Origin of the sequence: Aeromonas sp. QDB62, assembly GCF_027705695.1 — a bacterium.
Taxonomy (GTDB): Bacteria; Pseudomonadota; Gammaproteobacteria; order Enterobacterales; family Aeromonadaceae; genus Aeromonas; species Aeromonas allosaccharophila.
In genome coordinates this window covers 57515-115185 of record NZ_JAPDCD010000009.1, presented here as the reverse complement: position 1 = coordinate 115185, position 57671 = coordinate 57515, and the positions used below count along the sequence as shown (strand labels likewise).

Sequence of the window (57671 nt, the reverse complement as noted above, 5' to 3'; positions counted from 1 at the left end):
GCGAAGCCCTGCTGGAGCGTGGCATCCACAAGCCGGTCGCCACGCTGGTGACGCAAGTGGAGGTGGATAAAAATGATCCCGCCTTCCAGGACCCCAGCAAGCCCATCGGCGGCTTCTTCAGCAAGGAGGAGGCCGAGGCGCTGATGGCCAAGGGCGAGCGGCTCAAAGAGGACGCCGGTCGCGGCTATCGCCGGGTAGTGGCCTCTCCCAAACCCGTCGACATCATCGAGAAGGAGACCGTCTCCGCCATGCTGGCCGCCGGTCAGGTGGTGATCACCGTCGGTGGCGGCGGCATTCCGGTGCTGCGCGAGGGCAATCACCTGCGCGGCGCCAGCGCGGTGATCGACAAGGATTGGGCCAGTGCCAAGCTGGCGGAGCTGATTGATGCCGATATGCTGATCATCCTCACCGCGGTGGAGAAGGTCGCCATCAACTTCGGCAAGCCAGATGTGCAGTGGCTCGATACCCTGAGCGTGGCCGATGCCAACAGCTTTATCGCCCAGGGGCAGTTTGCCAAAGGCTCCATGTTGCCCAAGGTGGAGGCGGCGCTCTCGTTCGCCACATCCTTGCCCGGGCGCAAATCCCTGATCACCCTACTGGAGAAGGCAGCCGAGGGGATCGCAGGCAAGACCGGGACCGTGATCAGTTTGTAGCGTGTTGCGTGATGACGGGTTGATAGACAGGGGGCCTTGGCCCCCTGCTGCTTTTGGCTCGGGCGTTGCCGTGGCTGAGGTCGATTTGCTCACAGGCAATTTGCCCATAGGCTATTCGCCCGTAGGGAATGGGCAGCCCGCCAGCACAGGGGTAAGATAGCCACCCCGATAAGGGTTGGCCCATCGGAACAAGAGGCGAAAGTCAGAGCAATGCGTGGTGAGAGATGAGTGGAAAGATCAATATGGCGGCGCTGGGGGGGTTAGTCCTGCTCACCGCCATCTGGAGTTACAGCTGGATCGTGATGAAGCAGGTGATGCTCTACGCGGGGGCCTTCGAGTTCACCGCCCTGCGCTGCCTGTGCGGATCCCTGGTGTTGTTGCTGGTGCTGGCCCTGCGTGGGCGCCGTTATCTCAAGCCCACCCCGTTTCGCTATACCCTGGCCATCGCCCTGTTCCAGACCTGCGGCATGGTGGGGTTGGCCCAGTGGGCGCTGATCAGCGGCGGGGCGGGCAAGGTGGCCATTTTGAGTTACACCATGCCGTTCTGGGTGGTGATCTTCGCGGCGCTCTTTCTCGGTGAGCGGATGCGCAAGCTGCACTATCTGGCGGTCGGGGTGGCGGCCTGCGGGTTGCTGCTGGTGATCCAGCCCTGGCAGTTGCACCTTGAATCCCTCAAGAGTGCGCTGTTGGCAATCCTCTCCGGCATCTGCTGGGGGATCAGCGCCATCATCGCCAAGCGGATGTATGCCCGCCACCCCGGGGTGGATCTGATGTCCCTCACCACCTGGCAGATGATCTACGCAACCATAGTGATGGCACTGGTGGCGGCGCTGGTGCCGGAGCGCCCCATCGACTGGCAACCCTATGTGATGGGAGCGCTGGCCTATAGCGCCATCTTCGCCACCGCCATCGCCTGGAGTCTCTGGCTGTTTGTGTTGAAAAAACTGCCAGCGGGGATCGCCAGCCTCAGCACCCTAGCGGTGCCGGTGACCGGTGTGCTGCTCTCCTGGTGGCTGCTTGGGGAAAACCCGGGGTCGGTGGAGGGGAGCGGCATCGCCCTTATCGTGCTGGCGCTGTTGGTGATTAGCCGCAAGGGCAAGCGCTCCGTGGTATCGGTGGCGGGGGATACCCGTATCAAGCACGGCTGAGTGGTGACTGGGCTGCCAGTGGCACGATAAATGGCACTCAAAAGAGCCCGCGACAGGGAACCAGCCCCTCGTTACAATGGCGTTACATAGCTGTGTTGACGCGCAGGCATTTGATTCATTGTGATTATTTCAACAAACGTAACGGCAAGGATGAAACCGTATGATGACGCTGGTGTGGTTGGCCGTGGGGCTGGTGTGTCTGGTGATGGGGGCCGAATCTCTGGTGCGGGGGGCGGCGCGCCTCGCCACCATGATGGGCATCTCCCCGTTGGTGGTGGGATTGACCATAGTGGCTTTTGGCACCAGTGCCCCTGAACTGGCGGTGAGCATCCAGTCTGGCCTCGAGGGGCAGGCGGGGATCGCCGTGGGTAACGTGGTCGGCAGCAATATCTTTAACGTGCTGTTTATTCTCGGTGTCTCGGCCTTGATCGTGCCGCTGGTGGTCTCCCAGCAACTGGTGCGCTTCGATGTGCCCCTGATGATCGCCATCTCGCTGCTGGTGCTGCTGTTTGGTTGGGATGGCCGTATTTCAGCCTTCGAAGGAGCGCTGCTGTTTGCCGGGGTCGTTGCTTACACCGCGTTTTTGTTTGTGCAGAGCCGCCGTGAAACCAAGGCGGTACAGGCGGAATATGAGCAGGAGTTTGGCCAAAAAGAGCCCGAGACGCCTCACAGCTTGCCCCGCAATCTGCTCTTTATCGTGGCGGGATTGGGGATGTTGATCCTGGGCTCCCGGCTGCTGGTCAGCAGCGCGGTGGAGATTGCCCACTACTTCGGGGTGAGCGATCTGGTGATCGGCCTCACCATCGTAGCCGTCGGCACCTCACTGCCGGAGGTGGTGACCTCCATCGTCGCCGCCCTGCGCGGGGAGCGGGATATCGCGGTGGGCAACGTGGTCGGCAGCAATATCTTCAATATCCTCTGCGTGCTGGGGCTCACCTCCATGGTGACGCCGGGAGGGCTCGAAGTGTCGGCCACCGCCCTGCAATTCGATATTCCGGTGATGATTGCGGTGGCGCTCGCCTGCCTGCCCATCTTCTTTACCGGTTACACCATCGCCCGTTGGGAAGGGGCGCTGTTTCTGGCCTACTACATCGGTTACACCAGCTGGCTGATCCTGCACGCCACATCCAGTCCGCTGCAAGGTCAGTTCAGTGCGGCGCTGACCGGTTTCGTGCTGCCGCTGACCGCTATCACTCTGGTTGTGCTGGCATTTCGTGCCTGGCGTTTGCAACGAACCCGGCCGTGACGCAGGTTTCCCTGAGGTAAAGGGAGCGGCATCAACCGACCGGCCGAAAAAAGCCCCACCATCACGGTGGGGCTTTTGCTTGGCGCTGAGGGGGCGCGCAGAGCCTTTATTGGCGCTTGGCCAGATGCATTCTGGCTTCCAGAACGGCGCCGCTAATTGATAACGCGGGCCTTGCCGATAGGCTTTATGTTCACGCTTATCTGCGCTGGGCCAGATGCATCATGGCTTCCAATACGGCGCCGCCGATAGCGCGGGCCTTGTCAGAGACGGTGGTGGCATCGGCGCGCTCTCCTCTGGGGTCGATATCGCCAATCTTGAAGCCGATCGGGACTTCGATGCCATCGCTGAGCAGCCCCCGCACCATGCCCGAGAGCGGCGCGATAATGGGAGCGTCCCCCACATGGGCAATCACATCTCCCTCCTGCACCAGGTCGCCGAGCTTGATCAGGCTCTTCATCACGCCGGGGGCGGGGGCGCGCACCACCCGGCGGGCGGAGTGCCCCTCGATCACCCCGGGAATGCCGGTATTGGGCTGGGCGGGGCCCTGATAGATGACCCGCCCCAGATGGTGGCCGCGGTTGGTTTCGATCACCGCATCGCAGTCGCGTCCCGCCTCAAAACCCGGGCCCAGGGCCACCGTAATGGGGGCCATCTCCTTGTGGGTACCGAGGTTCTGCTTGGCCAAAATGGCATCCACCAGATAGCGCGGTTTGAGCTCGGCGAGGGTGGCGCAGTCGGGGTCAACCAGCAGCGGAATGATGCCCCGATCCAGCTGCTCGAACGCCTGCTCGACGCTCTCGACCCGCTTGGCGCGCACGCCCTCGACACTGGTTTCTCCGTCAAACATCCCTTGGGCGAAGGCGACGGTGTGGCGGATCACCGTGGGTTTGTCGAGATCCAGCATCACCACCTTGAAGCCCGCATTGTGCAGCCGCAGCGCGACGCCGGTGGCGATATCGCCGGAGCCGCGCATCACCACCAGTTGATCCCGCTTGAGGCGCACATCATCCTGCATCAGGCCGCCTGCCTTGCCGTTTTTCACTTGCAGCAACTCGGCGAGGATGCTGATGGCGATCTCCTCGGGCGTCTCGGCACCGATGTTGTAGCCGATGGGGGCGTGCAAACGCTGCAGTTGCTCCTGACTCACCCCTTGCTGGCGCAGGGTCTGGGTGAAGGTCTGTACCTTGCGCTTGCTGGCGAGCAGCCCCAGATAGGCAAGGGGACGGTTTATCAGCCGTTCCAGCGCCTCCTTGTCCTGATGGTTGGTGGCGATGATGACGAAGTTGGCGGGCTCGATGGCCAGCGCCTCGATCACCGCGCTGATGGTATCGGCTTGTTTGAGATGGGTGCTGGCGGGGAAGTGATCGGGGTTGAGGCTCCCTTCAAAGCAGTCGCCCACATGGATATCAAAACCCAGCGGCGCGGCGGCATGGGCCAGCGCCCGGTTGACGTGACCGGCGCCGATCAGTACCAGACGGGGGCGCAGGCCGTAGACATCGATATAGACTGACATGGCGCCGCCACAATCCGACCCCACCGCATGTTCGCCGTTGCGGGCCATCCGGCCATGGAAGATGCGGGGTTTGCGCTCACCAATGGCCGCCACCGCCTCTTCGATCACCAGCCGTTCAATCATGCCGCCGCCGATGGTGCCGAGGATCTGGCCATCGGCCATCACCAGCATCTGGGCCTGATGGCGGGGCGTGGAGCCACGGCTCTCGATGATCTGGGCAATGGCAAACGGAGTGTTCTCCTGTTCCAGTCGGGCTGCGTGTGAAAAAAGATTCATAAGGTACCTCTTCTTATCCTTAAATCATCATGGGCGAGGCGGCTGTGCCTCATCCTGAGCGAAGTAGCCGAGTGCGTGGCGAATGGGCTGTGGCTCCCGTACCGCTCCCTGCCAGATGGCGTGGAGCTCGGGGTGCCGGGCCAGCAGGTTTATCAATGGCGGTAGCCATGACGGCTCATTTTGATAATCGCCATTGATAAACCAGATCCGGCGCGCCCTGGCCGGGGTGCCCTTGAACACCCCCTGAGGGTGGGAGAGCAGCTTGTGAAACAGTGCCCAGTCGAGCGGGTCACCGGCCTCTATCCCGCACAGGGCCTGGAATTCGGCCCAGCGGTGGATCTGCTGCGGGTCGGCCTTGGCTCCCACCATGGCGCCGCCCGTCAGGGCGATCACCCAATCACTGCTTTGGGGAATGCAAGGTTCGTGCAAAGCGGGCACTTTCAATAACTTGTGATTGGCGCCATCCGATTCGACCAGGATGAGATCGAAGCGCTGCTGCCCCTTGATGAGATCAATCTGCTGGGGTGTGGGGCCCGCCACCTTGCCGCTGGCCTGATCGATATGGCTGAACAGGGCGACCAGAGTCGGCTCATCGGGCAGTTGCTGACAGCGGGTCAGTTGGCGGACGGGATCGGCTTCCAGGATCAATTCCCGATAGTGTGACGGGGCAGGCAGAAACATCCGGGTGGTGGTGGTAATTAGCACCCTTTTACCCTGTTTATAAAAATATTCCGCCAGCCAGAACAGGGTGCTGGTTTTTCCACCGGCCCCGCAGAGGCTAATTAAGGTAGTATGGCTATCAATATTTTGGGTGAGCGGGTTTAATAGCGGATCTATATCTGGAAATGCGACAGCAACAGCGTGTGGGTGCGACATAATGACGACCAAAATAAATATCGAAGAGAGTGGAAAACAACGTTGCCAGGAACAAGTGCAGTGTGACTGTATAATAACGGCGGCGGGTTTATCTTCCCGAATGGGTACCTGGAAAATGATGCTACCTTATTGCCAGGGGACAATGCTTGATGCAAGTCTCAAAAATGCCCTGGCCTTTTGTCAGCGGGTTATTCTGGTGGTGGGCCATCGTGGCGAGGAGCTTCAAGAACGCTACCTTGAGCGGCCGGATATTGTTGTCGTCCACAATCCCGACTATCGGCAGGGGCTGGGCAGTTCGATCCGCTCTGCCCTGGCGGCCAGTGATGCTGACTACCTCTTTATCAGCCACGGGGATCTCCCCTGTATCCCGCGCGAGGTCTATCAACAGCTCTGGCTGGCACGGGGCTGTGAGGCACTCTTTCCCACCTGGCAGGGGGAGGCGGGCCATCCGGTGTTGCTGCCCAAATCCCTTGCCCGCGAGCTGGCAGCGGCCCCGGTGCAGCCGTCGGTACGGCGCTGGTTGCAAGGGCATCCCCACCGTATGGTGCCAGTCGACAGCCCCGCCATCCTGTTTGATGTGGATACCCCGGAGCGCTATCAGGCGCTGCTGGGCGGTGCGCTGGAAAATGAGACCGAGCGCGCGAAATAACCCTGTTTTAAAAAGATAACGGGGAGATAAATGGCGTATCAAAGTGATATTTCTCGCACTTAATCTGATAGTGCGAGTTCTTTTTAATCAGCTCATTCAGTAAGTTTCAGAGTGATTGATAACTACTCGCAATACCCATAATGGTGGCATCGCAAAATATCCTCATTAATTGGAGCTGTCTCACGCTTTCACCCTAAAAAATAGTTTTGTAGCTGGTGTGGCCTGATAGTTGCTCCTCTCCTTGCCAAGGGGTAATGCCCGTGCGGGATACCCCATTTATTCATGCTGCCAATGGGCAGAACAGCTGCAAGGAGATTGCCATGGGCGATATTATGCGACCCGTTCCGTTCAAGAACCTTCTGACCCGTATTTTCGCGGAATATAAAGAGAGTCAGAGCATTTTCGGTATTCCCGCCGCGCAATTCTATCGCAAGCAGGACGAGCGCAAGATCAAGGTGTTCGGTGAAACCTGCGAAACCCCCATCGGTCCGGCGGCTGGCCCCCATACCCAGCTGGCCCAGAATATCGTCACCTCCTGGCTGACCGGCGGGCGCTTTATCGAGCTCAAGACGGTGCAGATCCTGGACCGTCTCGAACTGGCAAAGCCCTGTATCGACGCCGAGGATGAGTGCTTCAACACCGAGTGGTCTACCGAGTTCACCCTGCCCAAGGCGTTCGACGAGTATCTGAAAGCCTGGTTTGCCCTCTACCTGCTGGAAGAGGTGTTCGACCCGCGCCTCGACGGAGAGGCCAAGTCCTTCATCTTCAACATGAGCGTGGGTTACAACCTCGACGGCATCAAACAGCCGCCGATGCAGCAGTTCATCCACAGTTTGAAGGATGCCAGCACCAGTCCGAAGTTTGCCGAGTACCAGCAAGTGCTGCGCGAGCTGGTGGCCGATGAGCAGTTTATCGCCGAGCTGGGACTGGGTGCCCGCCGCGATCGCCTGCAACAGCTGGTGGAGCGCATCCCGGCCAATCTGGTTCACGGCGTCACCCTCTCTACCATGCACGGCTGCCCGCCCAACGAGATTGAGGCCATCTGCCGCTACATGCTGGAAGAGAAGGGGCTCAACACCTTCGTCAAACTGAATCCGACCCTGCTGGGCTACCCGCGGGTGCGCGAGATCCTCGACACCTGTGGCTTTGATTACATTGGTCTGAGCGAAGAGTCGTTCGATCACGACCTCAAGCTGGATCAGGCCAAGGCGATGCTGACCCGATTGATGGCGCTGGGGGCCGAGAAGGGGCTCACCTTCGGGGTCAAGCTGACCAACACCCTCGGGACTATCAACCGCAAGGGGGCTCTGCCCGGCGATGAAATGTATATGTCCGGTCGCGCACTGTTCCCGCTCTCCATCAACGTGGCGGCCGTGCTGTCACGCGCCTTCGATGGCAAGCTGCCCATCTCCTACTCCGGTGGTGCCAGCAAGTTCAACATCGCGGAGATCTTCGAGACCGGTATTCGTCCCATCACCATGGCCACCGACCTGCTGAAACCGGGTGGCTACCTGCGCCAGATCGAGTGCCTCAAAGAGATAGATGCGTCGGGCAGCTGGGGCATGAGTCAGGTGGATGTGGCCAAGCTGGAAGCGCTTGCCGCCAAGGCCCTCACCATGGATTACACCCAGAAGGAGTGGAAGTCCGACGATCGTATCGAAGTGGGCGGCGGTCTGCCGATGACCGACTGCTACGTGGCGCCCTGCGTCACCGCCTGCGCTGTGCATCAGGATATCCCCGAGTACATTCGCCTGATGGGCGAGGGGGAATATGTGGCAGCCCTTGAGCTGATTTATCAGCGCAACGCCTTGCCCGCCATCACCGGCCATATCTGTGATCACCAGTGCCAGTACAACTGCACTCGTCTCGATTACGACAGCCCGCTCAATATCCGTGAACTGAAAAAAGTAGCGCTGGAGCGCGGCTGGGAAGGATACAAGGCGCGCTGGCACAAGCCGGCAGGCAGCGGTGACAAGCACCCGGTTGCGGTAATAGGTGCAGGCCCGGCCGGTCTCTCAGCCGGTTACTTCCTGGCCCGTGCCGGTCACCCGGTCACCGTGTTCGAGCGCGAAGCCGATGCCGGTGGCGTGGTCAAACACATCATCCCCGAGTTCCGCATCCCGGCTGAACTGATCCAGCACGACATCGACTTTGTCGCAGCTCACGGGGTCAAGTTCGAGTTTGGTTGCGATCCGGCGCTCACCGTCGACAAGCTGCACGCCCATGGCTTTACCTATGTTTTCGTTGGCATCGGTGCCGACAAGAATGGCGGCATGCGCCTCGATGGGGGTCACGAGCGGATTTACAAATCCTTCAACTTCCTGCGCAGTTTCAATCAGGGCAAGCCGCTGCCGCTGGGTCGCCATGTGGCGGTGATCGGTGCCGGCAACACCGCCATGGATTGCGCCCGTGCCGCCCTCAAGGTGCCGGGTGTCCGCGATGTGACCGTGATCTACCGTCGCAGCGAAAAAGAGATGCCCGCCTATCGCGAGGAGTACCTGGAAGCGGTGGAGGATGGGGTACGTTTCTGCTTCCTCACCAATCCGGAGCGCTTTGACAAAGATGGCAAGCTCACCGTGCGGATGATGGCGCTGGGGGATCCTGACGAGCAGGGCCGCCGCCGTCCGGTGCCCACCGAACAGACCGAAGTGATGCAGATGGATGCCTTGATCACCGCCATCGGCGAACAGCCTGACTGCGAAGTATTGAAAGCGATGGGCATTCCCCTTGGCAGCGATGGCTGGCCCGAGGTGGATAGCCAGACTGGCGAAACCAGCCGTCGCAACGTCTTCCTGATCGGTGACGTGCAGAGTGGCCCATCCTCCATCGTCGGTGCCATCGGTGGTGCCCGCCGCGCCGCAGATCTGGTACTGGCCCGCGAGCATATCGCTGGCAGTCAGGCCGAGGTATCAATCCAGCCGTCGGGCAAGGACGAGATCTACCGTCGCAAGGGAAGCATCGCCGTCACCATGGTCGACAAGAGCGAGCGGGAGGCCTTCGTGGCGCAAGAGGCGCACCGCTGCCTCGAGTGCAACTACCTCTGCAGCAAGTGCGTGGATGTCTGCCCCAACCGGGCCAACGTCGCCATCGCGGTGCCTGGCTTCAAGGACCAGTTCCAGACATTGCACCTGGATGCCTACTGCAACGAGTGCGGCAACTGCGCCCAGTTCTGCCCGTGGCAGGGCAAGCCCTATCAGGACAAGGTCACCATCTTCAGCCTGCCCGAGGACTTCGACAACAGCCGCAACCCCGGTTTCTATCTGGCGGATGGTGGTGAGCTGCGGGTGCGTCAGGGTGGCGAGACCTACCGTCTCACTATCGATGCCCAGAGCCGGATCAAGGATGCCCCCGAGGTGCTCGCAGACATGTGCCGGATCATCAGCCATGTCCACGCCCATCACCACTACCTGCTGGGGGCCGTCGAGGCCTGAGCGAATAACGAATAAGCGAAGGAGCAAACCATGTTTATTCTGAAAAACGTCACCGCCGTCCAGCTGGAGCCGACCCGGGTACTGGAAGGGGTGGATATCGCCATCGAGGGCACCCTTATCAAAGCGGTGGGGCCCAATCTGCGGGCCCTCTACCCGGAGGCCAACTATCGGGAGATGGGCGGCAAGCTGGTGATGCCGGGCATCGTCTGTGCCCACAACCACTTCTACTCCGGCCTGTCGCGGGGGATCATGGCCAACATCGCCCCCTGCCCGGACTTCATTTCTACCCTGAAAAACCTCTGGTGGCGGCTCGATCGGGCGCTCGATGAGGAGTCTCTCTACTACAGCGGTCTCATCTGCTCGCTGGAGGCGATCAAGAGTGGCTGCAGCGCGGTGATCGACCACCACGCCTCGCCCAACTTCATCAAGGGCTCCCTCAACGTGCTGCGCAAAGGGTTTATGGAGGCGGGTCTGCGCGGCATGACCTGCTTCGAGACCACGGATCGCAACGGCGGCCTCGCCGAGCTGCAGGCCGGGGTGGAGGAGAACATCCTGTTCGCCCAACAGATCGATGCGGCCAAGGCCAAGGGGAACGAACCCTATCTGGTGGAGGCCCACATCGGCGCTCACGCTCCCTTCACCGTGCCCGACGAAGGGCTGGCCATGCTGCGCGAAGCGCTGCAGGTCACCGGTCGTGGTCTGCATATCCATGTGGCGGAAGACCGCTACGACATGGCTCACGGCCACCACCACTATGGCAAGGAGCCGATTGCCCGGCTGGACGAGTTTGGCCTGATCGACAGCAAATCCTTGGTGGCCCACGGCATCTACCTGAGCCCGTCCGACATCGAGCTGCTTAACAGCCGCGATGCCTTTCTGGTGCACAACGCCCGCTCCAACATGAACAACCACGTGGGCTACAACATGCACCTGCCGGAGTATCGCAATCTGGCGCTCGGCACCGATGGCATCGGCTCCGACATGCTCGAAGAGCTCAAGTTTGCCTACTTCAAGCACAAAGATGCCGGCGGCGCGCTGTGGCCCGACAGCTTTGCGCGGTTCCTGTGGAACGGCAACACCCTGCTGGATCGCAACTTTGGCGCCAAATTTGGCCGCCTGGAGCCCGGCTACAAGGCCGACCTCACCATCTGCGACTACGACGCGCCGACCCCGCTGGCGCCACGCAACCTCGGTGGCCATCTCGCCTTTGGCATGGGCTCTGCCAGCGTCAACAGCGTGATGGTGGAGGGGCGCATGGTCTATCAGGATCGCGAGTTCCCGTTCGATGTCTCGCCCCTTTATGAGCAGGCCAGCAAGGTGGCTAGCCGCCTGTGGCAACGGATGGATCAGCTGGCCTAAGGCCACCTTCCACAGTTTTGGACCGGATTGCCCGCCCTGTGGATCACCCTCGGCGGCGGGCAGCAAGAGTAAGGACGACACATGATTGAGCAATTCTTCCGACCCGAACAACTGGGTCAGGCTTTGGAACTCAAGGCCAGCTTCGGCAACGACGCCGTCTACATGGGGGGCGGCAGCAAGCTTAACGCCGCTCCGACCCGCACCGACAAGAAGGTCGCCATCTCGCTGGAGAAGCTGGGGCTTGACCAGATTGAGCAGCAGCACGGCCAGCTCCATATCGGCGCAACCGTTACCCTGCAGACCCTGAAAGAGGATCCCCGTACCCCGGCCGCCCTGTGCGAGGCGCTGGGGTTTGTCTACTCCCGCCATCTGCGCAATCAGGCCACCATCGGCGGCGAACTTGCCTGCCAACAGCAGGACTCCCCCTTGCTGCCGGTGCTGCTGGTGCTCGAAGCGGTGGTCGTGCTGGAGAACAACCTGCTGCAACCCATCGACGCCTATCTGGCGGATCAGCGCAATGCCCTGGTGCTGGGGATTGTGCTGCCGGAGCCTGAACTGCGCTGCGCCATTCGCCGCATCAGCCGCAACGCTGACGGGCTGGCGGTGATGACCGCCGCCGTGGCCCTCGACAGCATTGGCGAGATGCGGGTGGCCGTCGCTGGCGTCACCCCGCAGCCGATGCGTCTGCGGGATCTGGAGCGCCGCGATCTGCACGATGCCGCGCTGGAGGCCGCCGTGAGCGAGCTGATTTCGCCCCGCGAGGATCTGGCGGGCAGCGTGAGTTACAAGCGGTATATCACCGGCGTGGTAGTGGCGGATCTGCTGGTGGACTGCCAGCAGCAGGAGGTGCAAGCATGATGGAACTCAACTTTACCCTGAACGGTGCCCTGCGTACCGTCATCTGCAAGGCCGGTGACAATGCCCAGCGGGTGCTGTTCAATCAGTGCCGGATGCACTCGGTGCGCAACAGTGACGACGGCTTCGGTTTTGCTGGCTCCGACGCCATTCTCTTCAACGGCAAGGTGATCAACGCCTCCCTGCTGATCGCCGCCCAGCTGGAGGGCGCGCAGGTGCGCACCGCCGAGTCGCTGGGCAGCTGGAACCAGCTCAGTCTGGTGCAGCAGGCGATGGTGGACGTGGGGGTGGTGCAGTCCGGCTACAACGATCCGGCCGCGGCGCTGATTGTCACCGACCTGCTTGATCGTCATCCCGAGCCCAGCCGTGATCAAATCGACGACGCCCTCTCTGGCCTGTTTCACCGCGATGGCGGTTACCAGCAGTTCTATCAGGCCATCGAGCTTGCCTGCTCACGGATGAAGGACCCGGATTATCTGTGCCAGATCGCCCCGGAGTTTCGCGACGACCTGCGCCATATCGGAAAGAGCTGCCCGAAAGTGGACGCCGCCAAGATGGTGCAGGCCAAGCCCTGCTACGTGGAGGATCGGGTTACCGACGATGCGCTGATCATCAAGATGCTGCGCAGCCCCCATCCCCATGCGGTGATCACCAAACTCGATGTGAGCCGCGCCGAGGCGCTGCCGGGTGTGGTGCATGTCATTACTTATCTCAACTGCCCGGATGTGTTTTACACCCCGGGTGGCCAGAGTGCCCCCGAGCCGTCACCGCTCGATCGCCGCATGTTCAGCCGCAAGGTGCGCCACGTCGGTGATCGTGTCGCCGCCGTGGTGGCCGAGAGCGAAGCGGTCGCGCTGGCGGCCCTGAAACTCATCGATGTCGAGTATCAGGTGCTGCCTGCGGTTATGAACATCGATGAAGCGATGGCCCCCAATGCACCGCTGGTCCACGACGAACCCATCATCTACATGGCTGGTGCCCCTGCGGATCTCGAGCAGCAGAACGCCTGCTCGGTACGCCGTGGCGACGAGCACATGATCATCAACTTCCCCATCGGCTCTCGCCCGCACGAGAACCTGGCCGCCAGCGTCCATGGCCAGATCGGTGATGTGGCAAAAGGCTTTGCCGAGGCGGACGAAATTGTCGAGCGCACCTACGAATCGACCCAGGCCCAGCAGTGCCCGACCGAGCCGCACATCTGCTTCACCTACATGGATGGGGATCGTCTGGTTATTCACGCCTCCACCCAGGTGCCGTGGCACGTGCGCCGTCAGGTGGCACGTATCGTCGGCCTCAAGCAACATCAGGTGCACGTGATCAAGGAGCGGGTAGGGGGCGGCTTTGGCTCCAAGCAGGATATCCTGCTGGAAGAGGTGTGCGCCTGGGCGACCAAGGTCACCGGCCGCCCCGTCACCTTCCGCTATACCCGTGAAGAGGAGTTCATCAGCAACACCTCCCGCCACGTGGCCAAGGTGAAGGTGAAAGTGGGGGCCAAGAAAGATGGCACCATCACCGCCATCGAGATGGATTTCCGCGCCAATACCGGCCCTTACGGTAACCACTCCCTGACGGTGCCGAGTAACGGCCCGGCGCTCTCTTTGCCGCTCTATCCGTGCGACAACGTGCGCTTTACCGTCAACACCTACTACAGCAACATCTGCCCGACCGGCGCCTATCAGGGTTACGGCGCGCCCAAGGGCAACTTCGCGCTGACCATGGCGATTGCCGAACTGGCCGAGCGACTCGGCATCGATCAGCTCGACATGGTGGAGCACAACAGGGTGCACGAAGGGGATATCCTCAAGGTGTTGGGTGCCATCGGTGAGGGCAAGATGCCGACTTCTGTGCCCCACGCCGCCAGCTGTGCCCTCGAACCCATCCTCAAGCAGGGTCGCGAGTTGATTGCCTGGGATAGCCCCAAACCCGCTGACGGGGATTGGCGCATCGGCCGTGGTGTCGCCATCATCATGCAAAAATCGGGGATCCCGGACATCGATCAGGCTAACTGCATGGTCAAGCTGGAATCGGACGGCACCTTTATCGTCCACTCCGGTGGCGCCGATATCGGCACCGGCCTCGATACCGTGGTGGCCAAACTGACCGCCGAGGTGCTCGGTTGCCCGCTCAGCGATGTGCATGTGATCTCTGGCGACACCGACCACGCCCTGTTCGACAAGGGGGCCTACGCCTCGTCCGGTACCTGCTTCTCCGGCAACGCAGCCAAGATGGCGGCCGAGAACCTCAAGGCGAAGATCCTGTTCCACGGCGCCGCCATGCTGGGCGAGCCGGTTGAGGATGTGGAACTGGTTCACCCGGGTATCGTGCGCGGCAAGCAGGGGGAAGTGACCCTCGCCAAGCTGGCCCACAAGGCGGAGACCGGCACCGGCTTCGGTATTCTGGTGGGCACCGCCAGCTACATCACCTCGGAGCTTGCCTTCCCGTATGGGGCCAACTTCGCCGAGGTGGCGGTCAACGTCAGAACTGGCGAGATCCGTCTCGACAAGTTCTACGCCCTGCTCGACTGCGGTACTCCCATCAACCCGGAACTGGCCCTCGGCCAGATCTACGGGGCGACCATGCGGGCCATCGGCCACACCATGAGCGAGGAGATCTGCTACGACAGCAAGGGCATCCCGCTGACCCGGGATCTCAAGAGCTATGGCGCGCCCAAGATTGGCGACATTCCGCGCGATTTCCGGGCCTTCCTGGTACCGAGTGATGACAAGGTCGGCCCCTACGGCGCCAAGTCCATCTCGGAGATCGGGGTGAACGGTGCGGCGCCCGCCATCGCCACCGCCATCCACGACGCCTGCGGTGTCTGGCTGCGCAAGTGGCACTTCACGCCGGAGCAGATCCTGCGCGAACTGGGCAAGCTGGAGCCAAAAGTGTCGGCATAACAAAAGAAAAGGTGAGGGGCGGGTGAACGCTCGCCCCCAGCGCCTGACGGCGGAATGAGTACTCCGCCTCCATTCTGTGTGATGGGACAAACACGATGTCTAAAACAACACGCAAGCACTCTGATCTTATTTACGAGCTGGAAGACAAACCCCCGTTTTATCAAACCCTGATGGGCGCAGTGACCCATCTGCTGGCGATTTTTGTTCCCATGGTGACCCCGGCGTTGATTGTCGGCGGCGCGCTGGGCCTCTCCACCGAGACCACCGCCTATCTGGTCTCCATGGCGATGATCGCCTCCGGTATCGGCACCTGGCTGCAGGTGAATCGTTATGGCCCCATCGGTTCGGGGCTGCTCTCCATCCAGTCGGTCAACTTCTCCTTCGTGACCGTGATGATCGCGCTCGGCGGCGCCATGAAGAAAGATGGTATCCACGAGGAGCTGATTGTCTCGACCCTGCTCGGGGTCTCCTTTGTCGGCGCCTTTCTGGTGATGGGCTCCTCCTTTGTATTGCCCTATCTCAAGCGGGTGATCACCCCGACCGTGAGCGGGGTAGTAGTGCTGATGATTGGTCTGAGCCTTATCAAGGTGGGGATCATCGACTTTGGCGGCGGCTTCTCCGCCATGAGCAGCGGCACCTTTGGCAAATACGAGAACATCGGGCTGGGGCTGCTGGTGCTCTGCGTCATCGTCGCCTTCAACTGCAGCCGAAGCCCCTTGCTTCGCATGAGCGGGATCGCTATCGGTCTGATGGTGGGCTATGCGGTGGCCCTGATGCTCGGCATGGTGGATTTCTCTGCCCTTGAGAACCTGCCGCTTATCACTGTGCCAATTCCGTTCAAGTACGGTTTCTCCTTCGATTTTCACGCCTTTCTGCTGGCGGGCACCATCTATCTGCTGAGCGTGCTGGAGGCAGTGGGTGACATTACCGCTACCGCCATGGTCTCCCGGCGGGAGATCCAGGGCCCCGAGTTTCAAAAACGCCTCTCCGGCGGCGTGCTGGCCGACGGTCTGGTATCGGTGATCGCCTCGGCACTCGGCTCCCTGCCTCTGACCACCTTTGCCCAGAACAACGGGGTGATCCAGATGACCGGGGTGGCATCCCGTCATGTGGGCAAGTTTATTGCCGTCATGCTGGTGCTGCTGGGGCTCTTCCCTGTAGTAGGGCGCTTCTTCACCACCATACCGTCGCCGGTGATGGGTGGGGCCATGGTCATCATGTTCTCCATGATCGCCATCGCCGGTGGTCGCATCATCATCAGTCACGGCTTCGATCGGCGCGAGACCCTGATTGTTGCCACCTCGCTGGGGTTGGGGCTCGGCGTCTCCTACGACCCGAACGTCTTCAAGGTGTTGCCGGCGGGTATCTACATGCTGGTGGAGAACCCCATCTGCGCTGGCGGCATCACCGCCATCATCATGAATCTGGTGTTGCCGCAAAGCCGCAAGCGCAAGGCGGCTATCAAGGATGCCGAGGCAGTGGAGGTGATCCAGCTGAGCGACAAACCGGATGTGATCTTTACCGCCCGCAGTGCGGGTCAGCCAGGGGGCAGGAAGGGTGAGGATTCACCAGAGCCAGTGCCCGGGCAAGCGGTGGTGCCACAAGTGGAACGGATCTGACGGTTAAACCGACAAAAAACGTCAACAGAACAAGAAAAACAGGGAAACGGTTATGAAAAACGACAACTCTGTCAAAGCGGTGCGTGGCAGCTTCTTCGATATCACCCGGGTGGTGGATCAGCCCGAGGAGATTGAGGCCAATGCCCGTCTTATCGAGGATGGCCTGCTGATCATTCGCAACGGCTGCATCGACTGGTTCGGTCAGTGGGAGGAGGGCAAGGATCGCATTCCGGCCGAGGTGCGGGTGCGCGATTACCGCGGCAAGATGATAGTGCCGGGTTTTGTCGATACCCACATTCACTATCCCCAAAGCGAGATGGTGGGGGCCTATGGCGAGCAACTGCTGGAGTGGCTCAACCGCCACACCTTCCCGGCCGAGCGGCGCTACAACGACCTCGAATATGCCCGCGAGATGTCCACCTTCTTTATCAAGCAGCTGCTGCGCAACGGCACCACCACGGCGCTGGTGTTCGGCACCGTCCACCCCGAGTCGGTGGATGCCCTGTTCGAGGCGGCGAGCCGCATCAATATGCGGATGATCGCCGGCAAGGTGATGATGGATCGCAATGCGCCCGACTATCTGCTCGATACCGCCGAGAGCAGTTATGTGCAGAGCAAGGCGCTTATCGAGCGCTGGCACGGCAACGGTCGCCTGCTCTATGCCATCACACCACGATTTGCACCCACCTCGACACCCGAGCAGCTGGCGATGGCGCGGCGACTGCGCGAAGAGTTTCCCACCACCTATCTGCACACCCATCTGTGTGAAAACAAGGACGAGATCGCCTGGGTGAAATCCCTCTTTCCGGCGCATAAGGGTTATCTCGATGTCTATCACCAGCACGGGCTGACCGGCCACAACTGCGTGTTTGCCCACTGCGTCCATCTGGAAGAGCAGGAGTGGGATTGCCTGAAAGAGACCGGCTCCACCATCGCCTTCTGCCCCACCTCCAATCTTTATCTCGGCAGTGGGCTGTTCAAGCTGCACAAGGCGTGGCGCAAGCAGGTGAAGGTGGGGATGGGCACCGACATCGGCGCGGGCACCACCTTCAACATGCTGCAGACCCTCAACGAGGCCTACAAGGTGATGCAACTGCAGGGCGAGCGGCTCTCGGCCTATCAGGCCTTCTATCTGGCCACGCTGGGCGGGGCCCATTCGCTCGGGCTTGACGAGAAGATCGGCAGCTTTGCGGTGGGCAAGGAGGCGGATTTCGTGGTGCTCGACCCGGTCGCCACCCCGTTGCAGCAGCTGCGTTATGACAACTCCACCACCCTGCGGGACAAGCTCTTTGTGTTGCTGACCCTGGGGGATGACAGGTCCATCTACCGCACCTATGTGGATGGCCAACTGGTACACGAACGGGGGTAGGGAATAGAGGGTGCTGCCTCGGCGCAGCCCCGCAGAATACGGAGGCTGGCGTACTCCAACGGGGGCGCCGGTTCCGCGGCACGACAGGGGATCTCCCCGCAACAGAAGGTGAAATGGCCCGGTTTTTTGACCAGCAAGGCAAACGTTTGAGTCAAAGCTGCCTCTCCTGGTCTCTCTGTCGCTTCAGGCTGTCACTGCACAGGCTGGCATCGACAGATCCGCAGATCCTGCCGCCATTTCGTCATGGAACATTCAGGCGCGTGTGAAGGAGTTGGGTATGACCCAAGCAAACAGCAGGATTAACAGCGTGGAAGGGCAGGCGAATAGTGACGCCAGCCAGAGCGCATCGCAGCAACAGCCGCTCACGGCACTTGATCGCTACTTTATGATCAGCGAGCGGGGCAGCAATATCAGACAGGAGGTACTGGCGGGTCTCACCACCTTCCTCGCCATGGTCTACTCGGTGATCGTGGTGCCGAGCATGCTCGGCAAGGCAGGCTTTCCCCCCGGCGCCGTGTTTGTCGCCACCTGCCTGGTGGCGGGTTTCGGTTCGCTCTTGATGGGGCTCTGGGCCAAGTTGCCGATGGCCATCGGTTGCGCCATCTCGCTGACTGCGTTTACCGCCTTCAGTCTGGTGCTGGGGCAGCAGATCCCGATCCCGGTGGCGCTGGGCGCCGTCTTCCTGATGGGGGTGCTCTTTACCGCCATCTCGGTGACCGGGGTGCGTAGCTGGATCCTCGACAACCTGCCGATGGGGATTGCCCACGGCACCGGTATCGGGATTGGTCTCTTCCTGCTGCTCATCGCCGCCAACGGGGTGGGGCTGGTGATCAAGAACCCGCTGGAGGGGCTGCCGGTGGCGCTGGGGGCCTTTACCTCCATGCCGGTCATCATGTCCCTGATCGGCCTGGCGGTGATCTTCGGGCTGGAGAAGCTGAAAGTACCGGGGGGGATCCTGCTGGTGATCATCGCCATCTCCATCTTTGGTCTCATTTTCGATCCGGCGGTGAAGTATCAGGGGCTATTCGCCCTGCCGAGCCTCTCGGACGCGCAAGGTCAGTCCCTGATCTTCAGTCTGGATATCATGGGGGCCCTCTCGCCGCTGGTGTTGCCGAGCGTGCTGGCGCTGGTGATGACGGCGGTATTTGATGCCACCGGCACCATCCGGGCGGTAGCGGGGCAGGCCAACCTGCTCGATAAAGATGGTCACATCATCAACAGCGGCAAGGCGCTCAGTGCCGACTCGGTCAGCAGCATCTTCTCCAGTCTGGTGGGGGCGGCCCCGGCTGCCGTCTATATCGAATCGGCAGCAGGCACGGCGGCGGGGGGCAAAACCGGCCTGACCGCGACCGTGGTCGGCGGCCTGTTCCTGCTGATGCTGTTCCTCTCGCCGCTCTCCTATCTGGTGCCGGCCTATGCCACCGCGCCAGCCCTGATGTATGTGGGGCTCTTGATGCTGAGCAATGTCACCAAGCTCGATTTCGATGACTTTGTCGGCGCCATGTCCGGGCTGGTGTGTGCGGTCTTTATCGTGCTTACCTGCAACATCGTCACCGGCATCATGCTGGGCTTCAGCTCGCTGGTGATCGGCCGCATCTGCTCGAAGGAGTGGCACAAGCTCAACGTCGGCACCGTGGTCATCGCCCTGGCGCTGGTGCTCTTTTATGCTGGGGGGTGGGCTATTTAGGGATAACCCTCCCGTTTGGGGTCGCACTGGCGGCCCCATTTTTATGCCTGCGTTTTTTATATCTGCTTATGTCTGCGGCGCTCAGCCCGCCCACGCGTGCTATCACGCCTCGGTAGTCTCCGCAGTTGGGTGGTGTCATCGCGGTACCATTTTGATAAATCCCCCTACCAGATTGATAGGCTCTCGCCCTTGTTGTCCTCGCCATGCCGCTTTTTTCACCGCCGATGCGCCCCATGTGTTCAGGAGCAGTGCTTGGTCACTCGCAATGGGCCAACAAAAGCGGGTTAGATGGGATCCCCTTCACACTTCTCCCCATTGTCCTGACGATGGTGGGAAACAGGCGCATATCTTGCTGTTTTTTATGCCGGTTCCAGATTTTTCCCTTCGAAAAAAGGACTTGCATATGTCCATAGGATTACCGCTCAAGCGGGTGGATGCCGAGGCCAAGGTGACCGGCAGCGCCCGCTATACCGATGACAACATCATGCTCGGGATGCGCCACGCCAAGTATGTGCGAAGCAATATCGCCCACGGCAAGGTGCTCGCCATCGATGCGACCGAGGCGCTGGCCCTGCACGGGGTCGAAGCCGTGTTTACTCATGAAGATGTGCCCGCCACCTGTTTTCGCACCGCCGGCCACGCCTGGTCCCTCGATGAGGCCAAGCGGGATGTGAAAGACCGCCGCCTGCTCACCGACCATGTACGTCACTTTGGTGATGGGGTCGCCATAGTTGTGGCGCGCGATCCGCTGGTTGCCGAGAAGGCTGCCGCGTTGGTCAAGGTGACCTACGAGCCGCTGCCGGTGATGACGGATGCCCAAAGCGCGCTGGCCGACGGTGCCTATCCCATCCACCCGAGCGGCAATCTGCTGCGCCAAAGCCAGCTTCGTGCCAATGATCCGGAGCAGGCCATTGCGGCGGCAGATCTGCAGTTTCAGGCACACTATCGGACGCCAGTGGTGCAGCATTGCCATCTGGAGACGGTGACCTGCTACGCCTACATGGATCAGCCGGACCACATCATCGTCGTCAGCAGTACCCAGATCCCCCAGATAGTGCGCAGCCGGGTGGCCAAGTCCCTCGGCCTGCCCTGGTCCAGCGTGCGGGTGATCAAGCCCTATATGGGCGGCGGTTTTGGCAACAAGCAGGATGTGCTGGAAGAGCCGATGGCGGCGTTTTTGAGCTACAAGCTCGGCGGCGTACCGGTCAAGGTGACCCTGAGCCGGGAGGAGTGCTTCTTCGCCTCCCGCACCCGTCACGGCTTTGCCATCGACGGCAAGATGGGCCTCAACCGCGACGGCACCCTCAAGGGCTATCAGCTCGATGTACTCTCCAACACCGGCGGCTATGCCTCTCACGGCCACTCCATCGCCAGTGCTGGTGGCAACAAGATCAGTTACCTCTATCCGCGCAGCGCCTTCGGCTATGACGCCAAGACTTTCTACAGCAACCTGCCCACTGCCGGTGCCATGCGCGGTTACGGCGCGCCGCAGGTGATTTTTGCCCTCGAGTGCATGCTGGATGATGCCTGCGCCGAGTTGGGGTTAGACCCGCTCGATGTGCGGATCGCCAACGTGGCGCGAGAAGGAGATGTCAATCAGGTCAACCAGAAGACCATCTACAGCGCGGGGCTGCCAGACTGCCTGCTGCGTGGTCGCGAGATGTTCGAGTGGGATCGGCTCAAGGCCGAGTGCTTGGGGCAGGATCCGGCGAGCCGGGTGCGGCGTGGCATCGGGGTAGCGTGCTTTAGCTACGGTTCCAATACCTATCCGGTGGGGGTCGAAATTGCCGGTGCCCGTATGCTGCTCAACCAGGATGGCACCGTCAATCTGCAGATCGGCGCCACCGAGATAGGGCAGGGGTCGGATACCGTCTTTGCCCAGATGGCGGCCCAGACTCTGGGGATCCCGTTTGAGCAGATCCGGGTCATCTCGACTCAGGATACCGACATCACCGCCTACGATCCGGGCTCGTTCGCCTCGCGCCAGAGCTATGTGGCGGCCCCCGCTATCCATCAGGCGGCGCTGCAACTGCGGGCCCGCATTTTGTCGCTTGCAGCCCAGCTCTGCCATCAGGATGTGGGATCCCTGACCCTGATCGATGGTTATGTGGTGCTGGCCGGTGCGCCGGACAAGGTGCTGATCAGCGTGGCCGAGGTGTCGGTCAACGCCTATTACCACCTCACCATCGGCGGCCAGATCACCGCCGAGGTCTCCCACAAGACCACCACCAACCCGCCGAGTTTCGGCTGTACCTTTGTCGATCTCAGCGTCGATATCGATCTCTGCAAGGTGACCATCAATCGCATCATTAACCTGCACGATGCCGGCAAGATCCTCAATCCGCAGCTGGCAGAGGGGCAGGTGCACGGTGGCATGGGGATGGGGATCGGCTGGTCGCTGTTTGAGGAGATGATCATCGACGCCAAGACCGGCGTGGTACGTAACCCCAACCTGCTCGACTACAAGTTCCCCACCATGCTGGACTTGCCCGAACTCGAATGCGACTTCGTGCAGACCTATGAGCCCCAGTCGGTCTATGGCCACAAATCACTGGGGGAACCGCCCATTATCTCGCCGGGCCCCGCTATCCGTAACGCCATTCGCATGGCGACCGGGGTGGCCATCAACGAGCTGCCCATCACCCCCAAAACCCTGTTTCGGGAGTTTGTCGCGGCGGGTTTGATTGGCGAGGGCTCAGGGGAGGAGCAACACCATGTTTGATATTGCCCGTTACTACAAGGCGCACAGCGTGGCCGAGGCGGTCGCCCTGCGTCAGGCCGACCCCGAGGCGCGCCTGCTGGCCGGTGGCACCGATGTGATGATCCAGCTTCATCACCTCAACGCCGCCTACCGCCATATCGTCGATATTCACGACTTGCCCGAGCTTAAAGGGGTAAGCGAGTTGCCTGATGGGTCGATCCGTATCGGCTCCGGCACCACCTTTACCGAGATCATCGAAAACGAGCTGGTGCAGCGCCGCCTGCCGATGCTGGCCGAGGCGGCCGCCACCATCGCCGGGCCGCAGATCCGCAACGTCGCCACCTATGGCGGCAATATCTGCAACGGTGCCACCAGTGCCGACTCGGCGGCGCCGACGGTTGCGCTGGAAGCCGAGCTGGAAATTGCCGGGCCAGACGGCACACGCCGCATCCCCATCGCCGGTTTTCACACCGGCCCCGGCAAGGTGGCGCTGCAACCGGCGGAGATCCTGGTGGCGTTTCACTTTGCCCCGGACTCACACCCCCATGTGGGATCCCACTACTTCAAATACGCCATGCGGGGTGCCATGGATATCGCCACCATCGGCTGCGCCGCCTACTGCCAGATTGAGGATGGCCACTTCAAGAGTCTGCGGCTGGCCTATGGCGTGGCGGCTCCGACTCCGGTGCGCACCCCTCACGCGGAAGCCGCGGCCGAGGGGCAACCGCTGACTCGCGCTACACTGGCAGCGATTGCCGAGGCGGTGGTGGCCGATGTGGCGCCGCGTTCCTCCTGGCGGGCAGAGAAGGAGTTTCGCCTGCACCTTATCAAAACCCTGGCGCAGCGGGTGGTCGCCTGCGCAGTCGAACGTGCCGGAGGCAAGATCCTATGATGCAACCGCAAACCTGTCCCGCCGTAGAGATCCAGTGCGAAATCAACGGCAAACCCTACTCCTATGCGGTGTCGCCCACCATGTCGCTGCTTCATTTCCTGCGTCAGCAGGGGCTTATCAGCGTGAAAGAGGGGTGCAGTGTCGGCGAGTGTGGCGCCTGTACCGTGCGGGTGAATGGCACCGCCATCGACAGCTGCCTCTATCTGGCGGTCTGGGCCGATGGCAAATCCATTCGCACCGTGGAGGGGGAGCGCAAAGGCAATGAGCTCTCCGACGTGCAGCAGGCCTTTATCGACGAGGGGGCGGTGCAGTGCGGTTTTTGCACCCCTGGCCTCGTGATGGCGAGCGCGGCCCTGCTCGACAAGACCGAGCGCCGCCCCTTGACCGATGCGGAGATCCGCCGCGGGCTTTCAGGCAACCTCTGCCGCTGCACCGGTTATCAGAACGTGGTGCGGGCGGTGAAAAAGTGCTGCAAGGAGTGATAGTTCGGGGGCCGTGACCGTGAGTGGTGCGCGCCGTTGTTTGAAAAAAGGAAATCAAGCCGCCCCAAAAACCACAGGCCCACCTCGAAAGAGGCGGGCCTGCTGCTGACTGGCGCCAGGAGACATCACACTTTTGGCTGGTCGATCACCAGTTTGCCATCCTTGACCGGAATGGTGGCGCCGGGGGCTTGCTTCATGCGGATCACTCCCTCTTGACCTGCGAGGCGATAGGTCACGTCATAACCGATGGTGTTGACGCTGCTATCCTGCACAGTTTTGCAGCGCTGCTCGGTGGTGGTGTAGGTATCCCCCGCCTGCATATTGCCCTGCACCTGATTACCGGCATAACCCCCCGCAACCGCTCCGGCTGCGGTGGCCACCTTCTTGCCGCTGCCGCCGCCAAACTGGTGGCCGACCACGCCACCCAGCGCCGCGCCGACCACGGTGCCGAGGATCTTGTGCTCATCCTGTACCGGCTTGCGGTGAGTCACGGTGACATTGCGACACTCCTGTCTGGGGGTCTTGATGGTCTCGGTGATCGGCTTGCTGGCGATCACCTCGGCAAAGGTGGGCTGTGGCGTAAAGAGGGAGCCACTGGCTGCCGCCGAGAGCGCCAGGGCCGAGGCGATGCCAATACCGATACCGGCCATCATGGATCTGTTCATTTTATGGTTCTCCTGCATACCCATACGGGCTGTTCCAATCTGGTGCCATCTTGTCATAACCGGTTGGCCGGACAAGGCGAGGGGGGCGGCTCTGCGACAACTGCTGGCAAGGTCAAAAAATAGCCACCCAGAAAAAGTGTCTGGCTTTGGCGACAATGCGCTGAAAGTGACCAGTTTCCGGCGCGTGGCGGGCTCTGTTAGTGCAACAAGGAGCAATTCGAGTCGCATTTTGCAATGACATTCGCGGGCAGAAGGCAAGAGCGGCAAAATGCTGACGACTGTTGGTCAGGCATTTGCCATGAAAGCGGATATCAGTGGTCCGGGATCGGCGCCAACTGGTTGATAAATGGCTATAGCCCCCTTGAGCAGATGCCGATAAGAGATTACGGCAAGCATTTTGCTTTGATTAAGTGGCAGGCAAGGGTGAACGGGTTGGCAGACAGCCGCGTAAGACCTGATATGAAGATGTTCACCCGAGGTCACCGGATCAACGAGGGGGAGATATGTCAATGTTACCCAGCTGGATCACCCCGGCCATCCAGGCCAACATCATCACGGCGCAGCAGGCCGAACGTCTGCTCTCATCCCTCTACCGGCCCCTAGCTGAGCAGGGAGAGGAGCTTCCCGCCGATATCGCTGACATCAGCCTCAAACTCTACTGCTTCCGCCAGCAGGGGCGGGTACGCCACTAAAGCTGAATAAAAACACCCCGCGCCAGGCACGGGGTGTTGTCACTCATGTATTACCGCGTCAGCTGGCCTATCAGGCCATCATCACTTGCGCTACCAGCATCAGGGCGCCAAATCCCAACACAAAGCCCACCATGGGCAGCACGAACTTGACCCACTTGTTGAACTGGATGCCGAGCATCTGCAGAGTGACCAGCACCAGTCCGGTGGGGGCCAGGAACAGCATGGCGTATTGCCCCCAGTTGTAGGCCGACACCACGATATAGCGCGGGATCATCACGGTATCCGCCAGCGGCGCCATGATGGGCATGGAGAGCACCGCCAGCCCCGACGAGGAGGGCACCACCAGCCCCAAGAGGGTGAACACCAACATCTGTGCCACCGCGAACACGGCGCCGTGCATGCCGGAGACCAGATCGGAGGCGTATGCCAGAATGGTGTCCGAGATCATCCCCTGATCCAGCACCAGATTGACCCCCCGTGCCAGCCCGATGATAAGCGAGACCGCCACCAGCTCCGACGCCCCCTGAGTGAAGGCCTCGACCGCCTCTTTCTCTTTGAGACCCGAGATAAAAATGATGATGATGGCGATGGTCAGGAAGGAGGCCGCCATCTGCGGGAACCACCAACCCGCCATGGAGACGCCCCACACCATCAGCGGGAAGGCGAGGATAAACAGGGTCAGAATGATCTTGCGGCGCAGGGTGAAGGGCACCCCTTCGTCCATAGAGCCCTCTTTGAGAAAACGGGCGCGAAAGCTCCCTCTGTCCTCATAGGTGTAGGAGAAGGCCGGGTTGGCCTTGATCTTCTTGCAATACCAGTAGAGATAACCGATCACCACCAGGGTGCCCACCAGACAGCCAACGGCGCGAAAGATCAGTCCCTCGGTAAAGGGAATGCCGGCGGCGTTGGAGGCGATCACCACCGAGAAGGGGTTGATGGTGGAGAAGGTGGTGCCCATGGAGGCGGCGAGGAAGATGGCCCCTACGCAGACGATGGAGTCATAGCCGAGCGCCAGAAAGATGGGCACTAGTATGGGGTAGAAGGCGACCGCCTCTTCCTCCAGTCCGCAGGTGGTGCCTCCCAGCGCCATCACCAAGCAGACCAGCGCCACAAACAGGAACTCGTTGCCCCGGGTCTTGTGTGAGAGGGCGACCAGCCCTGCACTGAAGGCACCGGTCTTGTTGATGACGCCGATCAGCCCCCCCAGCACCAGAATGAAGACGATAATATCCGCCCCCTCGATGGTGCCCTTGACCATGCTGACCGCCACGTCACCGAGCCCCTTGGGTGCCTGCTCCAACCGGGCATAGGTGCCGGGAATGGCGATGGGTTTGCGGATGGTTCCGTTGGTAAATTGTTCCACCGCAATATTGATATTGAGTTTTGCCAACGCGTCCTGAGTGGCGGGTATGCGGCTAATGTCACCCTGTGGGCTATTGACCATCAGGCTTTCACTGGCCGGATTATAAGAGAGTTTGGCATAGGCGCCCGCCGGAATTATCCAGGTCAGCGCGATGGCCAGCAACATAATAAGAAACAGAATAGTAAACGCAGTGGGGAATTGTCTGCGTGGCTTGGTATTCGGCACGGCACACATAAAATGCTCCTTGATAAAGCAGGTTTGGGCTCGGCGGAATATCGGGTCGATAGGGTTTCTGCGTCATATATCTCGAATACGCAAATTCACTGTGGATTGCGTAGTGATTGGCGAGAAATCTGGCCTGATATTGAACATCCGGTAGATTGTTTCACGCTGTAACCGTAACCCGTGCGCGGTGGGATGAACATGGCGCAGTGCTCGCTTTATGGGATGGCTCACAGAATATATTTGTCACAAGTTTGACAGCTGGTATTAAATGAACAGCATTATGCAATAATTATTTCAGTTCACGACCTACGTAACTGGCCTTAAATAAAAATCATGAAAATAGTGTGCTTCGAGATGAATGAAATATCAGATAAGACGTTTTTGATTCAATAATAATCAGGTGTCGTCAGTTTTCGCTATTCGCCAAAAACAGCCTGTGAAAAAAATGGCACGCTTTCCCGTAATGAAATATTTGTTTGCAACGAAGAGCGGGGGGCCCGTTTGACGGGAGGCTACCCCCCCTCTAAGACGTTTTGCTAATACCTGCCGCCACAGGCTCACTGTTAGGCTGTCATCCCCATAAGAGACCAGCGACGGGCAGGATGCCCATGTCGCTTGTTGATCTCTGAATGATCCCGAAACAGCCCGTTGTGTGCCACCCGTGAGGAAGGAACCTGATGACAGTGCAGAATATCTATGAGCGTGACCTTGCCAAAACCGCCGCCAATTTCGAGGCCCTGACCCCCATCAGCTTTTTGGGGCGGGTGGAGCGGGTCTATTCCGACTATCCGGCGCTGATCCACGGTTCGCTGCGCCAGAGCTGGGGCGAGACCGCCCGCCGTTGCCGTCAGCTTGCCTCGGCCCTGCGGCTTAGCGGCATCGGGGAGGGGGATACCGTCTCCATCGTTGCGCCCAATATTCCGGCGATGTTTGAAGCGCACTTCGGGGTGCCGATGAGCGGCGCCATGCTCAACACCATCAATACCCGGCTCGATGCCGAGTCGATGGCCTTTATCTTCCAGCATGCCCAGAGCAAGGTGGTGCTGGTGGACAGGGAGTTTGGCCCTGTGGTGCGCAAGGCGCTGGATCTGCTGGAGAGCCAACCGTTGGTCATCGCCATCGACGATCCCCTCTACCGGGAAGGGGCGCTTGTCAGCGAACTGACCTATGAGGCCTTTATGGCCACTGGTAACGGCGATGAGCCCGGCTGGTTACCAGAGGATGAGTGGCAGGCTATCTCCCTTAACTACACCTCCGGCACCACCGGCAATCCCAAGGGGGTGGTCTATCACCATCGCGGTGCCCACCTCAACGCCATCAACAATGTGCTCTCCTGGGAGCTGCCCAAACACCCCGTCTATCTCTGGACGCTGCCGATGTTTCACTGCAACGGCTGGTGCTTCCCCTGGACGCTGGCGGCCACCGCTGGGGTGAGTGTCTGCCTGCGCCATGTGCAGGCGGCCGCTATTTATGACGCGCTGCACGAGCACAAGGTGAGCCACTTTTGCGCGGCGCCCATCGTGCTCAATATGCTCAACAATGCCGATCCGGCGCTCAAGCAGGGGCTGGATCACCCCATCAAGGTGATGACTGCCGGCGCTGCGCCGCCCGCCACCGTGATTGCCGGCATGGAGGCGATGGGGATCGCCGTGACCCACGTCTATGGCCTGACCGAAACCTATGGCCCCTGCGTGTTGTGCGAACCGCAAAGAAGCTGGCAAGGACAGGATGCAACAACGCTGTCGCGTCTCAAGGCACGGCAGGGCGTCGCATCCCCTCTGCAGGGGGAGATGCGGGTGGTTCATCCGGTCAGCGGCGAATCGGTGGCCAAAGATGGCAAATCCATGGGCGAAATCGTGCTGCGCGGCAATGTGGTGATGAAGGGCTATCTGAAAAATCCCGCGGCCAGCGCCGAGGCGATGGCGGAGGGGTGGTTTCGCAGCGGTGATCTGGCGGTGTGGCACCCGGATGGCTATGTGGAGATCAAGGACAGATCCAAGGACATCATCATCTCCGGTGGCGAGAATATCTCCAGTCTGGAGGTGGAAGATGTGCTCTATCGCCATCCCGATGTTGACGAAGCGGCGGTGATCGCCATGCCCGATGAGACATGGGGAGAGGTGCCCTGCGCCTTCGTGAAACTGAAAGAGGGGCGAGAAACCACCCAGGCGGAGCTGATAGCCTTTTGCCGCGAGCAGATGGCCCACTTCAAGGCCCCCAAGCGCATCATCTTCACCCCCTTGCCGAAAACCTCTACCGGCAAGGTGCAAAAGTTTGTGCTGCGCAAACAGCTGGGATAGCGCTCAACAAGCTCCGTGACAGCGCCAGCGGGGCCCATCGATGTGAGGGAGAACAGCAGGAGAATGGAGGGTCGCAGGCCCTCCCGTCGTTTGGCTAGCCTGCCTTGCAGGCAACGCAATTGCGGCCAGTCTGCTTGGCCTGATAGAGCAGCTGATCGGCGCGGGCGTAGAGGCTCTCCATCAGCTCCCCCTCGCTATTTTCCACCAGACCGGCGCTGATGGTCATGATGAGCACATCGCCATTTGGCAGGGGGAGCGGACTTTGCATCACTTGCTGGCGCAACCGTTCGGCCAGACAGGTTGCCGCCGACAGCGTGGTGTTGGGCAGCAAGATGGCAAATTCGTCGCCGCCGATCCGGGCCAGCACATCCTCGCTGCGCAGCACCGACAGCATCACCTTGCCCAGATGGACCAGCGCCTGATCCCCTAGCGGGTGACCGTAGCGATCATTGATGCACTTGAACTGATCCACATCCAGCACCATCAGCACCGAGCTGAGGTGGTGGCGGATGTTCAGGCTGAGGTTCTTCTCGCACATCTCGAAGAAGAAACGGCGGTTGTAGAGGCCGGTAAGGCCATCGCGCACCGACTGCTGGTGGAGTTGCTCCTTGAGCTGGTGCAGTTCGGTAATGTCAGAGGAGATGCCGATCAGGGTCGGGGTGCCATCGGCCAGCAAAAAGGGCACCTTGACCGACCAGTAGTAGTGCTGATTGCCCTCGCTATCGGTCAGCGTCTCTTCCCCGGCTTGCAGCTCACCGGTTTCGAAGACCCGGTTGTCCAACCGCCACAGTTGGCACGCGCTGGCCGCCGGGATCACCTCGTCATCGCGCCGGTTGATGATCTGCTCGGCAGGCAGACCGAGCAGGCCACACACTTTCTGATTGACGTAGAGAAAGTGGTGCAGGCTGTCCTTCATATAGATATGGGCATCGACGTTGGCGAGGACTATCTCCAGCAACTTGTGCTGTTCTGCCAAACGCGTCTCGATCAGCTTGTGCTCGGTGATATCGGTGGAGATGCCGCACAGGCCGATCAGCGTGCCATCCCTGTCATACATGGGCTTCTTTACGGTCCAGTAGACTCGTTTCTCACCTGTGGGTTTGAGATAGTTGACCTCTTCCCGGGCGATGGCGATCTGCTGATCCAGCACCTGTCGATCGTTTTGCTGAATAGCGTTGGATTCCTCAAAGGAAAAAAAAGACGTGTCATCCTGGCCTTGCAGCTCATCGAGAGTACAGCCAAAGAGATCCAGCACCGCCTGATTGGCATAGGTGTAACGGCCATCCAGATCCTTGGTAAAGAGGTAAGCGCCCATCTCGTTAAAGACGGACCTGAGGTGATCCAGCTCATGCTGCAATCGGGTAGAGAAGGGTTCATCCTTCATGGGGCTGGCCATCCTTGGTCATTGTTCCGGGTCGGTTGTATACGGGGCCAATCTGTATCAACTGCTTTAAATTAAGCACTGATCCTCACATATTTCGCGATTATTTCCGCAGCTTCTGCGCCATGTCACACGGTTGTCATCGCTGGTGAGGTCAAAAGAAATCAGCTGAGTCCGTGGCTATTCTGATCTCCCTTCCCCTTATATCGGCCCGGCATCGTGGGCCATCAGCAGAGAAGTTGACCGGCACTCAAATGCACCAGCCCGAGTGGCACAAAGGGCAACAAACAGGTCTTTAATCAAACTGTTTTCACTGTGTCCCTGATATCATCCCTTGCAACGCAACATGGGGAGGTAGGAGATGGCAGTGGCACCGTTTAAATGGGATGACGCAGTTCAGTGGGACGGGCCGGGGGCCATTGACGGTGTGGTGGAGGAGTTGGCCGGTGATCGGCTGGATCGCGCCCGCTATGCCGAATTTCTGACCAACTACCTTGCCGCCGAAGGCAAGCAGCGCAACTATGTGCTTAACCTCAATGCCGAGTGGGGGGCGGGAAAAACCTGGTTTATCAAGCGCTGGTATATGGAGCTGAAAGCGCACTATCCCACCGTCTATATCGATGCCTGGCAGCAGGACTTTTCTGATGATCCCTTATTGACGGTTATTTCGTCGATTATCGACCAGTTAAAAATGATTGCGGGAAAAGAAAACCCGATTCCAGAAGGAATGCGTCAGCGGCTACTGGGATTATTTAAGGTCGGTGGCAAACTGGTGCTGAAAGCGGCAATCAAAAAAGCAGGTTTGGAGGATGAGGATTTTTCTCTGGAAGGGGAGGATGCCAATCAGCTGGTCGATGCGTTATGTAGCAATCAGAAGGAGCGTTATGAATCTATTCAGTATCTTAAACAAGAGATACTGCAATGGGTGGCAGGCGCTGTTGTTTTAGGTAAAGGAAAGCTGGATTATCCTGCTTTTATTTTGATTGATGAACTGGATCGCTGTCGCCCCTCTTATGCGGTAGAGATGCTGGAGACCATCAAGCATATCTTTGATATTCAGGGTGTAGTATTTGTACTGGCAACAGATACTGAGCAGTTACAGCATGCCATCAAGGTCATTTATGGCGAAGGTTTCGATGCAGAAAGCTATCTTGGGCGATTTTTCCATAGACGATTTACGTTAGGCAGTATCTCTCGGCGAGAGTTCATTCAGCAGGCAATATCAGATAAAAAATTGCAGCTTGAACATGTTAATGTATGGCCAGAGATAACGGATAGCCAAGTATTGGTAAATATATTGACAGCTGTCTGTGATCATTTTTTATTGAGTTTAAGAAAAACAGAACAAGTGCTTGATAGAACGATCGCTTCCATCGTTAATTACGAAGGTTGCACACTAAATCTGATTTTTCTTGTCTATCTGTTCTCTCTATGCGAGAAAAACAATGAAGATTATCGTGCTGTAGCGGATGGCAAAATGCCTACGACAGATAATCATCCTAAGCTGAAAGGGTTTAATGCACTTACAAATGAGTATGGAGAACAATACTTTCAGTGTTTTATAAAGGCTAGGAGTGCTATAGGTTACTACATTGATGTGTCTGATAATGAACGATATATTAATCCATTCAGAGATGCCGAGCATTTAATATCTTTAAGGGAGCTATTAATTATGTCTTACAATAGCATTGTTCATCCGAATTCTGATAGTGGGTATTCTTATCAATTTAATTCGTTAGCGAGAGAGTACTCCAAAAGAAGGCGGGATTTAACTGTGAAAGAGAGTTCTCTTTTGGTAGAAAAAGAATTATCACTATTGGAACGACGTTTAACAACCTATAAGAACTTAGTCGAGCTGGCTGTACATCTTGACTAAATAAAACCGGGAAATCCCGGCTTTATTATCAGTTTATTTATTATGCCGCTCATAAAGTCGCTGCACCACATCCTGTAATCCCAGTCCTTCGTTTTGCAGCAGCACGGTCAGGTGGTAGAGCAGATCGGCGGATTCGTTAATGAGCTCCTCCCGATCCTTGGCCATGGCGGCCAGCGCTACCTCGACACCTTCTTCACCGACCTTCTGGGCGATGCGCTTGGTGCCTTTACCGTAGAGGCTGGCGGTGTAGCTGGTGGCCGGATCGGCCCCTTTGCGGGCGGCCAGCACCTGCTCCAGTTCAGCCAGAAAACCGAGGGGCGGCACCGGGTGACCATGGAAGCAGGAGGTTGTCCCCTTGTGGCAGGTGGGGCCGACGGGGTTGGCGGCGATCAGCAGGGAGTCCTGATCGCAGTCGGTGCTGATGGCCACGAGTTTGAGCACATTGCCCGAGCTTTCACCCTTGGTCCAGAGCCGCTGTTTGCTGCGGCTAAAGAAGGTGACCTGACCGGTAGCCAGGGTCTTTTCCAGCGCCTCGCGGGTCATAAAGCCCTGCATCAGCACCTCGCCGCTGGCGGCGTGCTGGACGATGGCGGGGATCATGCCGTCGCACTTAGCCCAGTCGAGCTGTTTAATTAATGAGCTGGAATTATGCACGGGAATCGGCTCCTCTATTATCAGACCGGCACTCAGGGCGGGGGATCATGGCGCATTTGCACTTAGCCCAGTCGAGCCGCTCCACGAGCGGGATCTGGTTTGCAATCTCTTGATTATTCACGGATGGCGACTCCTTCATTTTTCAGCCAGCGTTTCAATTCGGGAATGGGGATAAGGCCCTTGTGGAACACCGAGGCGGCCAGCGCTCCGTCCACATCGGCGAGGGTAAAGGCATCGCGAAAGTGCTCCATGGCACCGGCGCCGCCGGAGGCAATCAGCGGCACCTTGCAGACGCTGCGCACCAGTTTGAGCTGCTCGAGATCATAACCCTGGCGCATGCCGTCCTGATTCATCACGTTCAGCACGATTTCGCCCGCGCCGCGTTTTTGCACCTCCTGCACCCAGTCGAGGGTGTGCCAGGCGGTGGTGCGGGTGCGGCTCTCGTCACCGGTAAACTGTTTGACCTGATAGTGGCCCGTTTCGGCATCGAAGTAGGAGTCGATCCCCACTACCACACACTGCACGCCAAAGCGCTCGGCCAACCGGCTGATGAGGGTCGGATCGGCCAGCGCCGGGGAGTTGATGGAGACCTTGTCGGCACCAAATTCGAGGATCTGGCGGGCATCCTCCACGCTTTTGATGCCACCGGCGACGCAGAAGGGAATATCGATCACCTCCGCCACCCGGCTTACCCAGCTCTTGTCTACCACCCGCTCGTCGCTGGAGGCGGTGATGTCATAGAACACCAGCTCGTCAGCCCCCTCCTCGGCGTAGCGGCGCGCCAGCTCGACAATGCCGCCCATCACCTCATGATTTCGAAATTGCACTCCCTTGACCACCACGCCATCTTTGACGTCGAGACAGGGGATAATACGCTTTGACAACATGCTCGTTGCTCCATGTAACGCACGGTTAAAACATCATGTTTGCCGACTGACTTCCAGGTCAGGCGGGTAACGCCAATGACATGCTTTCACAGCGGGATCCGTTGTGGAAAAAGACGCGGTTTGAGGTGCGTGCTTGCCGGGGGAACCACCACTATATGCATGACTTTATTCAGTGATTCAACCCTTTATCCCTCTTTGTCGTCCCGGATGGGCGGCCACTGGTCACCTTGGCCGTCACATCGTCGCCGTGGAGGGCGCGCAGGGTCAGCAGGGCCGCATCGAAGTCGAAGCCTCGCAGTTGCCTTGCCAGCAAGGGGCCTTTGGGGCCCAGGCTTACCAGCAGGCTGTCGGCATGCTGTTCGAACAGGGGGATAACGGCCGTGTCGCTTTGCAGCAGCAGTCCTTCCATCTGGCGCAACCACTGTTGCTGCTGATGGTGACTGGCCGGAGAGGCGGCCTTGGCAGGTTCGGTTTCTACATCCCCCAGTTGCCGGGTCAGTTGGGCTAGTAGCGAAGAGATCTGCGCCATCAGCTCACCCCGGGTGTCGGGAGACCGGGCAAGGGCATGTTCGAGCTGCAAAGCAAGGTCGGCCAGCGTCGTCAGCCCCAGGGTACCGGCAACGCCGCGCAATGTGTGCACCAGTCGGCGGGCAGCCTGTTGATCCTGTGCTTGCAGCAACCGGGTCAATTGCGCCATATCCTGGCTGTGTTCCAGCGTGAAATGGCGCAACAAGGCGAGGTATTTCGGCTGATTGCCCTGCAGGCTGGCGAGTCCGGCGGCGAGATCCATCCCCGGCAAGCTCTGCAGCCTGACGAGCGGGGGCAGCAGGGGGTCGCTGGCCGCTTGTCGAGTCTCTTGAAGGGGTGAGGCGGCCGCGGGCAACCAGAGCCGCAGCGCCTCGAACAGTTTGGCCGGGGTCACGGGCTTGGCGATAAAGTCATTCATGCCTGCCGCCTCGCACGCCTTGCGATCTTCTTCATAGGCGCTGGCGGTGAGTGCCAGAATAGGCACCTTGTCCCAGCCTAGCAGGGCCCGGATGGCACGGGTGGCACTGTAGCCATCCATCAGCGGCATCTGGATGTCCATCAGGATGAGATCGAAAGGGTGCTGGCTGACACGTTCCAGTGCTTCCTGACCATTGACTGCGGTTTCAATCACCAGCCCGCTGTTGTTGAGCAGCTCCAGAACCACCTCGCGGTTGATGGCGTTGTCCTCCACCAGCAACACCCTCGCATGGTTGGCAAAATAGATCGTCTGTTGCACCGTCTGCTCAAGGGGGGCGGGTTGTTGTGGCTCACCGCGCCCCGGGGACAGCCGGGCAGTAAACCAGAAGAGGCTGCCCTTGCCCGGTGTGCTGCTGACACCCACCTCGCCCCCCATCAGGGCGGCTAGCCGACTGGTAATGGCGAGCCCGAGTCCGGTACCGCCGTATTTGCGGGTGGTGGAGACATCGGCCTGCTCGAAGGCCTGAAACAGCTTTTTCCGTTGCTCCTTGCTGATACCGATGCCGGTATCCTCCACTTCAAAGCGCAGCAGATAGCCGCTTGGCAGCGGTTGCTGTACCCGCACTCGCAGGGTGATTGACCCCTGCTCGGTAAACTTGATGGCGTTGGCGGCATAGTTGAGCAGTGCCTGGCGCAGTCGGGTGATATCGCCATGAACCCAGGCGGGGGTGTCACCGATGTCGATGATGATGGTGAGCCCCTTGGCTCTGGCCTGCTCGCTCATCAGGGCACTGACGTTGTCCAGCATGGCTGTGAGGGAGAAATCGTCCAGCTCCAGCGCCAGTTTGCCCGCGTCTATCTTGGAGAGATCCAGGATGTCATTGATGATGCTGAGCAGGTGTTGGGCGGCGTTGTCGATTTTTTCCAGCCGTTCATGCTGGGTGCCGTCGGGGGTATCTCGCTTGAGCAGGTAGGTGAGACCCAGGATGGCATTCATGGGGGTGCGAATTTCGTGACTCATGTTGGCAAGGAAGGCACTCTTGGCGCGGTTGGCACTCTCCGCGCGTTGGTGAGCCTGCGCCAGCTGCAAGGTGCGCTCATTGACCATCTCTTCCAGATGGTAGCGGTATTGATCCAGCTCCTCGCCGAGCTGTTTTTTCTCCGTGATGTCGGCCTGCACGGTGACAAAGTGGCTGATCTCGCCGTTCTCCTGACGGATGGGGGAGACGGTGGCCAGCACCTGATAGTGGGAGCCGTCCTTGCGTCGGTTGATAAACTCACCGTGCCAGCGCTGACCATGCTTGATGGCATCCCACAGGGCCACATAGGTCGCCTGCGGGGTGAGCCCCGATCGCAGCAGAGAGGGGGTCTGGCCTATCACTTCGCTCTTCTGATAGCCGCTGGCGGCAAGGAAGGCGGCATTGACATACTCGATGCGAGAGTCGATATCGGTGATAAAAACGCCGTCAGGGCTCTGCTCCAGCGCCAGCGAGAGCTGGCGCAACTGTTGCTCGGCCTGTTTGCGCTCGGTGATGTCTAGGTGTATGCCCAGCAGGCGTAGCGGTTGCTGTTGTGCATCCCGATAGACGCTGCCCTTGCTGCTGATCCAGCGTACGCTGCCATCTGGCAGCAAAATACGAAATTCGAGATCCAGCGGGCGGGGCGGTTGGGGCAGTTGGGCCAACAGCGCGGCGATGCGGGGTTGATCATCGGGATGCAGACAGGCTTGCCAGTCATTGAAATGGCCGAGTTGTTCCACGCTGCGGCCATAGAGACGGGCGCATTCGGCCGAGAAGAAGATCCTGCCGCTCGGGATCTCCCACTCCCAGATACCTGCATGGGCCCCTTCCTGCGCCATCAGCAGCCGCTGTTCGCTTTCCCGCAGGGCGGCGCTGGTACTTTCGGCCTTGATACGGGCGCTGATGGCATCATCCATCAGATTCAGCGCCGCCAGACGGGCACGGCGCTGGGTATCGAGCGCCAGTTGCTGATTATGCAGCAACTGCTGCTCGGCCAGCTTGCGCTCGGTGATGTCCTGCACGGTGCCATACAGCTCGACGATGGTGCCGTCACTGTTGCGCAGCGCCGCTCCCCGGGCAATGATCCAGACAGATCCTTCGTGCTCGTGGAGCACCTCGGCGTCGCACTCGTAGGGCTGACCGTCTTGCAGGCAGCGTTCTACGGCCTGGGAAATAGCGCGCCATCCTTCCTGACTGAAATACTTTTTCACTTCCGGATAGATGGCTGGCGGCAGCGCGGGATCTCGGCCATAGATGCGGTAGATCTCCTGCGACCAGAAATGGGTATCGTCGGCAATGTGCCAGCGCCAGTTGCCTATCTTGGCCAGGTGCTGGGATTCACGCAAGATCACCTCGTTGCGGCGCAGGGCCTCTTCGGTCTCCTTGCTCTGCTGATTATCCTCGATGATGGAGATGAAATAGTCTGGCTCGCCGTTGAGATCCCTGACCAGCGCCACTGTCAGGGTGACCCAGAGTACCTCGCCGCCCTTGCGCAGGTAGCGCTTCTCCAGGGTGTAGTGGGGGCGTTTCCCCGCCAGCATCTGGGCCACATAGGACTGGTCGATGAACAGATCGTCCGGATGAGTGACCTGCTGAAACGTCATGTTCATCAACTCGTCGGCCTGATAGCCCACCATGTCGCACAAACGCTGGTTGACCCGCAGCCACTTGCCATCGGGAGAGACGAGGGCGATGCCCACTGCGGCTTGCTCGAAGGTCGCCTGGAAACGGGTTTCACTCTGCTGCAGGCGGGACTGGGTACTCAGCAACTCCTGCCAGCGCTGGATCTCTCTGGCCCGCGAGTTGTGCATGGCGGCACTGAGCAGACTGATGAGGACACCGTTGGCAATCAGGATCCCCCATTGCACCAGATCCTGTCCCATGCCGATGGCGAGCTGATGCAGCGGCGGCAGCACGTAGTAGGTGGTGATCAGGGCCGTCACCAGGGTGCTGAGCAGACCCGGCAGCAGGCCGCCGAGCAGGGCACAGACAATGATGGGTAGCATGAACAGCACCAGCAGGGGCCGCTCGCCAAAGGCGATGGGCAGCTGGATCCTGAGCTGCAGCATCAACAGTGGCAGCAGCAGAGCCAGTAGGCATGCTCCCCACTGTTGCCGAGACCCTCGTTTTTGCCATGCGCCGAGCCACTGCATCATAGGGACTCCTCGGGGGGCGGTGGTGCCTGTGGATAGGGTGGTTGCTGTCCGATCTGGCGTGACAACTCATTGATCTGATGTTTGAGTGCCAGCATGGCCAGCTCCCTGTCCACCATCACCCGGTTGAAACGCTCCAGTTCGCTGTTCTGCTGACGCAGCTCCATGGCCTGTCGGGTCAGCGCCTGCTCGACTTGCTCCCGCTCGGTCACATCCAGCAACAGGCCGAGTACGGCGGGCTGGCCGCGGTAGTCCACATGCCGTCCGTAGAGCTCTACCTCTATGTTCTGCTGATCGTGATGCAGCGCGGTGAAGCGGGTGTGGATCTCGCACTCCTCCTGCTCGCAGTGCTGCAGTTGTTCCGCCACTCTGGCGCTGTCTTTCGGGCTGATCAGGGCGGGCAGGGTCCCCACCCTGAGCAGGGCGTGGGTGGAGGGGTAGCCAAACAGACGGGCAAAGCCCGGATTGATATAGCTAAGCTCTCCCCGCTGAATGATGTAGATCCCAGCGAGAGATTGCTCCACCAGCGCGCGAAACAGCCCCTCCCGCTCCTGCAATCCGGCTTCGGCGCGCTTGAAGTCGGTGATGTCGCGGGAGATGCCGAAGATGCCGATCACCTCGCCATCGCTGCCTTGCAGTGGTCCCTTGGTGGCGAGAAATACCCGGTCACCGCTTGGCAGGGTCAGGTACTCTTCCCGCGTTTCGACCTTGTTGCTGGCGATCACCTGGCGTCCCAGCTCCATCAGCATCTGTGCCTGTTCGGGGGGAAAGATGGCCAGGTCATCCTGTCCCAGGATCTCTTCGGGTGACTTGCCCACAAACTGGCAAGCAGCCCGATTGAACAGGATGTATTTGCCCTCCTTATCCTTGGCGAAGATGGCATCTTCCGAACTGTCGGCAATGGCGGAGAGCAGTTGCAGTGCCTGCAATCGACCCGCCTGGGAGTGGCGTACCTGCTCGGCGATTTGCAGCTGTGTATGCTGACGCAACAAAATGATGCCGGTGTTGGCGATGAAGAGCACCAGCAGGCCAGTCAACACAATCCAGATGCTCTCCCGGAGGGCGGACTGATTGAGCTCGGATCTGTCTATCTTGGCCAGCAGATACCAGTCGGTGCCAACCACCCCGGTGATGGTGCCAAATACCGCGATATCACGGTAGTCCTTGCCAAAGAAGAGCCGGGGACCGCCCGTTTTGTCATGCTGGCGCAAAAACTGGGCGGCCAGCAGCTCCTTTTGCTGCAGCGGCAGTTGCAGGGTGAGCGCCGAGCCGGGCCGGTAGCGAACATCGTTGAGATATTGCACCTGTTCGCCGTGCTGGCGAAATAGCATGGCTTCACCGCTGCTGTCGGGAATGGGCCAGCTTCTGAGGATCTGGTTGATCCAGTCGCTGCCGTTGGTCTGCAGCACGATGAAGGAGAGAGGGCCCGTACCGGCGGGCAACGGTGCGACAAAGTCGAGCCTGGGCTGTGACCGGGCATCGAGATAGGGGCCTACCCGCAGGATCTTGCCGGCTTCAAGTCCCTTGAGCGCCTCGCGCAAAGGAGGGGTCATGTCACCGGCTAACGGAGTGCTGAGCAACCGCTGTTGATCCGGTCCAAACAGGGTGGCGCCATCAAATCCGCGCAAGGAGACAAACTCAATGAGGCGTTCCTGCAATTGCTGACGTCCGGCCGGGCTGTCAGCGCGGGAAAGCAGTCCGGTGTAAAGCGGGTTTTCAATGAGCTGGCGGGCATCTTGTTCCCGGTTTTCGAGCCATTCGGTAATGCGTGTGCTTTTAAGATCGGCGATAGCCTCGATAAGGGCAACCTCCTTGTCCCGGGTCTGTCCCAGATTCTGGGCGATGGCCATGCCGGTCAGTACCATGATCAAGCTGTTGAGCAGGATAAAGGGGCGCAGTTGGCGTCTGGAGAGGCGGCTGCTCACCGTGGGTTGATCGATACGTCGGCGCAGCATGGCATAGAGCATGAACGCCGTAATCAGAATAAACAGCCAGCCCTTGAGGGTGCTGGCCAGGGCAAACTGGGCCGGTGAGCGAAACAGTAACTCCACCGCCTTGTCAGAGAGCAGGATCCACAGGCTGGCCACCGCAGCATAGGTGAGTACCACATTGAGGACATGGGCGCGGGTAAACGGAGGCTGTTTAGCCATGCGTCGCCTCACTGTCATCCTGATAGCGCTCGGCGATGGCGACAAATTGCTCGAAATGGCTGTCAAACGCCGCCACCACATCCGGATCGAAATGTTGGCCGCTCCCCGAGAGGATCAGGGTCCTGGCCTCCTCATAAGGCATGGCGGGTTTGTAGACGCGGACATTGATGAGGGCATCGAAAACGTCAGCCAGCGCCATCAATCTTGCCGAGAGGGGAATGGCATCCTCCTTCAGTCCATCGGGGTAACCGCTGCCGTCCCACTTCTCGTGGTGCCAGTGGGCAATCTCCTTGGCCAGGGTGAGGAATGCCAGAGGTTGCTCTATGTCTTGTTCTGCCTGCTCGATGGCGTCGCTGCCGAGTTTGGCGTGAGTGCGCATGACGTCCCACTCCTCTGCGGTCAACTTGCCGGGCTTGCGCAGAATGTGATCGGGAATCCCCACCTTGCCGATGTCGTGCAGAGGGGCCGAGCGACTCAGCAGATCGATGTAACGAGGCGTCAGGGTATCGCTAAAGCGGGGGTGACTGGCCAGCGCACAAGCCAGTTGCCGCACGTAGCCCTGGGTGCGCAGTATGTGGTTGCCGGTCTCGGGGTCGCGGATTTCTGCCAGATGAGCCAGCGCCCGAATGGAGACCTGCTGGATAAGATCATTCTCGGTCATCCGGCGGGCCACTTCCGCTTCCAGCGCGGCATTTTGATCCTGCAGCCCGTCACGGGCCCGCTTGGCATCCAGCTGGGTACGTACCCGTGCCTGGACGATGGTCGGTTTGATGGGTTTGGTGATGTAGTCGGCGGCCCCGAGAGAGAGACCGAACTCCTCGCTCCGGGGATCGGCCAGGGCGGTCAGCAACACCACGGGAATGGTGCTGGTCTGCGGGTTGGCGTGCAACTGTTTGAGGACGTCATAGCCATCCATGCCCGGCATCATCACATCCAGCAAGATGAGATCGGGCACGGTTTTGCTGTTGGCAATGCGCAAGCACTTCTCTCCGCTCTGAGCGGCCAGCACCCGATAGGTGGGAGAGAGCAGGTCGGTCAACACCATCAGATTCTCGGGAGAATCATCGACAATCAGGATGGTGGCGGAGTGAGATGTGAACATAAGCGCTCCGTGACAGTGTCGCAATGAGTTCGAGTGTAGAGTCAATTGTTACCAATGGGTAGGGACTTGGCGCGATCTACCCCTTGATGGAGAGGCTTCCGGCCGGATGGTCTGGCAGGGAGCCTCTTCTCAATCAACGTCCTGATGGCGACGGCTTCAGCTGGCTTATTCCTGGCTGCCATTCCCCCAGCAGGCGATGGCGTCACCTACCGAGAACTTGCCCTCCAGCAGGGCGCGGCCAAGGATGATCCCCTTGACGCCGGAGCCTTTGAGCGCCTCGATATCCGCGATGCCGCCAATGCCGCCAGAGGCCTGAAAGGCGACGCTCGGGTAGCGGGCGCAGAGATCCCCATAGAGCTCGACGTTGGTGCCAGCCAGGGTGCCGTCACGGCTGATGTCGGTGCAGAGCACATGCTTGAGCCCGGCGGGGAGGAAGCGCTCGATCAGCGCCTCGATGGTCACGCCGCTGTTCTCCTGCCAGCCTGCCACCGCGATATGGCGATTGCCCTGGGCATCGATATTGACGTCCAGCGCTAGCACGATCTGCTCGGGGCCATATTTTTCCATCCAGCTGGCTACCAGCTCCGGGGATTTGACGGCGGTCGAGCCAATCACCACCCGGCTGGCACCGGCGGCCAGCAGATCGGCCACATCCTGCTCCGTGCGCACGCCGCCACCGACCTGCACCGGTGCTTCGGTGGCCGACAGCAGTTGGGTCAGCAGGGGCAGCTGGCGTGCCCTGGCATCCTTGGCGCCGTCCAGATCTACCAGATGGAGCTGCACCGCCCCCTGGGAGACATATTCATCGAAGCGGGCCTGCGGGCTGCTGCTGTATTCGGTCTTCTGGTCGTAGTCACCCTGATAGAGCCTCACGACTTGGCCGTTAATCAGATCAATGGCTGGGATAATCATCCTTGTTACAGCTCCAAAAAGTTCTTCAGTAGACGGGCACCGGCTGCGCCGGAGCGCTCCGGGTGGAATTGGGCGCCAAAGAAGTTGCTGCGCTCACCAACCCCGCCCACGATGGCGGTAAAAGGCGTGCCGTAGTCACAGGTCGCTAGCGTCGCGTCGGTCACCTCCAGCGCATAGGAGTGAACGAAGTAGAAGTAGCTGCCGCTCGGGATCCCCTTGAGCAGAGGATGGGTCTCGTCATGCTCAATCTGGTTCCAGCCCATATGGGGCAGGCGCAGATTACCGACTTCCATCAGCCGGATCTTGCCCGGTACTATGCCAAGGCAGTCGATAAGCGTATCTGGCGAACCCTCTGTGCCCATGCTCTCTTCGGAGGCCTCTGCCAGCATCTGCATGCCGAGGCAAAAGCCCAGCAGCGGCTGTTTGGCGGCGCGAATAAGGGGCACCAGCCCCCGCTCGTTGAGGTTCTTCATGGCGGCCACCGCGGTGCCGACGCCGGGCAGGATCAGCTTGTCGGCCTGCTCGATATCGGCCGCCTGGCTGGAGACCAGCGGCGTCACGCCGAGGCGTTCGAATGCCATCCTGACCGAGGCCAGATTGGCGCAGCCAGTGTCAATGATGACCAGCTTCTGCTTGCTCACATCCATCACAGCACTCCCTTGCTGGAGGGGAGGTCACTCCCTTCCACCCGAATTGCCTGACGCAGGGCGCGGCCAAAGCCTTTGAACAGCGCCTCCACCTGATGGTGGGTATTGCCGCTGCCCACCTTCATCTGCAATGTGATGGCCATAGCGTCCGACAGCGAGCGGAAGAAGTGGGGCACCATCTCGGTGGCCATCTCGCCCACATTGTCGCGGCCAAAGCCGCTCGGGCAGTCAAACACGAAGTAGGGGCGACCGCTCAAGTCCAGCGCTGTGCTCACCTCCTGCTCGGTCAGCGGGCGCGCATCGATCACGGCCTGCACCTCGTCCATCGCCAGCACAAAGCCGAAGCGGCCGATACCGCGCTTGTTGCCAAGGGCCTGACGCAGTGCCTGACCCAGCGCCAGCCCCACATCTTCCACCGTGTGGTGATCGTCGATATGCAGATCGCCGCTGACGTTCAGCTTGAGCTGGAAACCGGCGTGGGTGGCAATCTGATCCAGCATGTGATCAAAGAAGCCGATGCCGGTGGCGATCTGGTTGCCACCGCTCTTGTTTGTGGCAGAAGGGTCGAGGTCCACTGCTACCTGAATGCGAGTCTCTTTGGTATTGCGCTCCACCGAGGCTACGCGGCCCTTATCTGGACTAAGAACAGCGAGCAGCTGATCACGGATGGCGAGCCAGTCGTGATCCTGCGGGTGATAGCGAATACCGCCAATGCCCATGTTGTCGGCCAGCTGCAGATCGGTCTGGCGATCACCAATCACGAAGGAGTTGGCAAAGTCGATACGGCCCGAGGCAAGGTACTCCTTCACCAACCCGAGGTGGGGCTTGCGGCAGCTGCAGCCGTCGGTCGGGAAGTGCGGGCAGATCACCACCTGCTCCCACTTCACCCCTTGCGATTCAAACAGGTGCATCATCAGGTCGTGGGGTGGCTGGAAGTTCTCCAGCGGCAGGCTGGCGGTGCCCAGCCCATCCTGGTTGGTGACCATCACCAGCACGTAGCCAGCGGCCTGCAACTCGCGCAGCACCGGAATGACCATGGGCTCGAAGCGCAGCTTGGCGAGGCTATCCACCTGCTTGTCGGTCACCGGCTCTTCAATCAGGGTGCCGTCGCGGTCGATAAACAAAAACGGGGTCTTCATCGCTACATCCTTGTCTTACAAAGTGGGAGAGGGCAGATCACGCAGTACCGCCAGCACGGCATCCATCTCGCCCTGATAGCCGATGGTGACGCGAATGCTGTTATCAAGGCCGGGTTTGGTCGAGAAATCCCGCAGTATGATGCCGGCGGCCTTCATGGCAGCAAAGACGGCGGCGCCATCCACAAAGCGCACCAGCACGAAGTTGCCCTTGTCCTCGAATACCTCTTTTACGCAGGAAAGTTCGCCGAGCGCGGCCTTGAAGGCGGCTTTTTGCTTGTTGAGCTCCACCACTCGCTCCTGCATCAGCTCCAGTCCCATGGGGGAGAGGGCCTGCGCCGCGATCTGGGCGATGGGCTCGGGGATGGGATAGGGGGCGATCACCTTGGCCAGCATGGCGATCACCTCTGGGCTTGCCAGCGTAAAGCCGCAGCGGATCCCCGCCAGGGCAAAGGCCTTGGAGAGGGTGCGGGTCACCACCAGATTGGGGAAGCGGGCCAGCAGGTCGACCACAGACGCCTCGGGGCAGAACTCGATATAGGCTTCGTCCACCACCACGATGGCGCGATCCCGGGTTTTTTCCAGCAAAGCGATAAGGCCGTCGCGACCCACCAGATCCCCGGTGGGGTTGTTGGGGGAGCAGAGAAACACCAGCTTCACATCGCCGAGGCGATCGGCGATAGAGGGCCAGTCGGGCTGGCGGCTGGCGGTCAGAGGCTGCTCGACGATGCCAACGCCACAGGTCTCGGCGCTGATGGCGTACATGCCGTAGGTAGGCGGGCAGATGAGGATCTGATCTTCACCGGCTTCGCAGAAGGTGCGAATAAGCAGCTCGATGGCCTCGTCGGCGCCGCGGCTCACCAGCACCTGATCCGGGTTGACTCCGGCGTAGGCGGCATAGCCGCTCACCACCTCGGCCGGTTGGCACTCGGGGTAGCGGTTGAGGCGGCTCCCCTCGATGCTGAAGGGATAGGCCTGCGGCGCCTCATTGGCGTTGAGCCAGACGTGGCCCTTGCCGCCGATGCGGCGGGCGGATTGATAAGGGGTGAGGGCCCGCACCACGCGGCGTGCCAGATTGGCAATGCTCATGACAAATCCTTTTGCTGTGCTGTTGGTTGGGGCGCGGCGGCCAGGGCGTTCAACCTGAGGGTGACGGCGTTCTTGTGGCCATCGAGCCCTTCGGACTGGGCGATGCGCTCGACGATAGGGCCAAGGCCGCGAATACCTTCGGCGCTCAGCTCCTGCACCGTGTAGCGGCGCTGATAATCGGCAAGGCCCAGGCTGGAGCAGGTACGGGCATAGCCATAAGTTGGCAGCGTGTGGTTGGTGCCGCTGGCGTAATCGCCGACCGACTCGGGGGTCCATGCTCCCAGGAAGATGGAACCGGCGTTCTCGAGTTTATCCAGCAGGTCGCGTGGGGCGCGGGTCTGTACAATCAGGTGCTCCGGCGCGTAGGCGTTGGAGATGGCGCACGCCTCGGCCAGATCGTCACAGAGGATCACCAGACTGCTGCCGAGCGCCTGGGCGGCGATATCGCGGCGGCTCAGCTTGGCCAGCTGGCTTTTTATTTCCCCTGCGATGGCATCGGCCAGCAGCGGCGAGGTGGTGACCAGCACCACCTGGCTGTCGGGGCCGTGCTCGGCCTGAGAGAGCAGATCCGCCGCCACGAAGGCCGGGTTGGCGCTCTCGTCAGCAATCACCAGCACCTCGGAGGGGCCGGCGGGCATGTCGATGGCGGCGCCGCGCCAGTCGCGGGAAACCTGCCCCTTGGCTTCAGTCACATAGGCGTTGCCCGGGCCGAAGATCTTGTCCACTTTGGGAATACTTTCGGTGCCGTACGCCATGGCGGCGATGGCCTGGGCGCCGCCGATGGCGAACACCTTCTCGACCCCGCAGGCGCGAGCGGCAAACAGGATCTCGTCGCTGGCGGGGGACGGGGTGCAGAGCACCACTTCACGGCAACCGGCGATAGCAGCCGGAATGGCCAGCATCATCACGGTGGAGGGGAGCGGCGCACTGCCGCCCGGCACATAGAGGCCGACCCGGCTGATGGGCTGGGTGCGCAGCTCGCACACCACCCCGGGCTGGGTTTCTACCCGCACCACCGGTTGCACTTGCGCGGCGTGGAAGGTGCGAATATTGGTAATGGCCGCTTCGATGGCGCTTTTGATGTCGTTATCCAGCCGCGCGCAGGCGGCTTCAATTTCAGCCTCGCTAACGCGCAGCTGTTCACGGGGGGCGCGCTCGAAGCGCTGGCTCAGCTCGCGCAGGGCCTCATCGCCACGGCTACGCACCGCGGCGATGATATCCCGCACTACGGCGCCAATATCGGCCTCGTCATTGAGGGCGGGCCGGGTCAGCACGTCGGCCTGCTGGGCGGGGGAGAGGGTCTTCCAGATCAGGGTCTGCATGATGTCCCTTCCTTATTCCATCATTTTTTCGATGGGCAGCACCAGAATGGAGCTGGCACCGAGGGCCTTGAGCTGCTCCATGGTCTCCCAGAACAGGGTCTCGCTGGAGACGACGTGCAGCGCCACCTGATTGGTGTCACCGGCCAGTTGCATGATGGTGGGGCGCTCGGCACCCGGCAGCAGATCGGTGATGGCATCGAGCTTGTCTTTGGGGGCGTGCAGCATGATGTATTTGCTCTCGCGGGCCTGCTGCATCCCCTGAATGCGGGGCAGCAGTTTGTCGATGAGCTTCTGTTTGGCATCAGACAAGGGGTTGGGGGCCTGTACCAGCACTGCCTTGGAGCGGTAGATCACCTCTACCTCTTTGAGGCCATTGGCTTCCAGGGTCGCGCCGGTGGAGACCAGATCGCAGATGGCATCGGCCAGACCCGCACGGGGCGCTACTTCTACCGAGCCGCCCAGCATCACGCTCTTGAAGCCAAGCCCCTTTTCATCAAAGAAGCGCTTGAGCAGCCCCGGGTAGGAGGTAGCGATACGCTTGCCCGCCAGACTCTGTGGCCCTGTGTAGGTGACGTCTTCCGGCACCGCCAGCGAGAGGCGGCAGCCGCCAAAATCGAGCTGCTTGAGGGTTTTGACCTCGAACGGCAGGCCCTGTGAGGCACGAATAAGCTGCACCTCTTCCAGCACGTTCTCGCCGATGATGCCAAGGTCGACTACCCCTTCCATCACCAGACCCGGGATGTCGTCATCGCGCACCCGCAAGATATCGATGGGCATGTTCTCGACATGGGCGATGAGGCGCTGCTCGCGCAGGTTGATCTTGAGGCCACAGCTCTTGAACAGGGCCTGGGAGTCCTGGCTCAGACGACCGGACTTTTGCATGGCGATACGCAGACGTTGTGCTTCCATTTGCTCGATTTCCTTCTAGTCAAAAACGAAAAAACCCTCGGAAGTGTGTGCTTCCGAGGGTTTATGAATCTTGCGGTCCTTTTGGAAGTCACCAGTTAAGTGTCTTCCAGCAATCAACCTCCTGAAAGACTAGTCGGGATGATGATGGTGGTGATGAGTCTTCAGGTTGGTGAACTTCATGTAATCAATCCTTTGCAAAATAAGATGTCGTAGTTGACGCCTGATTTAAACTACCTGCCTTGACAGAAAATGCAACCCGAAATTGTGATTTGATCGATTAAAGTTGAGAAAACGGTTTTCTGGTCGATAACTAGACAATAACCCCTTGCAGGAGTCGCCATCATGCCCAGCCAGGACCTGTTGTTCCCCATTTTGCCCCGGGCGCCCGCCGCGCCCGGCAGCGAAGAGATCAAGCGGGAAGTGAACCAGATCAGCAAGAAGCACCAGCTGCGCAAGACCAGCACTGACAACAGTGACTCCCAGCAGCGTCAGCAGGCGTATAGCACGCCCGCCAAGCGTGATCAGCCCAAGGCGGAAGAGGACGATCACAAGCCGGATCCCGACCATCAGATCGATCTGTTCGTCTAGGCAGATTATCTGTCCCGCTTTTGCCGAGCTTTTGGCATAATGGCCGCTTTTGCTGCGGGACGCCCTTTTGACCATCCAGACCCTGTTCAAGCCAGATGGCCCTCTGGCCAGCCATATCGACGGTTTCAAAGCCCGCGCTCCCCAACTGGAGATGGCCGAAGCGGTCGCGCGCGCCATCAAGAGTGGTGGCCGTCTGCTGGTGGAGGCGGGGACCGGTACCGGCAAGACCTACGCCTATCTGGTGCCAGCGCTGGAGTCCGGCAAGCGGGTGGTGATCAGCACCGGCTCCAAGAACCTGCAGGAACAGCTCTTCTATCGGGATCTCCCGACCATCACAGGTGCGCTCTCCTACACCCCGCCGGTGGCCCTGCTCAAGGGGCGCAGCAACTATCTCTGCATCGAGCGAATGAACCGGCTGTTGAGTGAATCCCATCTGCAAAAGCCTGAAGTCCTGAACGATCTGGTGAAGGTCAAATCCTGGTCCACCGCCACCGATAACGGCGATGTGGGGGATATTCCGGGACTGCAGGAGAACGCCGAGATCCTCGCCCACGTCACCAGCACCAACGACAATTGCCTTGGTCGCGACTGTCCCTATTACGACGATTGCCATCTGGTTGTGGCCCGCCGCCGCGCCATGGATGCCCAGGTGGTGGTGATCAATCATCACCTCTTCTTCGCCGATATGGCGGTGAAAGACACCGGATTTGGCGAGTTGGTGCCCCAAGCGCAAGTCTATGTCTTTGATGAGGCGCATCAGCTGCCGGAGATCGCCACCAACTACTTCGGCAAGTCGGTGGGCAGCCGCACCATCCAGGATCTGGCGCAGGATATCCAGCTGGCCTATCGCGCCGAGGCCCACGATCTGGCCCAGCTTGGCAAGGCGGCGGACCGGCTCTCCATCGCCAGTCAGGATCTGCGCCTCGCCTTCGGGGTGGATGGTGGTCGCGGCAATACCCGCGACATGCTGCGCCAATCGCTCTGGGGCCAGGCGTTGGCTCGTCTCAACGACGCCATCGGGCTCTGCTACGAGGTGCTCAAACTCGCGCTCGGCCGTGGCGAACAGCTCGATCACGCTTTCGAGCGGATCTGCGAGCTGCGCACCCGCCTTGGCGAGGTGCTGGCGGTCAACCAGACCGGTTTCTCCTACTGGTATGACTGCTCGCGACTGCATTTTTCCCTCAATTTGACGCCGCTCTCGGTGGCCGAGCGATTCAGTGCCGAGGTGCAAAAGCCGGAGGTGGCCTGGGTCTTTACCTCTGCCACCCTGACGGTGGATATGCGTTTTGATCACTTCAAGGCTGAGTTGGGGCTGGCGGGCAGCGCCGAGCTTATTCTCGACAGTCCGTTCGACTATGGCGAGCAGGCGCGGCTCTGTGTGCCCCGCTATCTGCCGGAGCCCAACGCCTTTGGTCGCGGCGAGCAGCTGGCCAATCTGATGATCCCGCTTATCAACAAGACGCCGGGAGGCTGTTTCTTCCTCTGCACCAGCCATCAGGTGATGCGTCAGGTAGCCGAGGTGCTGCGCCGGGAGATTGGCCGCACCGTGCTGCTGCAGGGGGAGGACAACAAGCAGCGGCTGCTCAAGGAGTTTGTCGAAAATGGCCGCGCCGTGCTGGTGGCGACCAGCAGCTTTTGGGAGGGGATCGACGTGCGAGGGGCGGCGTTGTCGTGTGTTATCATCGACAAACTGCCGTTTGCCAGCCCGGATGATCCGCTGCTCAAGGCGCGGGTGGATGATTGCAAGCTCAAGGGGGGCGATCCCTTCGCCGAGCTGCAGTTGCCCAAGGCGGTGATTGCACTCAAACAGGGGGTGGGGCGGCTTATTCGTGATCGCAGTGATCACGGCGTGCTGGTGATCTGTGATCCACGGATGGTCAACAAACCCTACGGCGCCACCTTTATCAAGAGTCTGCCCGCCATCCCTCGCACCCGGGAGTTGGGGACGCTGGGGAGCTTTTTCGATCGCACTGAACGCGGTGAATAAGTGTGCCGCCAGATAACAGATTTGAACAACGGGTGAGCATCTCTCGCTTGCCGGTTATGTAATTGACTGATTTTATAGAGATTGGAAAGCATGAACGAGTTGAAGATCCTGGCCGTAGATACCGCCACCGAAGCCTGCTCCGCCGCCTTGCTGGTGGGTGACAAGCTGTTCTCCCGCTGGGAGGAGGCGCCACGGGATCACACCCGAAAAATCCTGCCCATGGTTCAGGCTGTGTTAGACGATGCCGGGATAAGTTTGAGTGACCTCGACGCCATCGCGTTTGGCCGTGGCCCGGGTTCCTTTACTGGCGTGCGGATCGGCATTGGCGTTGCGCAAGGTCTGGCATTTGGTGCGGGTGTGCCGCTGATCGGCATCTCGACCCTGGCTGCCATGGCACAAGGGGCCTATCGACTCGATGGCGCCGAGCAGGTGCTGACCGCCATCGATGCGCGGATGAACGAGGTCTATTTCGGCCGCTATGAGCTGCTCGATGGCCGCATGCAGCTGGTGGGTGACGAGGTGGTGAGCGATCCTGCGGCACTGGTTGACGCCCGTGGCAAGCTGGCGGGTCGAGTGACCTGCGTCGGTACCGGTTTTGAAACCTATGGCGAAATTTTAAGTGGTCTTGCCGATGAGCTGGCGGTGAGTCAGGTACGCTTCCCGGCGGCAGAAGACATGTTGCCGCTGGCCCGCACCGCCTGGCTGGCGGGGGAGGCAGTGCCGGTGGAGCAGGCGACACCGGTCTATTTGCGTGACAAGGTGACCTGGAAAAAACTGCCGGGTCGCGAATAAGGGCAAGAGGTATGTCGCTCTTGCCGCTCATCAGCTGCAACACAAGCGGGTGGCCCCGACGGGCCACGCTGGCAACAGGAGAGTGACATGATGCGTAAGTCCAGAAGCGACATGATGAAACGCACAATGGTGATCGGGGCGCTGGCCCTGCTACTCGGGGCCTGCAGCTCGGTCCCCAAGGAGCTGGCTTATGAACCCGAAAACCAGCTGGTGGCCTATCAACCCGCCCTTGGCGGGATGGAGGGCAAACCGGCCCGCTGGAGCGGCGTTATCTCGGCGGTGCACAACAAGGCAGATCAGAGCATTATTGAAGTGGTCTATTTGCCGCTCAAGTCCAACGGCGTGCCGGAGCAGACCGAGCAGAGCCCGGGGCGCTTTCTGGCCATCATGAAGGGCTTTGTCGATCCGACCCTCTACGCCAAGGGGCGCAGCCTGACGGTGCTCGGCACCATAGGCCAACCGGTTGATAGCCAGATTGGCGAGCACAAGTACCGCTTCTCGGTGCTCAATGTGACGGGCAGCAAGCTGTGGCCGCCAGTCAAGGAGGTGGAGGTGCGCTATATGGACCCCTACTTCTATGACCCCTTCTATGATCCCTTCTGGCCGAGACGGCCGCTGCGTCGTTAAGGCTGGTCATGATCAACCCCATGATGAGCACCATGCACGAGCGGCTGCTGACTCTGGCGGATGGTCGGCAGGTAGCCCTGCTGGAGAACCAATCCCCTGAGCATGATCAGCAGGGCAAATCCATGTTGATCGCCTTGCATGGCTGGCTCGACAACAGTGCCAGCTTCTTGCCGCTGGCGCCGCATCTGGGGGATTTTCACCTCATCTGTGTCGATCTGCCGGGGCACGGCCACTCCGATCACAAAGCCACCTCTTATGTCTTTGTTGACTGGCTCGACGATCTCTACCAGATCGTACAGGCGGCCGGCTGGTCGCGTTTCACTCTGCTCGGTCACTCCCTCGGGGCGCTGATCGCCTCGGCCTATGCCGGGGTGTTTCCCGAACAGGTGGAGCGGCTGATCATGCTGGAGGGGCTGGGGCCGCTGAGCCAACCCGATGAGGAGGTGCCCGCCCAGCTGCGACGTGCGATTTTAAACCGCAGTCGCACCCGGGAACGCAGTACCAACGGCTTTGCCTCCATTGATGAAGCGGTGGTCGCCCGTTGCAAAGTGGCGGATATCACGCCGCAGGCAGCGCGTCTTATCTGCGAACGGCAGCTTGAAGAGCGGGCAGGGCGCTGGTACTGGCGCAGCGATCCCCGCTTGCGGGATCTTTCACCCCTTAGAATGAGCGAAGGGCAAGCCCGGGCCCTGATGGCGGCTATCCGCTGTCCGGTGCTGTTTATTCAGGGGGAGCAAGGCTTTGCTGCGCTGGAAACCCAATGGCAGTCCCGTCAGGATGCCTTCCAGCAGATCGAACGGGTCATATTGGGTGGAAACCACCATTTTCATATGGAAAATTCGGTTGATACGGCCGTTTGTATCGTAAAGTTTTGTCAAGTTCGGTAGAATCGCCAGCTTTCAATAATTCCATGTTTGTTTTCTCCCTCACATTTTTCTGTTGTTAATTTGCTGTTAATTGATGTTGCGCTGTGTAAATATGGCGGCATTAGAGCATCAGCTTAAAACGATCGATTAAAATGGATGTGAACAGGGACGGAGGCAACACAGTGAGCGCACAGGTGTTAGTTATGCAGGAGAAGTTCGTGGAAAAAGTCTGGCTGAAGCGTTATCCGGAAGGGGTTCCCGCCGAGATCAATCCAGACCAGTACGGCTCCCTGGTTGAGATGTTCGAATCCTCGGTGACCCAGTTTGCCGACCAGCCCGCCTTCGTCAACATGGGACAGACCATCACCTATCGCCGCCTGGAAGAGCAGTCCCGCGCCTTTGCTGCCTACTTGCAAAACGAGCTGAAGCTGGAGAAGGGTGATCGGGTCGCGGTAATGATGCCGAACCTGCTGCAATACCCCATCGCCGTGTTCGGCATCCTGCGCGCCGGCATGATAGTGGTCAACGTCAACCCGCTCTATACCCCGCGTGAGCTGGAGCATCAGCTCAAAGACTCCGGTGCCAAGGCCATTGTTATCGTCTCCAACTTCGCCCATACCCTGGAAAAAGTGGTCTACGACACCCCGATCAAGCACGTTATCCTGACCCGGATGGGGGACAACCTGGGTCTGGCCAAGGGCACTCTGGTCAACTTCGTGGTCAAGTATGTCAAGAAGCTGGTGCCGAAATATAATCTGCCCGACGCCACTACCATGCGTCAGGCCCTCTCCAAGGGACGTTTCCTGCAGTACATCAAGCCCGAGATCACCAACGACGATCTCGCCTTCCTGCAGTACACCGGTGGCACCACCGGCCTTTCCAAAGGGGCCATGCTGACCCATCGCAACATGATTGCCAACGTCGAGCAGTGCCTCGGCGTCTACGGCCCCATGCTGGAGCGTGGCAAGGAGTTCGTGGTCACCGCATTGCCCCTCTATCACGTATTTGCCCTGACCGTGAACTGCCTGCTCTTTATGCGCATCGGCGGTTACAACCTGCTGATCAGCAACCCGCGCGATATCCCGGGCTTTGTCAAAGAGATCAAGAAGTACCCCTTCACCTGCATTACCGGGGTCAACACCCTGTTCAATGCGCTGGTCAACAACGAAGAGTTTCAGGGGATCGCCTTTGACAAGCTCAAGCTGACCATCGGCGGCGGCATGGCGGTGCAGCGCGCGGTTGCGGAGAAGTGGAAGACACTGACCGATACCCCGTTGCTGGAAGGCTATGGCCTGACCGAGTGTTCGCCACTGGTGAGTGTCTGCCCCTACGATCTGACCGACTACAACGGCTCCATCGGTCTGCCGGTCTGCTCCACCGAGATCCGTCTGGTGGATGACAACGGCCAGGTGGTTCACGCCCTCGGCACCCCAGGCGAGATGCAGGTGCGCGGCCCGCAGGTGATGGTGGGCTACTGGCAGCGCCCCGAGGCGACCGCCGAAGTAATGCAGGATGGCTGGCTCTGTACCGGTGATATCGCCGTGTGCGACGAGCAGGGCTTCTTCAAGATCGTTGACCGCAAGAAGGACATGATCCTGGTCTCCGGTTTCAACGTCTATCCGAACGAGATCGAAGATGTCGTTGCGCTGCACCCGAAAGTGCTGGAAGTGGCCGCCGTCGGCGTACCGCACAAGGTCTCCGGCGAGTTGGTGAAGATCTTTGTGGTCAAGAAAGATGCAAAATTGCAGGAGGACGAGATTATTGCCCACTGCCGCAAACATCTAACTGCCTATAAGGTGCCGAAACTGGTAGAATTTCGCGACGAACTTCCCAAGACCAATGTGGGCAAGATCCTGCGCCGCGTACTGCGCGACGAGGAGATTGCCAAGCAATAACCGGACTGCGGCTGCAGAACCCTCTGCAAACCCGCACCGTCGTTATGCAAAACCGTGGGTCATCCCACGGTTTTTTCTTTTTGGCCCTGATCAACCGCGCAGGCACAGATGCACTATCAACTTATCACTCAGCAAGCCGACTTTGAGCACTATCTCGCTTCTCTGGCCGATGTTCCCTTGGCTATCGATACTGAATTCGTTCGCACCCGTACCTACTATCCCCAGCTTGGCCTGTTCCAGATCTATGATGGCGAGCATCTGGCGCTGCTGGATCCGCTGACGCTGGATCTCTCCACCCTCTGGCAGCGACTGGGCAGGGCAGGGCAGATCGCCATCCTGCACGCCTCTGGCGAAGATCTGGAGCTTATCCAGCATCAGGCAGGCCACCTGCCCAACCAGATGCACGACACCCAGTTGGCCACCGCATTCCTCGGCTACGGCGTCTCGGTCGGCTTTGGTGCGCTGGTGAACGAATTTCTCGGGGTCGAGCTGGAAAAAGATCAGGCGCGCACCGACTGGTTGGCCCGTCCCTTGACCTCCCGCCAGCTCGAATACGCTGCGGCGGATGTGTTCTACCTGATGCCGCTCTACGAGAAAGTGATGGCCAAACTGCGGGAAAGCGGCAAGTTTGCCTGGTTCGAGCAGGAGTGCCAGAACCACTCAGCCCGCAAGACCCAGGGTAGCGATCCCCGTCAGGCTTACCTCGAGATCGTCAACGCCTGGCAACTGGGGCGCCGCGAGCTTGCCATCCTGCGCGAGCTGGCCGCCTGGCGCCAACAAGAGGCGGTACGCCGCGATCTGGCCCTCAACTTCGTGGTCAAGGAGCTGCACCTGTTCAAGGTGGCTGAGCGTCGTCCGACCTCCATGCGGGATCTCAACGAGCTGGGCCTCTCGCCTATCGAGATCAAGATCCACGGCAAGCGGATGCTCGATATCGTCGCCAAGGCGCAGCAGAGCGATCCTGACAGCTGGCCCGAGCCCATTCGCCGGCTGGTGGATTTCCCCCAGTACAAGGCCGAGCTCAAGCGCATCAAGGCCATGGTGGAAGAAAAGGCCAAGGCCAGCAACATTCCGCCCGAGCTGATCGCCAGCAAGAAGATCATTCACCAGTACTTCACCTGGAGCTGGCGGATGAACGACGAAGAGCGGGCCCGCAGCGACAAGCCGATGCTGCTGCAAGGGTGGCGTCATGAGCTGGTCGGTCACCTGCTGGCACAATAAGCCACCAGAGTGTTGCACCTATAAATCAATCCTCACCCCAGGGTGGGGATTTTTATTGGGCGAAAGGTAACAGCGGGCATGCCGAATTGGGGAACGCAGGGGGTGCGTGGTTGGCCCGGAATTGAGAATACAAAAGAGAGAAGAGAGAAAAGGCAGCGGCTAACACCGCTGCCTTTTTTGATCACCAGATAGGCTGGGTCAGGTAGGGATTGCTCACCTTCTCGCGGCCGAAGGTGGAGCTGGGGCCGTGGCCCGGGATAAAGACGATCTCGTCACCGAGTGGCAGCAGGGTTTCGGTGATCGACTTGATCAGCGTCCCGTGATCGCCACGGGGGAAGTCGGTGCGGCCGATGCTGCCGGCAAACAGCACGTCACCGACCCAGGCAAGTTTTTCGGCCTGGGAGAGCAGCACGATATGGCCCGGGGTGTGGCCGGGGCAGAAGTAGACCTCCAGCTCGCACTGGCCAAGCTGCACCTTGTCGCCCTGTTCAAGCCAGCGATCCGGCGTGAAGGCGGGGGTATGGGCGAAGCCGAACATCTGGCTCTGCTGGGGCAGCATGTCGAGCCAGAAGGCGTCTTCCTTATGGGGGCCGGTAATAGCGACACCGGTCTTTTCCCGCAGTTCTGCCGCGGCACCCACATGGTCCAGATGACCGTGGGTCAGCAGGATGTGGGTCAGGGTCAGGCCGCGCTTGGCGATGGCCGCCAGCAGCTTGTCCGCTTCGCCGCCCGGATCGATCAGCGCCGCCTGATGGGTCTCGTCACACCAGATGAGGGAGCAGTTCTGGGCGAACTGGGTGACCGGGATCACCTCGAATTTCAACATGTGGGGTCCTCTTGTTGGAAAGGCGACGGGGTCAGCCCTGTTGCCCGTTGGCGCGCTGCTCGGCGAAGTAGTCGAGACAGGCTTGCTTGTCGCCGCGGAACACGATGCGCTCCTGCTTGTTGCCAAGCTGGTAGAGATACATGGGATCGTAGTAGCGGGTTAGCAGCAGGGTGATCCAGGCCAGATGCAGCCCGGTATCGCCGCTCTTTTCCTGCTCGGCGAGGGCGGTCTGCATCAGGGCATCCAGCTCGCGGTGGGCCTGATCGCCGAGACGGCGCTTGAGACGTGCCAACGCATCGGTGAGGTAGGCGGCAAACAGCTGCCAACCGGCTTCCTGGCCATACATGGCTTGATAGCGCAGCCAGAGATCGTGCACGTAATCTTCACGGATCTGCTCGGCGCGATCGCACTGTGGCACATCCACCACCACCAGCGGCGCCTGACTCATGGCCTCATGGAGGGAGAGCGGTAGGCAGCAGCGACCGATGAGCCTGCTCTCGTCTTCCACTACAAAGGCGTGTTCGCCCTGATGACGGCGCTTGAGCAGCTCGATGGCCATGTTGTTTTCAAAGTTGATGTTGCTGGGCTGGCCGCCGGGCAGTTGACCGAAGGAGGAGCCCCGGTGATGGGCGTGTCCTTCCAGATCGAGCGCCTGGACCACATGGTCCAGCATATGGGTCTTGCCGGAGCCGGTCATACCGGTCAACACCGTCCAGTGGCACTCGGCAGAGGCCTTGTCCTGGGTGTCGATCAAAAAGCGACGCAGCTCCTTGTAGCCACCGGCGACGCGGGGGCGAGTGACGCCCGCTTCATGGAGCCACAGTTGTACGGTTTGCGAGCGCAGGCCGCCGCGAAAGCAGTAGAGCAGGGCATCGGGCTGCTGGCGCAACTGCGCCAGCCAGCCTTCGATGCGCTCGGCGCGTACTGCTCCCCCCACCAGCTTGTGACCAAGCTCAATGGCGGCGGCCTGACCCTGCTTCTTGAAGCAGGTCCCCACCTGGGCGCGCTCATCGTCTGTCATCAGCGGCAGATTGGTCGAGCAGGGGAAAGCCCCCTCCTTGAACTCGATGGGGGCGCGCACATCAATCAACGGCACATCGCCTAAAAAAATCCGGGCGTAGTCCGTGGCCAGTGGCAATTCACTCATTGGACAATCTCGATAAAGCGGGTGCCCTCAAGGGGCTTGATCTGGCCGATGGGCGAGAGTTCTAGCCCAGCTTCGCGCGCGATGGCGAGCAGCTCGGCTTCACTCTCTTTACCCACGGCGACCAGCAGGCCGCCGCTGGTTTGCGGATCGCACATGATGTTGCGGGTGCGATCGTCCATGGCATCCAGCTTGTGGCCGTAGGAGTCGTGGTTGCGCAGGGTGCCGCCCGGTACGCAGCCCTCGGCGAGGTAGTAATCCACCTCATCCAGTAGCGGCAGCGCCTTGAAGTCGAGGCGGGCACTGACGCCAGAGCCTTCACACATCTCCAGCAGATGACCGGCGAGACCAAAGCCGGTGACGTCGGTCATGGCGTGCACACCCGGCAGCTCGGCAAAACGCTGGCCAATCTTGTTGAGGGTACACATGGCGTTGGGGGCGAGTTGCTCATGTTCGGGCTTGAGCTTGTTCTTCTTCTGGGCGGTGGTGAGGATGCCGATACCGATAGGTTTGGTCAGATAGAGGGTGTCACCCACCTTGGCGGTGTCGTTCTGCTTGATGGCGTCCAGCGGCACGATACCGGTGACCGCGAGGCCGAAGATGGGCTCGGGGGCATCGATGCTGTGACCACCGGCCAGCGAAATA

43 protein-coding genes and 1 other annotated feature (2 of these 44 running past the window's edge) are annotated in these 57671 nt (G+C 60.1%); of the genes, 24 read left to right on the top strand and 19 right to left on the bottom strand.

Annotation, left to right across the window (positions count from 1 at the left end; all coding sequences use genetic code 11):
- The 3 genes from arcC to OKC27_RS06660 form a co-directional block, all read left to right on the top strand.
- Positions 1–653 carry the 3' portion of a carbamate kinase gene (arcC, locus tag OKC27_RS06670; protein ID WP_182939638.1) on the top strand. The gene continues 280 nt to the left of window position 1, outside the view, so 653 of the gene's 933 nt are visible here — the last part of the coding sequence; its start codon lies beyond the left edge, outside the window; its stop codon occupies positions 651–653.
- 224 nt (positions 654–877) lie between these two features.
- A complete protein-coding gene (locus OKC27_RS06665; protein ID WP_182939639.1) occupies positions 878–1801 on the top strand; it encodes a DMT family transporter in 924 nt (307 codons plus the stop codon).
- Between the two features lie 160 nt (positions 1802–1961).
- On the top strand, positions 1962–3047 hold the full coding sequence (locus OKC27_RS06660) for a calcium/sodium antiporter (protein ID WP_270693869.1): 1086 nt from the start codon (positions 1962–1964) through the stop codon (positions 3045–3047).
- A 196-nt stretch (positions 3048–3243) separates the two neighbouring features.
- Here OKC27_RS06660 and yqeB read toward each other — a convergent pair whose 3' ends face one another.
- Positions 3244–4836 carry a selenium-dependent molybdenum cofactor biosynthesis protein YqeB gene (gene yqeB, locus OKC27_RS06655; RefSeq protein ID WP_182939641.1) on the bottom strand — a complete coding sequence of 531 codons (1593 nt, stop codon included), beginning with the start codon at positions 4834–4836 and terminating at the stop codon, positions 3244–3246.
- Between the two features lie 27 nt (positions 4837–4863).
- Entirely contained in the window at positions 4864–5712 is an 849-nt protein-coding gene (gene yqeC, locus OKC27_RS06650; protein ID WP_182939642.1) for a selenium cofactor biosynthesis protein YqeC, read from the bottom strand.
- Between the two features lies 1 nt (position 5713).
- Here yqeC and mocA point away from each other — a divergent pair, with 1 nt between their 5' ends.
- The 11 genes from mocA (at position 5714) to xdhC (ending at position 23653) form a co-directional block, all read left to right on the top strand.
- On the top strand, positions 5714–6361 hold the full coding sequence (gene mocA / locus OKC27_RS06645) for a molybdenum cofactor cytidylyltransferase (protein ID WP_269475377.1): 648 nt from the start codon (positions 5714–5716) through the stop codon (positions 6359–6361).
- A 320-nt stretch (positions 6362–6681) separates the two neighbouring features.
- On the top strand, positions 6682–9792 hold the full coding sequence (ygfK, locus tag OKC27_RS06640) for a putative selenate reductase subunit YgfK (RefSeq protein WP_182939643.1): 3111 nt from the start codon (positions 6682–6684) through the stop codon (positions 9790–9792).
- 30 nt (positions 9793–9822) lie between these two features.
- Positions 9823–11151 carry a putative aminohydrolase SsnA gene (ssnA, locus tag OKC27_RS06635; RefSeq protein WP_182939644.1) on the top strand — a complete coding sequence of 443 codons (1329 nt, stop codon included), beginning with the start codon at positions 9823–9825 and terminating at the stop codon, positions 11149–11151.
- A gap of 81 nt (positions 11152–11232) precedes the next feature.
- Positions 11233–12009 (top strand): molybdopterin-dependent oxidoreductase FAD-binding subunit, encoded by a 777-nt coding sequence (gene ygfM, locus OKC27_RS06630; protein WP_182939645.1) that lies wholly within the window; start codon positions 11233–11235, stop codon positions 12007–12009.
- Entirely contained in the window at positions 12006–14903 is a 2898-nt protein-coding gene (locus OKC27_RS06625) for a molybdopterin-dependent oxidoreductase Mo/Fe-S-binding subunit (protein WP_232093643.1), read from the top strand. The genes ygfM and OKC27_RS06625 overlap by 4 nt, the downstream gene beginning before the upstream one ends.
- A gap of 95 nt (positions 14904–14998) precedes the next feature.
- A complete protein-coding gene (locus OKC27_RS06620; RefSeq protein ID WP_182939646.1) occupies positions 14999–16522 on the top strand; it encodes a nucleobase:cation symporter-2 family protein in 1524 nt (507 codons plus the stop codon).
- A 52-nt stretch (positions 16523–16574) separates the two neighbouring features.
- The gene (guaD, locus tag OKC27_RS06615; protein WP_042062623.1) at positions 16575–17891 is read left to right on the top strand and encodes a guanine deaminase; all 1317 of its coding nucleotides are present in this window, start codon (positions 16575–16577) and stop codon (positions 17889–17891) included.
- Positions 17892–18276: 385 nt separating this feature from the next.
- Complete coding sequence (locus OKC27_RS06610) at positions 18277–19578, top strand: NCS2 family permease (RefSeq protein ID WP_197931153.1); 1302 nt, start codon at positions 18277–18279, stop codon at positions 19576–19578.
- Positions 19579–19981: 403 nt separating this feature from the next.
- Positions 19982–22300: a xanthine dehydrogenase molybdenum-binding subunit XdhA gene (xdhA, locus tag OKC27_RS06605; protein WP_270693871.1), complete on the top strand. Its 2319-nt coding sequence runs from the start codon at positions 19982–19984 to the stop codon at positions 22298–22300.
- Positions 22293–23171 (top strand): xanthine dehydrogenase FAD-binding subunit XdhB, encoded by an 879-nt coding sequence (gene xdhB / locus OKC27_RS06600; RefSeq protein ID WP_182939647.1) that lies wholly within the window; start codon positions 22293–22295, stop codon positions 23169–23171. The genes xdhA and xdhB overlap by 8 nt, the downstream gene beginning before the upstream one ends.
- Positions 23168–23653 carry a xanthine dehydrogenase iron sulfur-binding subunit XdhC gene (gene xdhC, locus OKC27_RS06595; RefSeq protein WP_182939648.1) on the top strand — a complete coding sequence of 162 codons (486 nt, stop codon included), beginning with the start codon at positions 23168–23170 and terminating at the stop codon, positions 23651–23653. The genes xdhB and xdhC overlap by 4 nt, the downstream gene beginning before the upstream one ends.
- Positions 23654–23778: 125 nt before the next feature.
- Here xdhC and OKC27_RS06590 read toward each other — a convergent pair whose 3' ends face one another.
- Complete coding sequence (locus OKC27_RS06590) at positions 23779–24318, bottom strand: glycine zipper 2TM domain-containing protein (RefSeq protein ID WP_042062616.1); 540 nt, start codon at positions 24316–24318, stop codon at positions 23779–23781.
- A gap of 503 nt (positions 24319–24821) precedes the next feature.
- On the opposite strand from OKC27_RS06590, the gene OKC27_RS06585 reads away from it, so the two are divergent.
- On the top strand, positions 24822–25010 hold the full coding sequence (locus OKC27_RS06585; protein ID WP_040069812.1) for a hypothetical protein: 189 nt from the start codon (positions 24822–24824) through the stop codon (positions 25008–25010).
- Positions 25011–25080: 70 nt separating this feature from the next.
- Here the strand turns inward: OKC27_RS06585 and OKC27_RS06580 are convergent, their stop codons facing one another.
- Complete coding sequence (locus tag OKC27_RS06580) at positions 25081–26607, bottom strand: YfcC family protein (RefSeq protein WP_182939649.1); 1527 nt, start codon at positions 26605–26607, stop codon at positions 25081–25083.
- A 668-nt stretch (positions 26608–27275) separates the two neighbouring features.
- Between OKC27_RS06580 and OKC27_RS06575 the strand changes: the two genes are divergently transcribed.
- Positions 27276–28898, top strand: a complete 1623-nt coding sequence (locus OKC27_RS06575; RefSeq protein ID WP_270806018.1) for an acyl-CoA synthetase — start codon at positions 27276–27278, stop codon at positions 28896–28898.
- 94 nt (positions 28899–28992) lie between these two features.
- Here OKC27_RS06575 and OKC27_RS06570 read toward each other — a convergent pair whose 3' ends face one another.
- The gene (locus OKC27_RS06570; protein ID WP_182939651.1) at positions 28993–30282 is read right to left on the bottom strand and encodes a sensor domain-containing diguanylate cyclase; all 1290 of its coding nucleotides are present in this window, start codon (positions 30280–30282) and stop codon (positions 28993–28995) included.
- A 358-nt stretch (positions 30283–30640) separates the two neighbouring features.
- Between OKC27_RS06570 and OKC27_RS06565 the strand changes: the two genes are divergently transcribed.
- Positions 30641–32155 carry a KAP family P-loop NTPase fold protein gene (locus tag OKC27_RS06565; RefSeq protein WP_182939652.1) on the top strand — a complete coding sequence of 505 codons (1515 nt, stop codon included), beginning with the start codon at positions 30641–30643 and terminating at the stop codon, positions 32153–32155.
- Between the two features lie 33 nt (positions 32156–32188).
- On the opposite strand, the gene hisIE is transcribed toward OKC27_RS06565, so the two are convergent.
- From hisIE to hisG, 11 genes are all read right to left on the bottom strand, one after another.
- Positions 32189–32809, bottom strand: coding sequence for a bifunctional phosphoribosyl-AMP cyclohydrolase/phosphoribosyl-ATP diphosphatase HisIE (hisIE, locus tag OKC27_RS06560; protein WP_269475378.1), 621 nt, complete (start codon positions 32807–32809; stop codon positions 32189–32191).
- A 113-nt stretch (positions 32810–32922) separates the two neighbouring features.
- Complete coding sequence (hisF, locus tag OKC27_RS06555; protein ID WP_042655750.1) at positions 32923–33696, bottom strand: imidazole glycerol phosphate synthase subunit HisF; 774 nt, start codon at positions 33694–33696, stop codon at positions 32923–32925.
- Between the two features lie 169 nt (positions 33697–33865).
- Entirely contained in the window at positions 33866–37813 is a 3948-nt protein-coding gene (locus OKC27_RS06550) for a PAS domain S-box protein (RefSeq protein WP_182939742.1), read from the bottom strand.
- On the bottom strand, positions 37813–39963 hold the full coding sequence (locus OKC27_RS06545; protein WP_182939653.1) for a PAS domain-containing protein: 2151 nt from the start codon (positions 39961–39963) through the stop codon (positions 37813–37815). The genes OKC27_RS06550 and OKC27_RS06545 overlap by 1 nt, the downstream gene beginning before the upstream one ends.
- Complete coding sequence (locus tag OKC27_RS06540; protein ID WP_182939654.1) at positions 39956–41065, bottom strand: response regulator; 1110 nt, start codon at positions 41063–41065, stop codon at positions 39956–39958. Before OKC27_RS06540 ends, OKC27_RS06545 begins: the two co-directional genes overlap by 8 nt.
- A 165-nt stretch (positions 41066–41230) precedes the next feature.
- Positions 41231–41977, bottom strand: coding sequence for a 1-(5-phosphoribosyl)-5-[(5-phosphoribosylamino)methylideneamino]imidazole-4-carboxamide isomerase (gene hisA / locus OKC27_RS06535; protein WP_182939655.1), 747 nt, complete (start codon positions 41975–41977; stop codon positions 41231–41233).
- A gap of 5 nt (positions 41978–41982) precedes the next feature.
- Positions 41983–42624 (bottom strand): imidazole glycerol phosphate synthase subunit HisH, encoded by a 642-nt coding sequence (gene hisH / locus OKC27_RS06530; protein WP_182939656.1) that lies wholly within the window; start codon positions 42622–42624, stop codon positions 41983–41985.
- Positions 42624–43763 carry a bifunctional histidinol-phosphatase/imidazoleglycerol-phosphate dehydratase HisB gene (gene hisB / locus OKC27_RS06525; RefSeq protein WP_182939657.1) on the bottom strand — a complete coding sequence of 380 codons (1140 nt, stop codon included), beginning with the start codon at positions 43761–43763 and terminating at the stop codon, positions 42624–42626. Before hisB ends, hisH begins: the two co-directional genes overlap by 1 nt.
- Positions 43764–43778: 15 nt before the next feature.
- Complete coding sequence (gene hisC / locus OKC27_RS06520; protein ID WP_182939658.1) at positions 43779–44849, bottom strand: histidinol-phosphate transaminase; 1071 nt, start codon at positions 44847–44849, stop codon at positions 43779–43781.
- Positions 44846–46171, bottom strand: a complete 1326-nt coding sequence (gene hisD / locus OKC27_RS06515; RefSeq protein WP_182939659.1) for a histidinol dehydrogenase — start codon at positions 46169–46171, stop codon at positions 44846–44848. The genes hisC and hisD overlap by 4 nt, the downstream gene beginning before the upstream one ends.
- 12 nt (positions 46172–46183) lie before the next feature.
- Positions 46184–47080 carry an ATP phosphoribosyltransferase gene (gene hisG, locus OKC27_RS06510; protein ID WP_182939660.1) on the bottom strand — a complete coding sequence of 299 codons (897 nt, stop codon included), beginning with the start codon at positions 47078–47080 and terminating at the stop codon, positions 46184–46186.
- 25 nt (positions 47081–47105) lie between these two features.
- Positions 47106–47234: a sequence feature (His leader region), on the bottom strand.
- A 188-nt stretch (positions 47235–47422) separates the two neighbouring features.
- Between hisG and OKC27_RS06505 the strand changes: the two genes are divergently transcribed.
- The 7 genes from OKC27_RS06505 (at position 47423) to rnd (ending at position 55056) form a co-directional block, all read left to right on the top strand.
- Positions 47423–47668: a hypothetical protein gene (locus OKC27_RS06505; RefSeq protein WP_075113349.1), complete on the top strand. Its 246-nt coding sequence runs from the start codon at positions 47423–47425 to the stop codon at positions 47666–47668.
- A gap of 67 nt (positions 47669–47735) precedes the next feature.
- Positions 47736–49655, top strand: a complete 1920-nt coding sequence (locus OKC27_RS06500) for an ATP-dependent DNA helicase (RefSeq protein ID WP_182939661.1) — start codon at positions 47736–47738, stop codon at positions 49653–49655.
- Positions 49656–49745: 90 nt separating this feature from the next.
- Positions 49746–50447 carry a tRNA (adenosine(37)-N6)-threonylcarbamoyltransferase complex dimerization subunit type 1 TsaB gene (gene tsaB / locus OKC27_RS06495; protein WP_075113350.1) on the top strand — a complete coding sequence of 234 codons (702 nt, stop codon included), beginning with the start codon at positions 49746–49748 and terminating at the stop codon, positions 50445–50447.
- Between the two features lie 111 nt (positions 50448–50558).
- Positions 50559–51074 carry a Slp family lipoprotein gene (locus tag OKC27_RS06490; protein WP_182939662.1) on the top strand — a complete coding sequence of 172 codons (516 nt, stop codon included), beginning with the start codon at positions 50559–50561 and terminating at the stop codon, positions 51072–51074.
- Positions 51075–51094: 20 nt separating this feature from the next.
- Positions 51095–51961, top strand: a complete 867-nt coding sequence (locus tag OKC27_RS06485) for an alpha/beta fold hydrolase (protein ID WP_182939743.1) — start codon at positions 51095–51097, stop codon at positions 51959–51961.
- Between the two features lie 197 nt (positions 51962–52158).
- Positions 52159–53835: a long-chain-fatty-acid--CoA ligase FadD gene (gene fadD / locus OKC27_RS06480; protein ID WP_139709491.1), complete on the top strand. Its 1677-nt coding sequence runs from the start codon at positions 52159–52161 to the stop codon at positions 53833–53835.
- A gap of 108 nt (positions 53836–53943) precedes the next feature.
- On the top strand, positions 53944–55056 hold the full coding sequence (rnd, locus tag OKC27_RS06475) for a ribonuclease D (protein ID WP_182939663.1): 1113 nt from the start codon (positions 53944–53946) through the stop codon (positions 55054–55056).
- A gap of 181 nt (positions 55057–55237) precedes the next feature.
- On the opposite strand, the gene OKC27_RS06470 is transcribed toward rnd, so the two are convergent.
- The 3 genes in view from OKC27_RS06470 to selD are tightly spaced (at most 31 nt apart) and all read right to left on the bottom strand, a layout consistent with a single transcriptional unit that may run on beyond the window.
- The gene (locus OKC27_RS06470) at positions 55238–55882 is read right to left on the bottom strand and encodes an MBL fold metallo-hydrolase (protein ID WP_111806974.1); all 645 of its coding nucleotides are present in this window, start codon (positions 55880–55882) and stop codon (positions 55238–55240) included.
- 31 nt (positions 55883–55913) lie between these two features.
- On the bottom strand, positions 55914–57029 hold the full coding sequence (gene mnmH, locus OKC27_RS06465) for a tRNA 2-selenouridine(34) synthase MnmH (RefSeq protein ID WP_182939664.1): 1116 nt from the start codon (positions 57027–57029) through the stop codon (positions 55914–55916).
- Positions 57026–57671, bottom strand: partial view of a selenide, water dikinase SelD gene (selD, locus tag OKC27_RS06460; protein ID WP_182939665.1) — the 3' portion only. 392 nt of this gene lie beyond the right edge of the window; the window shows 646 of its 1038 coding nt (coding positions 393–1038); the start codon falls outside the window, past its right edge; it ends in the stop codon at positions 57026–57028. Before selD ends, mnmH begins: the two co-directional genes overlap by 4 nt.

What these genes read in the sequence shown, in the direction of transcription:
- OKC27_RS06665 (WP_182939639.1), top strand. Translation starts at nt 878, where the DNA reads ATGAGTGGAAAGATCAATATGGCGGCGCTGGGGGGGTTAGTCCTGCTC.
- OKC27_RS06660 (WP_270693869.1), top strand. Translation starts at nt 1,962, where the DNA reads ATGATGACGCTGGTGTGGTTGGCCGTGGGGCTGGTGTGTCTGGTGATG.
- yqeB (WP_182939641.1), bottom strand. Translation starts at nt 4,836, where the DNA reads ATGAATCTTTTTTCACACGCAGCCCGACTGGAACAGGAGAACACTCCG.
- yqeC (WP_182939642.1), bottom strand. Translation starts at nt 5,712, where the DNA reads ATGTCGCACCCACACGCTGTTGCTGTCGCATTTCCAGATATAGATCCG.
- mocA (WP_269475377.1), top strand. Translation starts at nt 5,714, where the DNA reads ATGACGACCAAAATAAATATCGAAGAGAGTGGAAAACAACGTTGCCAG.
- ygfK (WP_182939643.1), top strand. Translation starts at nt 6,682, where the DNA reads ATGGGCGATATTATGCGACCCGTTCCGTTCAAGAACCTTCTGACCCGT.
- ssnA (WP_182939644.1), top strand. Translation starts at nt 9,823, where the DNA reads ATGTTTATTCTGAAAAACGTCACCGCCGTCCAGCTGGAGCCGACCCGG.
- ygfM (WP_182939645.1), top strand. Translation starts at nt 11,233, where the DNA reads ATGATTGAGCAATTCTTCCGACCCGAACAACTGGGTCAGGCTTTGGAA.
- OKC27_RS06625 (WP_232093643.1), top strand. Translation starts at nt 12,006, where the DNA reads ATGATGGAACTCAACTTTACCCTGAACGGTGCCCTGCGTACCGTCATC.
- OKC27_RS06620 (WP_182939646.1), top strand. Translation starts at nt 14,999, where the DNA reads ATGTCTAAAACAACACGCAAGCACTCTGATCTTATTTACGAGCTGGAA.
- guaD (WP_042062623.1), top strand. Translation starts at nt 16,575, where the DNA reads ATGAAAAACGACAACTCTGTCAAAGCGGTGCGTGGCAGCTTCTTCGAT.
- OKC27_RS06610 (WP_197931153.1), top strand. Translation starts at nt 18,277, where the DNA reads ATGATCAGCGAGCGGGGCAGCAATATCAGACAGGAGGTACTGGCGGGT.
- xdhA (WP_270693871.1), top strand. Translation starts at nt 19,982, where the DNA reads ATGTCCATAGGATTACCGCTCAAGCGGGTGGATGCCGAGGCCAAGGTG.
- xdhB (WP_182939647.1), top strand. Translation starts at nt 22,293, where the DNA reads ATGTTTGATATTGCCCGTTACTACAAGGCGCACAGCGTGGCCGAGGCG.
- xdhC (WP_182939648.1), top strand. Translation starts at nt 23,168, where the DNA reads ATGATGCAACCGCAAACCTGTCCCGCCGTAGAGATCCAGTGCGAAATC.
- OKC27_RS06590 (WP_042062616.1), bottom strand. Translation starts at nt 24,318, where the DNA reads ATGAACAGATCCATGATGGCCGGTATCGGTATTGGCATCGCCTCGGCC.
- OKC27_RS06585 (WP_040069812.1), top strand. Translation starts at nt 24,822, where the DNA reads ATGTCAATGTTACCCAGCTGGATCACCCCGGCCATCCAGGCCAACATC.
- OKC27_RS06580 (WP_182939649.1), bottom strand. Translation starts at nt 26,607, where the DNA reads ATGTGTGCCGTGCCGAATACCAAGCCACGCAGACAATTCCCCACTGCG.
- OKC27_RS06575 (WP_270806018.1), top strand. Translation starts at nt 27,276, where the DNA reads ATGACAGTGCAGAATATCTATGAGCGTGACCTTGCCAAAACCGCCGCC.
- OKC27_RS06570 (WP_182939651.1), bottom strand. Translation starts at nt 30,282, where the DNA reads ATGAAGGATGAACCCTTCTCTACCCGATTGCAGCATGAGCTGGATCAC.
- OKC27_RS06565 (WP_182939652.1), top strand. Translation starts at nt 30,641, where the DNA reads ATGGCAGTGGCACCGTTTAAATGGGATGACGCAGTTCAGTGGGACGGG.
- hisF (WP_042655750.1), bottom strand. Translation starts at nt 33,696, where the DNA reads ATGTTGTCAAAGCGTATTATCCCCTGTCTCGACGTCAAAGATGGCGTG.
- OKC27_RS06550 (WP_182939742.1), bottom strand. Translation starts at nt 37,813, where the DNA reads ATGCAGTGGCTCGGCGCATGGCAAAAACGAGGGTCTCGGCAACAGTGG.
- OKC27_RS06545 (WP_182939653.1), bottom strand. Translation starts at nt 39,963, where the DNA reads ATGGCTAAACAGCCTCCGTTTACCCGCGCCCATGTCCTCAATGTGGTA.
- OKC27_RS06540 (WP_182939654.1), bottom strand. Translation starts at nt 41,065, where the DNA reads ATGTTCACATCTCACTCCGCCACCATCCTGATTGTCGATGATTCTCCC.
- hisA (WP_182939655.1), bottom strand. Translation starts at nt 41,977, where the DNA reads ATGATTATCCCAGCCATTGATCTGATTAACGGCCAAGTCGTGAGGCTC.
- hisH (WP_182939656.1), bottom strand. Translation starts at nt 42,624, where the DNA reads ATGGATGTGAGCAAGCAGAAGCTGGTCATCATTGACACTGGCTGCGCC.
- hisB (WP_182939657.1), bottom strand. Translation starts at nt 43,763, where the DNA reads ATGAAGACCCCGTTTTTGTTTATCGACCGCGACGGCACCCTGATTGAA.
- hisC (WP_182939658.1), bottom strand. Translation starts at nt 44,849, where the DNA reads ATGAGCATTGCCAATCTGGCACGCCGCGTGGTGCGGGCCCTCACCCCT.
- hisD (WP_182939659.1), bottom strand. Translation starts at nt 46,171, where the DNA reads ATGCAGACCCTGATCTGGAAGACCCTCTCCCCCGCCCAGCAGGCCGAC.
- hisG (WP_182939660.1), bottom strand. Translation starts at nt 47,080, where the DNA reads ATGGAAGCACAACGTCTGCGTATCGCCATGCAAAAGTCCGGTCGTCTG.
- OKC27_RS06505 (WP_075113349.1), top strand. Translation starts at nt 47,423, where the DNA reads ATGCCCAGCCAGGACCTGTTGTTCCCCATTTTGCCCCGGGCGCCCGCC.
- tsaB (WP_075113350.1), top strand. Translation starts at nt 49,746, where the DNA reads ATGAACGAGTTGAAGATCCTGGCCGTAGATACCGCCACCGAAGCCTGC.
- OKC27_RS06490 (WP_182939662.1), top strand. Translation starts at nt 50,559, where the DNA reads ATGATGAAACGCACAATGGTGATCGGGGCGCTGGCCCTGCTACTCGGG.
- OKC27_RS06485 (WP_182939743.1), top strand. Translation starts at nt 51,095, where the DNA reads ATGATGAGCACCATGCACGAGCGGCTGCTGACTCTGGCGGATGGTCGG.
- rnd (WP_182939663.1), top strand. Translation starts at nt 53,944, where the DNA reads ATGCACTATCAACTTATCACTCAGCAAGCCGACTTTGAGCACTATCTC.
- OKC27_RS06470 (WP_111806974.1), bottom strand. Translation starts at nt 55,882, where the DNA reads ATGTTGAAATTCGAGGTGATCCCGGTCACCCAGTTCGCCCAGAACTGC.
- mnmH (WP_182939664.1), bottom strand. Translation starts at nt 57,029, where the DNA reads ATGAGTGAATTGCCACTGGCCACGGACTACGCCCGGATTTTTTTAGGC.